The 51383-nt window shown below is 57.1% G+C and carries 38 protein-coding genes (1 of these 38 cut by a window edge); 24 read left to right on the forward strand and 14 right to left on the reverse strand.

All coding sequences use genetic code 11. The features are described 5' to 3' along the window. From clpX to ACTRWH_RS06815, 4 genes are all read left to right on the forward strand, one after another. Nucleotides 1-322 carry the end of an ATP-dependent Clp protease ATP-binding subunit ClpX gene (gene clpX, locus ACTRWH_RS06800; RefSeq protein WP_007154039.1) on the forward strand. It extends 962 nt beyond the left edge of the window, so 322 of the gene's 1284 nt are visible here — the last part of the coding sequence; the start codon falls outside the window, past its left edge; it ends in the stop codon at nucleotides 320-322. A gap of 160 nt (nucleotides 323-482) precedes the next feature. Then, the gene (gene lon, locus ACTRWH_RS06805) at nucleotides 483-2900 is read left to right on the forward strand and encodes an endopeptidase La (protein WP_036205093.1); all 2418 of its coding nucleotides are present in this window, start codon (nucleotides 483-485) and stop codon (nucleotides 2898-2900) included. A gap of 238 nt (nucleotides 2901-3138) precedes the next feature. Then, nucleotides 3139-3411: an HU family DNA-binding protein gene (locus tag ACTRWH_RS06810; protein ID WP_036205867.1), complete on the forward strand. Its 273-nt coding sequence runs from the start codon at nucleotides 3139-3141 to the stop codon at nucleotides 3409-3411. Nucleotides 3412-3584: 173 nt separating this feature from the next. Beyond that, nucleotides 3585-5438 carry a SurA N-terminal domain-containing protein gene (locus ACTRWH_RS06815; RefSeq protein WP_462826156.1) on the forward strand — a complete coding sequence of 618 codons (1854 nt, stop codon included), beginning with the start codon at nucleotides 3585-3587 and terminating at the stop codon, nucleotides 5436-5438. A gap of 69 nt (nucleotides 5439-5507) precedes the next feature. Here ACTRWH_RS06815 and ACTRWH_RS06820 read toward each other — a convergent pair whose 3' ends face one another. The 4 genes from ACTRWH_RS06820 to ACTRWH_RS06835 all read right to left on the reverse strand — a co-directional run bounded on the left by ACTRWH_RS06820 (nucleotide 5508) and on the right by ACTRWH_RS06835 (nucleotide 11891). After that, on the reverse strand, nucleotides 5508-5936 hold the full coding sequence (locus ACTRWH_RS06820) for an early set domain-containing protein (protein WP_085680126.1): 429 nt from the start codon (nucleotides 5934-5936) through the stop codon (nucleotides 5508-5510). 75 nt (nucleotides 5937-6011) lie between these two features. Next, nucleotides 6012-9167, reverse strand: coding sequence for a pullulanase-type alpha-1,6-glucosidase (pulA, locus tag ACTRWH_RS06825; protein ID WP_151982495.1), 3156 nt, complete (start codon nucleotides 9165-9167; stop codon nucleotides 6012-6014). Nucleotides 9168-9415: 248 nt separating this feature from the next. Continuing rightward, the gene (locus ACTRWH_RS06830; RefSeq protein ID WP_085680128.1) at nucleotides 9416-10741 is read right to left on the reverse strand and encodes a carbohydrate porin; all 1326 of its coding nucleotides are present in this window, start codon (nucleotides 10739-10741) and stop codon (nucleotides 9416-9418) included. A 277-nt stretch (nucleotides 10742-11018) separates the two neighbouring features. Beyond that, entirely contained in the window at nucleotides 11019-11891 is an 873-nt protein-coding gene (locus tag ACTRWH_RS06835; protein ID WP_007155673.1) for a MurR/RpiR family transcriptional regulator, read from the reverse strand. Between the two features lie 214 nt (nucleotides 11892-12105). Here ACTRWH_RS06835 and zwf point away from each other — a divergent pair, with 214 nt between their 5' ends. From zwf to ACTRWH_RS06850, 3 genes are read left to right on the forward strand one after another with little or no spacing between them, the layout of a single operon-like run. Further along, nucleotides 12106-13581 (forward strand): glucose-6-phosphate dehydrogenase, encoded by a 1476-nt coding sequence (gene zwf / locus ACTRWH_RS06840; RefSeq protein WP_462826157.1) that lies wholly within the window; start codon nucleotides 12106-12108, stop codon nucleotides 13579-13581. Further along, nucleotides 13568-14287, forward strand: a complete 720-nt coding sequence (gene pgl / locus ACTRWH_RS06845) for a 6-phosphogluconolactonase (protein WP_462826158.1) — start codon at nucleotides 13568-13570, stop codon at nucleotides 14285-14287. The genes zwf and pgl overlap by 14 nt, the downstream gene beginning before the upstream one ends. 37 nt (nucleotides 14288-14324) lie before the next feature. After that, nucleotides 14325-14972 (forward strand): bifunctional 4-hydroxy-2-oxoglutarate aldolase/2-dehydro-3-deoxy-phosphogluconate aldolase, encoded by a 648-nt coding sequence (locus ACTRWH_RS06850; protein ID WP_462826159.1) that lies wholly within the window; start codon nucleotides 14325-14327, stop codon nucleotides 14970-14972. Between the two features lie 457 nt (nucleotides 14973-15429). On the opposite strand, the gene pyk is transcribed toward ACTRWH_RS06850, so the two are convergent. Beyond that, on the reverse strand, nucleotides 15430-16878 hold the full coding sequence (gene pyk, locus ACTRWH_RS06855) for a pyruvate kinase (RefSeq protein WP_292049385.1): 1449 nt from the start codon (nucleotides 16876-16878) through the stop codon (nucleotides 15430-15432). Between the two features lie 70 nt (nucleotides 16879-16948). Next, nucleotides 16949-17956: a type I glyceraldehyde-3-phosphate dehydrogenase gene (gene gap / locus ACTRWH_RS06860; RefSeq protein ID WP_036205115.1), complete on the reverse strand. Its 1008-nt coding sequence runs from the start codon at nucleotides 17954-17956 to the stop codon at nucleotides 16949-16951. Between the two features lie 168 nt (nucleotides 17957-18124). Here gap and edd point away from each other — a divergent pair, with 168 nt between their 5' ends. Together edd and ACTRWH_RS06870 are read left to right on the forward strand one after the other, a co-directional pair. Then, on the forward strand, nucleotides 18125-19945 hold the full coding sequence (gene edd / locus ACTRWH_RS06865; protein ID WP_085680130.1) for a phosphogluconate dehydratase: 1821 nt from the start codon (nucleotides 18125-18127) through the stop codon (nucleotides 19943-19945). Then, entirely contained in the window at nucleotides 19942-20907 is a 966-nt protein-coding gene (locus ACTRWH_RS06870) for a glucokinase (protein WP_041335516.1), read from the forward strand. The genes edd and ACTRWH_RS06870 overlap by 4 nt, the downstream gene beginning before the upstream one ends. A 12-nt stretch (nucleotides 20908-20919) precedes the next feature. On the opposite strand, the gene ACTRWH_RS06875 is transcribed toward ACTRWH_RS06870, so the two are convergent. Beyond that, the gene (locus tag ACTRWH_RS06875) at nucleotides 20920-21654 is read right to left on the reverse strand and encodes a nitroreductase family protein (protein WP_041335514.1); all 735 of its coding nucleotides are present in this window, start codon (nucleotides 21652-21654) and stop codon (nucleotides 20920-20922) included. A gap of 86 nt (nucleotides 21655-21740) precedes the next feature. Between ACTRWH_RS06875 and ACTRWH_RS06880 the strand changes: the two genes are divergently transcribed. Then, nucleotides 21741-22376 (forward strand): uracil-DNA glycosylase family protein, encoded by a 636-nt coding sequence (locus ACTRWH_RS06880; RefSeq protein WP_273065454.1) that lies wholly within the window; start codon nucleotides 21741-21743, stop codon nucleotides 22374-22376. Between the two features lie 23 nt (nucleotides 22377-22399). Here ACTRWH_RS06880 and ACTRWH_RS06885 read toward each other — a convergent pair whose 3' ends face one another. Beyond that, a complete protein-coding gene (locus ACTRWH_RS06885) occupies nucleotides 22400-24154 on the reverse strand; it encodes an ABC transporter substrate-binding protein (RefSeq protein ID WP_085680133.1) in 1755 nt (584 codons plus the stop codon). 407 nt (nucleotides 24155-24561) lie between these two features. Between ACTRWH_RS06885 and ACTRWH_RS06890 the strand changes: the two genes are divergently transcribed. Next, the gene (locus ACTRWH_RS06890) at nucleotides 24562-25680 is read left to right on the forward strand and encodes a porin (RefSeq protein ID WP_085680135.1); all 1119 of its coding nucleotides are present in this window, start codon (nucleotides 24562-24564) and stop codon (nucleotides 25678-25680) included. Between the two features lie 183 nt (nucleotides 25681-25863). Here the strand turns inward: ACTRWH_RS06890 and glpD are convergent, their stop codons facing one another. Next, on the reverse strand, nucleotides 25864-27393 hold the full coding sequence (gene glpD, locus ACTRWH_RS06895) for a glycerol-3-phosphate dehydrogenase (RefSeq protein WP_462826160.1): 1530 nt from the start codon (nucleotides 27391-27393) through the stop codon (nucleotides 25864-25866). Between the two features lie 199 nt (nucleotides 27394-27592). Beyond that, nucleotides 27593-28351 (reverse strand): DeoR/GlpR family transcriptional regulator, encoded by a 759-nt coding sequence (locus ACTRWH_RS06900; protein ID WP_007155657.1) that lies wholly within the window; start codon nucleotides 28349-28351, stop codon nucleotides 27593-27595. A 220-nt stretch (nucleotides 28352-28571) separates the two neighbouring features. Here ACTRWH_RS06900 and glpK point away from each other — a divergent pair, with 220 nt between their 5' ends. Further along, nucleotides 28572-30044: a glycerol kinase GlpK gene (gene glpK / locus ACTRWH_RS06905; RefSeq protein ID WP_462826161.1), complete on the forward strand. Its 1473-nt coding sequence runs from the start codon at nucleotides 28572-28574 to the stop codon at nucleotides 30042-30044. Here the strand turns inward: glpK and ACTRWH_RS06910 are convergent, their stop codons facing one another. Next, nucleotides 30045-31943: a sigma 54-interacting transcriptional regulator gene (locus ACTRWH_RS06910; RefSeq protein WP_462826162.1), complete on the reverse strand. Its 1899-nt coding sequence runs from the start codon at nucleotides 31941-31943 to the stop codon at nucleotides 30045-30047. It abuts the gene before it with no gap. Nucleotides 31944-32281: 338 nt separating this feature from the next. On the opposite strand from ACTRWH_RS06910, the gene ACTRWH_RS06915 reads away from it, so the two are divergent. The 9 genes from ACTRWH_RS06915 (at nucleotide 32282) to tpiA (ending at nucleotide 43028) form a co-directional block, all read left to right on the forward strand. Further along, a complete protein-coding gene (locus ACTRWH_RS06915; protein WP_041335502.1) occupies nucleotides 32282-33379 on the forward strand; it encodes an ABC transporter ATP-binding protein in 1098 nt (365 codons plus the stop codon). Next, nucleotides 33379-34482, forward strand: a complete 1104-nt coding sequence (locus ACTRWH_RS06920; RefSeq protein ID WP_041335501.1) for an ABC transporter ATP-binding protein — start codon at nucleotides 33379-33381, stop codon at nucleotides 34480-34482. The genes ACTRWH_RS06915 and ACTRWH_RS06920 overlap by 1 nt, the downstream gene beginning before the upstream one ends. Beyond that, complete coding sequence (locus ACTRWH_RS06925) at nucleotides 34479-35345, forward strand: carbohydrate ABC transporter permease (RefSeq protein ID WP_036205138.1); 867 nt, start codon at nucleotides 34479-34481, stop codon at nucleotides 35343-35345. The genes ACTRWH_RS06920 and ACTRWH_RS06925 overlap by 4 nt, the downstream gene beginning before the upstream one ends. A 10-nt stretch (nucleotides 35346-35355) precedes the next feature. After that, the gene (locus tag ACTRWH_RS06930) at nucleotides 35356-36162 is read left to right on the forward strand and encodes a carbohydrate ABC transporter permease (protein ID WP_007155503.1); all 807 of its coding nucleotides are present in this window, start codon (nucleotides 35356-35358) and stop codon (nucleotides 36160-36162) included. A gap of 11 nt (nucleotides 36163-36173) precedes the next feature. Continuing rightward, nucleotides 36174-36449 (forward strand): DUF2160 domain-containing protein, encoded by a 276-nt coding sequence (locus tag ACTRWH_RS06935; RefSeq protein WP_007155504.1) that lies wholly within the window; start codon nucleotides 36174-36176, stop codon nucleotides 36447-36449. Nucleotides 36450-36707: 258 nt separating this feature from the next. Beyond that, on the forward strand, nucleotides 36708-38456 hold the full coding sequence (locus ACTRWH_RS06940; protein ID WP_085680143.1) for an ABC transporter substrate-binding protein: 1749 nt from the start codon (nucleotides 36708-36710) through the stop codon (nucleotides 38454-38456). 269 nt (nucleotides 38457-38725) lie between these two features. Next, nucleotides 38726-40732, forward strand: a complete 2007-nt coding sequence (locus ACTRWH_RS06945) for a methyl-accepting chemotaxis protein (protein ID WP_085680145.1) — start codon at nucleotides 38726-38728, stop codon at nucleotides 40730-40732. Between the two features lie 172 nt (nucleotides 40733-40904). Further along, the gene (gene eno, locus ACTRWH_RS06950) at nucleotides 40905-42206 is read left to right on the forward strand and encodes a phosphopyruvate hydratase (protein ID WP_085681988.1); all 1302 of its coding nucleotides are present in this window, start codon (nucleotides 40905-40907) and stop codon (nucleotides 42204-42206) included. Between the two features lie 33 nt (nucleotides 42207-42239). Beyond that, nucleotides 42240-43028 (forward strand): triose-phosphate isomerase, encoded by a 789-nt coding sequence (gene tpiA / locus ACTRWH_RS06955; protein WP_126812291.1) that lies wholly within the window; start codon nucleotides 42240-42242, stop codon nucleotides 43026-43028. Here the strand turns inward: tpiA and ACTRWH_RS06960 are convergent. The 3 genes from ACTRWH_RS06960 to ACTRWH_RS06970 form a co-directional block, all read right to left on the reverse strand. Then, nucleotides 43025-44275 carry a substrate-binding protein gene (locus ACTRWH_RS06960; RefSeq protein ID WP_091641391.1) on the reverse strand — a complete coding sequence of 417 codons (1251 nt, stop codon included), beginning with the start codon at nucleotides 44273-44275 and terminating at the stop codon, nucleotides 43025-43027. The genes tpiA and ACTRWH_RS06960 overlap by 4 nt on opposite strands. A gap of 166 nt (nucleotides 44276-44441) precedes the next feature. Beyond that, a complete protein-coding gene (locus ACTRWH_RS06965; protein WP_226909930.1) occupies nucleotides 44442-45329 on the reverse strand; it encodes an aldo/keto reductase in 888 nt (295 codons plus the stop codon). A gap of 2 nt (nucleotides 45330-45331) precedes the next feature. Continuing rightward, on the reverse strand, nucleotides 45332-47155 hold the full coding sequence (locus ACTRWH_RS06970; RefSeq protein ID WP_462826163.1) for an alpha-amylase: 1824 nt from the start codon (nucleotides 47153-47155) through the stop codon (nucleotides 45332-45334). 262 nt (nucleotides 47156-47417) lie between these two features. On the opposite strand from ACTRWH_RS06970, the gene malE reads away from it, so the two are divergent. From malE to malG, 3 genes are all read left to right on the forward strand, one after another. Beyond that, nucleotides 47418-48617: a maltose/maltodextrin ABC transporter substrate-binding protein MalE gene (gene malE / locus ACTRWH_RS06975; protein ID WP_085680153.1), complete on the forward strand. Its 1200-nt coding sequence runs from the start codon at nucleotides 47418-47420 to the stop codon at nucleotides 48615-48617. A gap of 166 nt (nucleotides 48618-48783) precedes the next feature. Continuing rightward, complete coding sequence (gene malF / locus ACTRWH_RS06980) at nucleotides 48784-50277, forward strand: maltose ABC transporter permease MalF (RefSeq protein ID WP_085680155.1); 1494 nt, start codon at nucleotides 48784-48786, stop codon at nucleotides 50275-50277. A gap of 10 nt (nucleotides 50278-50287) precedes the next feature. Continuing rightward, a complete protein-coding gene (gene malG, locus ACTRWH_RS06985; protein ID WP_041335489.1) occupies nucleotides 50288-51178 on the forward strand; it encodes a maltose ABC transporter permease MalG in 891 nt (296 codons plus the stop codon). Nucleotides 51179-51383 lie beyond the last annotated feature (205 nt).

A 51383-nucleotide genomic window follows, 5' to 3' on the forward strand; every position in this document is an offset into this window, starting at 1 on the left:
AGAGGCGCTTGTCCAGATACTGACTGAGCCCAAGAACGCTCTGACCAAACAGTACCAGAAGCTGTTTGACATGGAAGGCGTGGAACTGGATTTTCGTGAAGACGCGTTGCGGGCTGTTGCTCGCAAAGCCATGGAGCGCAAAACCGGCGCCCGTGGTCTTCGTTCCATCATGGAGGCGACATTGCTGGACACCATGTATCAGATACCGTCTGAACATGATGTCTCCAAGGTGGTGATTGACGAGAGCGTCATCAGCGGCCAATCCGAGCCCTTCAAGATTTATGCGAGCAGCGACCACGCCAAGGCGGTACCGGAAGATTAATGCTCCGGTCAGTCGGCGTTTAAAAAAGGGCGGAAACGCCCTTTTTTTATGCCCGCACCGTGCCGGGAAATGGTGCCTGGGCGCGTAAAAAGATTGCAATTTTTGCTGTCGCCCCAATGAAGGGTGATATGCTGAATCAAACATCGTCAGAGGATTTTCTATGACCCTGATACCTGAAGAGTCCGTGCAAGAATACCCGCTGTTGCCGCTGAGAGATGTGGTGGTGTTCCCGCACATGGTGGTGCCGCTGTTTGTGGGCCGAGAGAAGTCCATACAGGCACTGGAAGCGGCCATGGAGGGCAACAAGGAAATCCTGCTGGTGGCTCAGAGAGATGCGTCGACGGACGAACCAGGCCCGGATGATGTGTTTGCCATGGGTACTGTAGCCACAGTATTGCAAATGCTCAGGTTGCCGGATGGCACCGTCAAGGTCCTGGTTGAGGGCAACGCCCGTGCAACCGTTACCGGCATCGCTGAAGGCGAGTATCTCGCCGGTACGGCCATGCTGATGGATGAGGACTCGCTGCCAGCCAGGGAAGAGGAAGTACTGGTCAAAACCCTGATGGACGAGTTCGAGAAGTACGTGAAGCTCTCCAGGAAGGTGCCCTCGGAAGTCTCCAATGCGCTGACCGGCATCAATGAGCTTGAGCGCCTTGCAGATACCATGGCAGCCCATCTGGAGCTGAAGATTCCCGAGAAGCAGGAGCTTCTTGAAGCCCTCGAGATTCGCCAGCGCGTTGACTTGCTGCTAGGCAAGCTGGACGGCGAAATTGACCTGATCGAAGTTGAAAAACGCATCCGCGGCCGCGTCAAGAAACAGATGGAGCGGAGTCAGCGGGAGTACTATCTCAACGAGCAGATGAAAGCCATCCAGAAGGAGATGGGCAGCCTCGGTGAGGGCAACAACGATTTTGAAGAGCTTGAGCAAAAGCTGGAGGAAGCCGGCCTGCCCGAAGAGGCCCGCAAGAAAACCGAAGCGGAACTGAACAAGCTCAAGATGATGTCACCGATGTCTGCAGAGGCAACGGTGGTGCGTGGTTACATCGACTGGATGCTGGCCATTCCCTGGAAAAAACGCAGCCGTGTTCGCCACGATATAGAGAAGGCCCGCGATATCCTGGATGAGGATCACTACGGGCTGGACGAGGTGAAGAAGCGGATTCTTGAGTATCTGGCGGTTCAGAGCCGGGTGAAAAAAGTGAAGGGCCCGGTTCTCTGTCTGGTAGGTCCTCCCGGTGTTGGTAAGACCTCCCTTGGCCAATCGATCGCTCGCGCGACCAATCGCAAGTATACACGTATGGCGTTGGGCGGCGTCCGTGATGAAGCGGAGATTCGTGGCCACCGCAAAACCTACATTGGTGCCTTGCCCGGCAAGTTGCTTCAGAAGCTGTCCAAGGTGGGTGTGAAGAACCCGTTGTTCCTGTTCGACGAGATCGACAAGATGGGCATGGACCATCGTGGCGACCCGGCATCAGCGTTGCTGGAAGTGCTCGACCCGGAACAGAACCACACCTTCAACGACCATTACCTGGAGGTCGATTACGATCTCTCCGACGTGATGTTCGTGTGCACCTCGAACTCCATGGACATTCCGCCGGCGCTGCTGGACCGCATGGAGATTATTCGTATTCCCGGGTACACCGAGGACGAGAAGGTCAACATTGCGCTTAAGTATCTGCTGCCCAAGCAGGTCAAGGCCAATGGTCTGCGCAAGAACGAACTCGACATGCCGGAGCAAACGCTTCGTGACCTGATTCGCTACTATACCCGTGAGGCCGGCGTACGCGGCCTTGAGCGTGAGATCGCCAAGATCTGCCGCAAAGTGGTGCGGGATCACGTTGAAAGCGGTGACAAGGCCTCTGTGACGCTCTCGCCCGAGATGCTTGAGGACTATTCCGGCGTCAAGAAGTTCAAGTATGGCCTGGCCGAGGAGAAGAATCAGGTCGGGCAGGTAACAGGCCTTGCCTGGACCCAGGTCGGTGGTGAGCTGCTGACTCTCGAATGCGCGTTGACCAAAGGCAAGGGACGGGTGGTCAAGACCGGCTCCCTGGGTGATGTGATGCAGGAGTCTATCCAGGCCGCCCTGACAGTGGTCAGAAGTCGCGCACTGGGGTTGGGTATCAGTGACGATTTCCATGAAAAGCACGATCTGCACGTTCACGTTCCTGAGGGCGCAACGCCAAAAGATGGTCCTAGCGCCGGTATCGGCATGTGCACGGCACTGGTTTCTTCATTGACCCAGATTCCGGTTCGGGCCGATGTGGCGATGACCGGCGAGATCACCCTGAGGGGCCGCGTGCTGGCCATCGGCGGCCTCAAGGAAAAGCTTCTGGCGGCACACCGGGGTGGCATCAAGACGGTGATTATCCCGGATGAAAATGTTCGTGATCTCAAAGAGATACCGGAGAACATCAAGGAATCACTGGAGATCCGTCCGGTCAAATGGATTGACGAGGTTCTGGACATTGCGCTGGCCTATCCGCCCGAACCGCGCGCCGAAGATTCGTCCTCGAAACCGGGTGCAGGTAAGCCCCGTGACGAAGACGGCGACGCTGCAGAGCGCATAAATACACATTAAACCCGCGTTGAATTGTTGACATGCGAGAGAGCCCATTGGTATAACTGTTTCGCCGTGAAGCAGCCAATATCAAGGGCTCCCGCGCAGTTAATGCCTATTCCGAACACCGGTTAGTAACCGAAAGGAATAAAAATAGTGAAGAATGGAATTCTCTGACCGCTTATGCGATAGTCGGGAACGTCCAGGAAACAACAAACCAACCTATAACATCTTCAACCTGAAATCGAAGGGGTTTAGTGTGAACAAGTCCGAACTGATCGATGCAATTGCAGAATCCGCAGATATCTCCAAAGCCGCTGCTGGCCGTGCTCTGGATGCCATGACCACCTCTATCACCGGTGCCCTTAAAAAAGGCGATCAGGTAACCCTGATTGGTTTTGGTACTTTCTCTGTTAAAGAGCGTGCCGCTCGTACTGGCCGTAACCCGCAGACGGGTGCCGAGATCAAGATCCCGGCCTCCAAAGTGCCTGGGTTCAAGGCAGGTAAGGCCCTGAAAGACTCCGTTAAGTAACGGACTCTTTCATCTGGCAATGTCCGGGATTCCCGGTCATTGTCGGAGCGGTTGGCCCGGTGGCGATACCGCTGCCAGCCTGCTCCAGATGAATTCAAGGCGCATTCCTGAAAGAATGCGCCTTTTTACGTTAAGAGACCCTCACAGACTTTGATCAGGGATCCGGGAGAGACATGCTTCAAGATATTCGGGAAAATGCCCAGGGCACCATTGCCAAAATCATCATTGGCCTTCTGATTGTTTCACTTTCTATCTGGGGAATGGACGCGATTGTCGGTGGTTTTTCCGGCGAGCCTGAAGTGGCGACGGTCAATGGGGAAGACATTACCGAGAGGGAATTCCTCCGGGTTGTACAGATTGAGAGTCAACGCCGCCTGTCCGAGATGGAGAATCCAGATCCGTCGTTGCTGGATGAGGATCAGGTTCGTCAGGATGTTCTCGATGCCCTGATCCAGCAGAAAGTGATGACCCTGAACGCCGAAGACCAGGGGCTGGAACTCTCTGATGCCGATATTGACTCCCTGATCACCCAGATGCCCCAGTTCCAGGTAGACGGTACCTTTAACCGCGACCGGTTTGTCTCTGCGGTCAGGAATATGGGAATGGGCGTTGCCGAGTTTCGCGAAACCATGCGCAAGCAGTATGTGGTGAACCAGATCCGTGCCGGTATCTCTCAGAGTGGCGTAGTGACGGATGAAAATGTGGTCCAGTTGCTGCGCATCCAGAACCAGACCCGTGACTTCCGTGTGACGACGCTTTCTGCAGACGCTGTGAGCGATCAGGTGGAGGTGACCGAGGCCGATGTGGAAGCGTACTACGATGAGAACCAGGACGCCTTCAAGCTTCCTGAGAGCGTGGATGCCAGTTACATCGTTCTGTCACTGGCAGCACTTGCCGAAACCATCGATGTCAGTGATGACCAACTGCGTGACTATTATGAACAGCGGTCCTCTGAGCTGGCCCGCGAAGAACGACGTGCCTCACACATCCTGATTGAGGATGGAGAGAACGCTGAAGAGACCATGGCGACAATTCAGGAGCGTCTGGCAGCCGGTGAGTCGTTTGCAACGCTGGCTGAAGAGTTCTCCGTGGATACGGTCTCCGCAGAGCAGGGGGGCGATCTGGGCTTTGCTGAGCGTGGTGTCTACGATCCGGCCTTTGAAGAAGCCCTGTTTGCACTTGAAGAAGGGGAAGTATCCGATCCGGTGTCCACCAGCTTCGGTGTTCATCTCATCAAGCTTGAGGACGTGCAGAAAACCGAAGCACCCCCATTGGCAGAATTGGAAGATCAACTCCGCCGCGAGCTTGCCCAGCGTGAAGCCACCGAGCGTTTTGCCGAAGTTCGCTCAGAGCTTGCTGACCTGGCTTATGCGGCTGATGATCTGGCCGGTCCAGCAGAAGAACTGGGTCTTGAAGTGCGGGAAAAGAGTGGTATCACCCGGAACGGGGGTGAAGCGCCCTTTGATCACGCGGGTCTGATCCGCCAGTTGTTTTCCGAGGATGTATTGACCGAAGGCTTTAACACCGAGCTGATTGACGTCGGCGACAACATGTCCGTCGTAGCTCGGGTGGATGAGTACCAGGAAGCACAACAGCAGCCGCTTGAAGAAGTGGCCGATGAAATTCGTGCGGCGCTGACCAGTCAGAAGACTCGTGAAGCGCTCAGAGAGCGTGCTGACGCGATCATCGCTGACCTTGAATCCGGCAAGAACATTGAAGAGCTGGGGCTTGAGGAGTGGCAATCCTATGAGGATCAGCCCAGGAGCAACCCATCGCTCGGTGGTGCTGTCATGTCCCAGGTGTTTTCACTTCAACGCCCTGGTGACGGAGACAATGTCTACGGCTCGGTGGTGTCCAGTGACAGCGCGACCATCGTGGCCCTCGATGCGGTTAACGAGGGTGACGTGAACCGGGATGGTGGTGAATTCCGGCAGCTTCGCGGTTTCCTGGCATCGCTTGAGGGGCAGCGCGAGTATCAGGCGTATCAGCAGTTCCTCAGAGAGAACGCCGAAGTAGAACGGCCGTAACAACAAGGCACCCGGTATCGGGTGCCTTGTTGCATTGCACGAGAGGCCCGGGCAACGTCCCGGGCTTTTTTAGTTGGCTTCGTCGATGTAGATTTCGGGGGTCTCCCCGCGTACATCGAAGTAGAACCCATAGGTACCGGTCTCGGGCGGGGTAAAGCGGAAGTTTTCGAAGACCGCGGAGCAATTAGTCTTTACCGGTTTGTTCAACTGAACATCCTTGTCTTCTTCCGACAGGTAGCCGCAATTGGTGCCTGACGTCCAGTTGGCATCACCAAACTTGAACTCGTAGGGTTGCCCGTCAGCCTTGAGTTCCACTTCCGTGCGATAGAGCCCGTTGTCCACTTTCTTGACCTTGTACTCCGGCAGTGCATCCCACCAGGCAAATTGCCCGCGTAGGTACAAGGATTTGCTGTAGTCGCGTTCACCACCGGTGGTGGCGCAACCGGCTGTGATGGCCATAACCGAGGCCAAAGCCAATGTTGTGAGTTTCCTGTTCATGATTGTCTCCTTTATGGTTGCTGGCCCCATGGGATCTGTTCCTCCATGGGGCCGCCAGGGCCGTTGTCAGCGGCCCTATCGATTGAATACAGCCACTGACAGGGCCGGTACCGTGAAGGTGCCGTTCGCTGCTGCAGCGGTCTGTTCCGGGGAGGTGTCCGCCATCACGGAAAAGGCCTCATTTAGGCTGGTGTCCAGTGCCTGTTGGGTCCCTGTGCTGTTGATCACCACGACGACCTGATCCACGTCGCTGTCCAGATCGGTCAGGCCGTTGTCGGGGCCATCGTCCAGACTGAAGGCAATCACGCCGGGTACCTGGCTGGGTCCGGTGTTGTGGAACGACAGTCGTTCACTGACCTGTTCAGCGGTGCGTAGACGGAAAAGCTCGCTTTCGTTACGAACGATCAGCAACTTCTCGACCTGCTCGCGGGTGTAGTCGATCTCGCTTGGCGTTGGGCCGGCCTGGAACTGGCCGATGATCTCGGTGATCAGGTCCCAGTTCGCGCCGTCCTTGTCCTGACGGGGCAGGCCACTATTCCAGGCGGTTTCCTGGTAACTGAAGTCGACTTCATTAAACCAGTCGCCGGAATCGTAACTGTCCCTTTCCATGGATTTGGAACGCAGCAATTCCGAGCCCATATGGATGAAGGGAATGCCCTGGCTGAGGATGGGGACGGAAAGTCCCACCACCTGCATCTGGGCACGTTCCTGAAGCGTGGCGGCGAAATCCGCCTTGTACTGGTTGTTGTCCCAGAGCGTCTGGTTGTCGTGCTTGGAGACGTAGTTGATGATTTCCTGGGGATCGCTGGTATACCCGGCACTCTGACCGTTGTAATCGATCTCCGCGCCGGTTCTGGTGGTGCCATCGGCGGTGATCAACGAATAGTCGCTCAGGCTGCCGGCAATGCCAACGCGGATCCAGTCGCTGATCTGCAGCAGGCGGGTTTTCTCAGCGTCGCTGCCGCTGTTTCGGTCGTTGGGGATGCTGAACAGACCATTGCTGAAGCCCTGGTTGGCGCGCAGTGCGTCACCGCCATCGAAGGGGCCGCCACCACGTACGGCGTCACGCAGGCGATCGTTGAAGGAGCCGATGCCCGTTCCGGCCATGTTTGGCTGGATGGCGTTGACGCCACGCGCATTATTGGCGACTTCACCGAAGTTCCAGCCCTCACCGTAGAAGTAGGTGTCTGGATCGACCGCAGTTACGGCATCCAGCGCCTTTTCCATATTCGACAGCATGTGATGCCCCATCAGGTCAAAGCGGAACCCGGAAATGCCGTACTCCGACGCCCAGGTGACCAGGGAGTCGATCATCAGCTTTTCCATCATCCGGTGCTCGGACGCGGTGTTTTCACAGCAGGTTGACTGCTCAACAACGCCGGTTTCGGGGTTCTGGCGGTGGTAGTAGCCGGGGACCAGTTTGTCGAGAACCGACTTGTCGGCAAGCCCTGAGGCGTTGGTGTGGTTGTAGACCACATCCAGGACCACGTTCAGACCCAGATTGGTGGCAGACTGCACCATTTCACGGAATTCCCGTATCCGGGTCACCCCGTTGGCATCGGAGGCGTAGCTGCCCTCGGGAACGGTGTAGTGCACCGGGTCATAGCCCCAGTTGAAGCTGTCGAGGCCACGAAAAGTGCCATACAGCGCCTGGGCATCGCCGGTTGCAGGGTCGAAGGATGCCAGGACCGTGCGGATGGTGTCGCCACTGCCGCAGAGGTCCGCATAGTTCGCTGCGGCTTCGTCAGACAGGTCGCACAGTTTGCTGAAGTCGTCGTCGATATTGACCACCTCGTCCGGGTTTTCGTTGATCGTTGCGATATCGAAAGACGGCAGCAGGTGGAGATGGGTGATGCCGGCGTTCGCCAGGCTTTCCAGGTGAGTGACGCCATCGCTGATGGATTCCGTAAAGGCGGCGTACTTGCCCCGGTTGGCAGCTGCAACGGTTTCGTCGGTGGCGCTGAAATCGCGAATATGGGTCTCATACACCACGACATCCTCGGGGGCCTGCACTGTCGGTGGGGTCAGGCTGTCCCAGTTGGCCGGTTTCAGGTCGCTGTCAGCCAAATCGACGACCTGCGCATACACGCCATTTTCAGAAAGGCTCAGGGCATAGGGGTCCGATGTCATGGTGGTTTCGATGGCATCGGTACGGGGGTGGTAGACCGTCACCTCATACTGGTAGAACTTACGGTCGACATCGGCGGTGTTGCCGGTATGCCTCCAGACACCGTTATCCCGGGTCATGTCTACCGGATAGCCGCTCACCATGCTGCCGTCGGCATTGAACACGTGCAGGCGCAGGCTCTGGGCCGTTGGGGCCCAAACCGCAAACCCGGTATCGGCACCGCTAACGGTTGCGCCCAGAGTGCCGTCATAGGCATAGAGATCGTCGAGCACACCCGGGATCTGAAGGCGGGTAGCCGACATCAGCTCATCATTGCCATTGTAAGCGCCGGCAATCAGTTGGCCGCGCAAAGCGTCCATTTTGGTCTGACTGTCGGTGTCCACGCTATAGGCTGGCCAGTCTGCAAGATGGGGGAAGGCCTCTTCCAGCTCTGGCGAGAGGGTGGTTGCGCTCAGCTCAATAACGGTGCCCCCGTTCAGGGTTTTATCGGTGTTATCGACAGTGATGCCGGCGCCAGCGTCATATCGAAGTTCGACTCGGGTCGCCGCGGCGGTGTCGGCAAAGACGAGCGTATTGGCGTCCAGCCAGTGAGCCTTGGCGCCGTCGACGGCCAGTTCCTCGGCTTCGATCGGGTCGGGGGAGAGCAACTGACTGCCGCTGATCGTGAAAATACGATTGCCCAGGGCGCCGAAGTGCCAGCGTTTATCATTATCACCCAGGTCTTTTTCATCGCCTTTGTGCATGATGAAGTTCATGCAGTCGCCGCCGTCGCGCATGGGAATGATGTAATAGGCGCCGTAGGTGTCGTTCACGCCACTGGCGGTGTGTGGGTCGGTCCACTCGGTCGGCACGCCTTCCGCCAGGCCATCGCAACCGGCTGCGGCGTCGTTCCAGAGATGGAGCCCCCAGCCGTCATAGTCGCCGGCGGGGCGTTTGTAATAGAGGATGGCTTCGTTGTCGCCGGGTTCCAGCAGGGCGGTGGAGTCCCCGCCTCCGCCGTCGCCGGAGTCTGAAGATGAGCTGTTGCTACCGGAGTTGCAACCGACAAGAGCCAGGGACAAAGCCAAGGCCCAGCCGCCTGCAACCAGTTTATGGTCAGGCATAACGCGTATCCTTTTTCCATTGTTGTTGTTTGGGATGTTGCTTGCGAACCGGCAGAACCTGTACGCAAACGTTGCAGGATCATGGTTGCGCGAAGAGCTCGGCCACACATCCTTCGGCAACGGACTTTTGCGGGCGTAGTCTGAGGGGCGTATGGGGAGTAGAGAATAGAGGAGTGGTGCGTACAAAAAAGGGCCGGCTGAAAAGCCGGCCCAAGGAGGTCCAACGAGAGTGTGTGGTGTTTAGAGCCTTACCACCAGGCTTCGATCTGGGCACCGATCTGGATGTCGCCATCGATGCCTTCACTACGAGCGGCTTCCGCCTGATCGCCGAAGAACGCTGCCGCGTAGGCACGAATCACCGGGCGCGCCCAGTAACCGGGGCCTGCGCTCCACTGTTGCGCAATGGCAACTTTCTGCAGGTCGGTTTCTTCGTCGTTGTAGGGGTGGTGCACATCCTCATAGCCGATTTCCAGAGCTGTGCTGGTCACGGAGTTCCAGTTGTAGATCGGGCGAGCAACAACACTCAGGCGGGTGGGTTCCTCTTCGTTGATCGGGCCGTAGGTTTCACCTTTGGAGTACAGGGCGGAGTAGCCAAGCTCCCAAGGGCCTCCGAGCTTGACCACGCCGTGGTTCAACACGCGCCAGCTCTTCTCGAGCGTGCCGTCGTAGTAAGGGGCGTTGAGGCTCGCGTTGCCGCCCTGGTTGGCAAAGGCGGCTTCGCCCAGGGAGTCGGTCGCATACTGCAGGACGAATTTGTTAAAGCCACCCATGAAACCAGATGACAGTTCAATGGTACCGAAGAAGCCGTCTTCGTCCATGATGCCAGCGGCCTCCTGCTCATCGGTCAAGTCAGCCATGCCATAGATGCCCGCCAGTGTCAGCGTGCTTTCGCCAACCGGGAAGGCGTAGCGCAGGTCCAGCTTGTTGTTCTGAACGATGGTGTCGCTTTCCTGCTTGTCAAAGTTGATCCATGCAGCAGAGAACTGGCCAGCACCGGCCTGAATGTTTTCAACGCCCGCGCCGTAGCCGGAGTTGTTGATGTAGAACAGGTCCAACTGGTGCACGTCATGACGCTTGTAGAAGCGCTTGCCAGCCCAGAGTGTGGCGCCAGGCAGAGATTCGATGACGTTGGTGCCGGACACGTAAAGCTGACGCACCGCTACTTCGCCGCCGCTATAGGGGTTGCCGTTGTTGCGAGTGGTTTCCTCGCCGGCAAAATCGACGCCGTTGACATCGTCGGCGCCGTCAAATGCCTGGTAGTCGTTACCCTGGTTGATGGCTTCGTAGGAGACCATGGAGTCGAAGCGGAACGTTTTACCGTCCTGGCTGAAGAGCTGGTCACCAAAGGCCAGTTCCGCATAAGTGTCGCATTCGTCTGCAAGGCGTCCGACAAAGTGGCCGTTGGCACCGCTACCGAAACAGGTTTGTTCCCCGCCACTGCTGGTGTTGGTGGAAAGACCTGAGCGGGCGTAGCCATGAAAATCAACGGCGATGGCGGGCGTAGCCATGATGGCAGCTGTGACCGCAGCCGCAAGCGGGAGTTTGTTCGGGAAAAAGCGCTTATTGTTTTGCATCATCTGTGTCCTGTGCTTTTTGTCTTTTTTGAATGTCAGGGAAGCGGAAGTTCCGGCATCGTGTCGTGGACAGTCAGTTCCGGATCAGGCTTCCGGTTCCCTTGATTGCAGCTTCTGCCAATCAGACATTGGGAAACCGGATTTCATAGTCCTGTAACGGGAGGGGTAGTGCATCCTCCGCCCTGAAGAAAAAGGGGGGTGAGTTTTCAGGGGGAGGAGGGGCGTAGAAGGATGAGACACCAAATCAGTGGCTTTGCTACCTTTGAAAGCCGCGCGTTTAGGTCATTGGGAAGCGGGTAGGTTTCAGGCTTTCCTTGATTTTTTTCAGATGGCCCAGGAAATCCGCCCCGCGCTTGAGGGTGACGCCGGTCGCAAGGATGTCGATCACTGTTAGGTGAATAATGCGAGAAGACATTGGCATGTAAACCTCGGTGTCCTCCGGCGCCGTTACTTCAATGACCACCGTGCAGACGTCTGCCAGTGGCGAGTCGGGCATGGTGATGCCGATAACGGTAGCGCCGTTGGTGCGGGCGTGCTGTGCAATTTCAACGGTTTCACGGGTGCGCCCGGTATAGGAAATAAGCACGATGACATCGCCCTTGGTGGCCCCTGCGGCTACCATGCGCTGCATCAGGGCGTCATCGTACGACATGACCGGGATATTAAAGCGGAAGAACTTGTGCTGGGCGTCCATGGCAACCGGTGCGGAGCCGCCCATGCCGAAGAAGTTGATCTGCTTGGCTTGGATCAGATAGTCGATGGCCGACGCCAGTGCTTTTGGATCAAGGGCCTGACGTGCCTTGTCGAGGCTGGCAATGGTGCTGAGCATGATCTTGTCGGAGAACTCTGCGACAGTGTCGTCGGGCTCCACGTTCTGACCAATGTACGGCGTGCCAGTGGCAATGCTCTGGGCCAGGCGTATCTTGAAATCGGGAAAGCCGGTGGCTGAAAAACCGCGACAGAAACGGTTGACGGTCGGTTCACTGACGTCCGCCGCCCTGGCCAGAGCGGCAATGCTGTAACGGGTGGCGGCACTTGGGTCGCGAAGAATCGCCTCGGCAACCTTGCGCTCTGATTTATTGAGCGTGTCCAGTCTTAGCTGGATGTCTTCGAGCAGGTTGTCATCGCGTTGCGCCTGGTTCGCAGCCATTTGGGATACTCCCTGAATCATCGGCGTTCTTGTGAAAATCCGCGCTGATTATAGCGTGTTTTTGGTAGGTTTGTGGTAGTAAAAGTGTCATTAATTGGAAAATATCCTTGGAAAATTTCATTTCTGGTGTCATTATTTGCATAAAATTACTACATTGACGCCTCGAGTCGTGCGGCGGTGTGTTGCTGCATGAAAACAAAGAGAGAAGGAACCGATGGCTGATCCGATAAATACCCGTTGTGACCTGATGATGTTTGGTGCGCTTGGTGATCTGGCGCAACGCAAACTGTTTCCCGCGCTGTATCAGCTGGAGCGGGCCGGACTGCTCCACAAGGGCACTCGTATTCTGGCAATCGCGAGAAACAAGGCAGACGGCGGCGAGGTTCGTAAGACGCTTCTTGGCAAGTTGAAAGAGCATGTCAGGAAAGACGAGTTTGATGCCGACGTGGCCGAGAAATTCCTGCAGCGCGTGGATTACCAGTTCCTCGATTTCACCAACCCTGAAGGTTACGGCGTCCTCAATGACTGGCGCAGCAAGGAACCCAGCAATCTGATCGTCTACATGGCCACGCCACCGGCCATGTACGGTGAGATTTCACGCAACCTCCGGGGAAATAACTGTTGCGACCAGAACACCCGGGTGGTTGTAGAGAAGCCGATTGGTCACGACCTTGAGTCGTCCAAGGTCATCAATGACGAGTTGGGTGAGGTTTATAACGAGAACCAGTTGTTCCGTATCGACCATTACCTGGGTAAGGAAACGGTACAGAACCTCATCGCGCTTCGGTTTGCTAACAACCTATTCGCTTCCCAGTGGGACCAGAACCATATTTCCCATGTTGAAATTTCGGTGGCTGAGAGCGTCGGTATCGAGGGCCGCTGGGGCTATTTCGATAAAGCCGGTCAGGTTCGCGATATGGTTCAGAACCACCTGCTTCAACTCCTGTGCCTGATCGCCATGGATCCACCCTCGGACCTGTCGGCAGACAGTATCCGCAATGAGAAAGTGAAAGTGCTGAAGGCGATGCGCCGTATCACTCCCGACATGATGGATACGCATGTGGTTCGCGGGCAGTACACCGCTGGCACCAGTGGCGGAAAGCCCGTGCCGGGCTATCTGGAGGAAGAGGGCGCGGCGCGCGGCAGCAAGACCGAAACCTTTGTGGCCCTGAAAGCCGAGATCGATAACTGGCGCTGGTCTGGCGTACCGTTCTACATCCGTACGGGTAAGCGCCTGCCGGAGAAGCTGTCGCAGATCATCATTCACTTCAAACCGGCGCCACACTACATCTTCGACCCGGACCAGAAACACCTGGCCAACAACAAGCTCATCATCCGTTTGCAGCCGGACGAGGGTATGTCCCTGCAAATTCTGACCAAGGACCAGGGGCTGGATAAGGGAATGCGCCTGCGCCAGGGGCCATTGGAGCTGACGTTCTCGGAAACCTTCGAAACCGACCGTATCCCGGACGCCTACGAGCGCCTGCTCTGGGAGGTCATGAAAGGCAATCAGTATCTGTTCGTCCGTCGTGACGAAGTGGAGCACGCCTGGCAATGGGTTGACCAGATCATGCGCAACTGGGACGACAGTGGCATACCGCCAAAACGCTACGCCGCAGGAACCTGGGGCCCGGTTGCCTCCATCGCCATGATTACCCGTGACGGAAGGAGCTGGTATGAAGATGCATGACCTGAATCTGCCGGAGTCAGTGGATGCGTATTTTTTCGACACCCCTGGTGATACGGCGGTTGCGCTGGCGGATGCAGTCGCAAAACACCTCTCGGAACGGCTGCTGATTGCACCCCGCGCCAGTCTGGTGGTGTCTGGCGGCTCAACCCCGCTGCCATTTTTCGAGGCCTTGAGGGAGAAGCCGTTGGATTGGGCGCGCATTGACGTGCTGCTGGCGGACGAGCGCTGGGTCTCCGAAGACGATAACGACAGCAATACCCGCCTGGTGCGGGAAAACCTTTTGCAAGGCCCAGCGTCAGAAGCCCGGTACCTGTCCCTCAAACAGCCTGGCGACACGCCGGCCGAAGGTCTGGCAGCTGCGGAGGCAGCCCTCGAAAAGCTCCATCTGCCGCTGGATGTACTGATCCTGGGCATGGGAAACGACGGCCATACGGCGTCATTGTTTCCCGATGCGCCTGAGCTCGACCGGGCCCTGGATACGGACTCGGCGGAAGTCGTGGCTCCGATGACGCCGCCTTCTCAGTCCCAGAAACGAATTACGCTGACACTGCGGGCCTTGAGCCGTGCGGGTTTCACGGCGATGCACCTGAAAGGGGATGACAAGCTGAAAACCTTGCAGGCTGCCTGCAGCGATATCGAAAATATCCGCGAAATGCCCATCCGCGCGTTCCTGAAACCGGGGTTGCAGGTTTATTGGAGCGCTTGAGGCTGTCTGCCCGAGATTTGTTATACCGGAGATATGTATGAACCAATTGTCTGATTTTCACCGCGAGCGCGTCCAGGCGGTCTTGAGCGCTTCCCCGCTTGTTCCGGTGATCACCATCAACCACCCGGACGAGGCGCTGCCATTGTGTCAGGCTTTGGTTGATGGTGGCATTCGAGTACTGGAAATCACGCTGCGTACCCCTCATGGCGTGAAGGCCATTGAGCAGGTGCGAAAAGCGATCCCGGACGCCTGGGTCGGGGCGGGCACGGTCACCAGCATTGCCCAGTACCGCCAGGTTGAAGCCGCCGGCGCCCAGTTCGTGATCACGCCGGGCGTCACCGAGGCCATCCTGGAGTTCGGTGTGACTTCGGAGGCGCCGTTGCTGCCGGGTATTTCAACGATTTCGGAGCTGATGGTTGGCTACAACCTGGGCTACCGAGAATTCAAGTTCTTCCCAGCCGAAGTCGCCGGCGGCATCCCCGCCCTGAAGGCCTTCTCCGGTCCCTTCCCGGACGTCACTTTCTGCCCAACCGGTGGTATTCGCCGCAACACTGCCAAGGACTATCTGGCCCTTAAGAACGTCTCGGCCGTTGGTGGTACCTGGTTGACGCCTGGTGATGCTGTTGCCTCTGGTGACTGGGGGCAGATTTCGGAGATTGTTCGTGGGAGTCTTGGTGACCTGTGAGCTCTGTTCTCGGTCTGTAGCCTGAGAGGTTGGGGTATTCGCGGTTGGTGGCAGGGCCGTTCGGGAAACGCTACGAGCACATCCATGTGCGCTTGGAATTGGCCATCCATGGCCAATTACATTCCCGAACGGCCCTACCACCAACCGCTTGTTCCGGTCTCAGAGGTATCTCCCTGGTTGCTTGAATCGCTTTGAGTCAATGCTTTGCGTGAAGAGGAGGGAGGCTAGTTTTGGTCATTTCGGCGAATAACGCGTTGTAAGCAAGAGTGTGGTCCAGCGATATCCGATTGGTCTAAGCAAGAGGCTGCGGGGCGGGGCTTCCCAAAATGTAATTGGCCAAGGATGGCCAATTTCAAGCGCACATGGACGTGCTCGTAGCGGTTTTGGGAAGCCCCGCCCCGTAGTCTCCTGGCACCAAACCAGCAGGCTACAAACGACGACACCTCCCAATTACCGCCTAGCGAATGTCCGCACCAACACGAACAATCTTCATAGTGTTCGTACCGCCCTGGGCATTCACATAATCACCCTTGGTAATCACCACCAGATCACCTTCTTTGACGGCCCCCATCCGAACCAGCTCCGCCACCGCGCGAGAGTTTGTCTGCTCGGGCGGAATCGTCGCCGAATCAAAAGGCACTGTCTGTACGCCTCGAAACATCGTCACCCGATGTTGGGTAGAGTGATTGCGGGAGAATGTGAAAATCGGAAGGCTCGACTTGATGCGTGACATCAGCAGCGGCGTCGCACCGGTTTCCGACATGCAGATAATCGACGTCACACCGTCCAGATGGTTGGCCGCGTACATAGCGGAAAGGGCAATCGCCTCGTCCACAAACTCCATGCTTTCATGGATACGGTGCTTGGACTGATGCATCGACGGATGCTTTTCCGCACCCATGCAAATTCGCACCATGGCCTCCACTGCTTCCGTGGGGTAGTCGCCGACCGCCGTTTCTGCAGATAGCATTACCGCGTCGGTGTAGTCCATCACCGCATTCGCCACATCGGAAACCTCCGCCCGCGTTGGCATCGGGTTCTCGATCATGGATTCCATCATCTGAGTGGCGGTAATCACCACGGTGTTCAGGGCGCGGGCGCGGTTGATGATGTGCTTCTGAACGCCTACCAACTCGGCATCGCCAATCTCAACCGCGAGATCGCCCCTGGCCACCATAACTGCGTCCGACGCATCGATGACCGCATCCAGGGCGGCGTTATCGTGGGCCAGTTCCGCGCGTTCAATCTTGGCAACCAGGCGGGCTTCCGAGCCGGCTTCCTTCAATAGGCGGCGGGCAACGTGCATGTCTTCTGCGGTGCGTACAAACGACACCGCGACATAGTCGGCGCCCAGGCGGGCAGCGGTTTTGATGTCCTGCTTGTCTTTCTCGGTCAGGGCTTCGGCGGAGAGGCCGCCGCCACGCTTGTTCAGGCCCTTGTTGTTGGACAGGGGGCCGCCGATAAGAACGCGGGAGGAAATGCTGGTGCCGTCGACGGACTCCACTTCCATTTCGATCCGGCCGTCGTCCAGTACCAGAATGTCGCCTGGTTTGACGTCTTCAATCAGTTGCTCGTAATCAATGCCGACGCGCTCATCATTGCCCGCTTCCTTGTCCATGCTGGCGTCCAGGATAAACTGCTGGCCGGCCTTGAGGGTCACCTTGTTTTCCGCGAAGCGTGCGATACGAAGTTTTGGCCCCTGGAGGTCGGCGAGCAGGGCGACAAACCGGCCGTTGGCGGCGGCAGATTCCCGCACCCGCAGGGCGCGTTGGATGTGGTCTTCCGCACTGCCGTGGGAAAAATTCAATCTCGTAACATCAACACCTGCAGCAATAATAGCTGACAGTGATTCCGGTGAATCAGTGGCGGGGCCGAGAGTGGCGACGATCTTGGTGCGCCTTAACATGGTTCCAGTTTCCTTTTGTTTTTCAGTGAAGCTTTCCGGTTGTGCTGGACGAAATGGCAGGTGAGCAGGGTTACTGGCTCGCCTTTTTCATCAGTGCAACAGCGTTGTCGAGCATCCGGTTGGAGAAGCCCCATTCATTGTCGTACCAGGCCATGACTTTCGCGTGACGGCCCATGGCCCGTGTGTGATTGGCGTCGAAAATGCTGGACAGGGCGTTGTGGTTGAAGTCCACACTAACCAGTTTCTCTGCGTTGTAGCCAAGGACCGGGTTGTTTTCCGCTGCAGCTTTCACGACCTCGTTGATTTCTTCCACGGTGGTGTCGCGGCTGGCGATGAAGCCGAAATCCACCAGGGAAACGTTGATAGTAGGAACCCGCACGGCCAGTCCGTCAAGTTTTCCGGACAGTTCCGGGATCACCTTGCCAATGGCTGCGGCTGCACCGGTTTTTGTCGGGATCATGGACTGGGTGGCCGAGCGCGCGCGATACAGGTCAGAGTGGTAGACGTCGCTCAGTTTCTGGTCATTGGTGTACGAGTGGATCGTGGTCATCAGGCCACTCTCAATGCCAATTTTCCTGTGCAATGCTTCAACAACCGGTGCCAGGCAGTTGGTGGTGCAGGAGGCGTTGGAGATGATGTTGTGTTCGGCGGTCAGAACGTCGTCGTTGACCCCGTAGACAACCATCGCGTCGGCGTCAGAAGAGGGGGCTGAGATAATGACTTTGCGTGCGCCGGCTTTGAGGTGACCCTCTGCCTTGTCACGGGCGGTAAACAGGCCAGTGCACTCGAAGACCACATCCACATGGTAGTCTTTCCACGGCAGTTCTTCGGGGTTACGGATGGCGGTGATGGCGATGCGGTCACCGTTGACGGAGAGTGATTCGGCATCGTGGTTCACAATGCCGTTGAAGCGACCGTGAACGCTGTCGTATTTGAGTAGGTGAGCGTTGGTTTCCGCGTCTCCCAGGTCGTTGATGGCAACCACCTGAAGCTCATTTCGGTAGTCGTTTTCATAAAGTGCGCGGAGAACATTGCGGCCAATGCGACCAAAGCCGTTAATTGCGATACGAATAGTCATGTTCTGGCTCCAGATTTGTTTGTTTATTGTTCGTTTCAGTTTCTGATGTAGTAAATATAACAACAAATAATGGAAAAATGAATGACTGGCGGGTGAAAGTAGCAAAAAAAGAAAGTAAACTTACGGGAATAAAAAAGTAATTAGATAACAAGTTTCAGGAGACCCACTATGCACCCGACCGTAGACGCGGTTACCAAGCGGATCATCGAGCGCAGTCGCGCTACCCGGCAGGATTATCTGGACAGGATGGGCGAGCTCAAAGCCCAGTCACCCCAGCGCAGCACGCTGTCCTGCGGCAACCTGGCTCATGGCTTTGCCGCCTGTAACCAGTCCGATAAAGACACCCTCAAATTCATGAACAAGGCCAATGTGGCCATTGTCTCCGCCTACAACGACATGTTGTCGGCCCACCAGCCTTATCAGGACTTTCCGGACGTGATTCGCAAGGCGGCCAACGGAATGGGCTCGGTGGCGCAGTTTGCCGGTGGCACCCCGGCCATGTGTGACGGTGTGACCCAGGGCCAGCCGGGCATGGAGCTGAGCCTTTTTTCACGCGACACCATCGCCATGAGTACGTCGGTCGCCCTGAGTCATAATATGTTCGATGCCACCATGTTGCTCGGCATCTGCGACAAAATCGTTCCTGGTTTGCTGATCGGGTCGCTGAGCTTCGGCTACCTGCCGACCATTCTGGTGCCGGCTGGTCCCATGCCGTCTGGGCTGCCCAATAAAGAGAAGCAGCGCATTCGCCAGCTCTACGCCGAGGGCAAGATCGGTAAAGACGAGCTGCTGGAGGCGGAATCCCAGTCCTACCACAGCCCCGGTACCTGCACGTTCTATGGTACCGCCAACAGTAATCAGCTTCTGGTGGAGGTAATGGGGCTGCATCTGCCAGGGTCGGCCTTCGTGAACCCGGGTACGCCACTACGTGAAGCCTTGACCCGTGAGGCAACCGAACAGGTTATCCGGCTGTCCAAGCCCCACGGAGGCGCGTTGGGTCTGGGCGACATGGTGGACGAAAAGAGTATCGTGAATGCGCTGGTGGCGCTGCTGGTGACCGGTGGCTCCACCAATCACACCATTCACTGGATCGCCATCGCCCGAGCCGCCGGCATCATTGTCGACTGGAACGACTACTCCGAGTTGTCATCGGCGGTACCTTCGATGACGCGTATTTATCCCAACGGCCAGGAAGACGTGAACGCCTTCCACGAAGCGGGGGGAACGCCGTTCCTGATCCGTGAGTTGCTGAGTGCCGGTCTGCTTCATAATGACGTTGAGACGGTTGTGGGGCATGGGCTGGAACAGTACGCACGAATGCCGGAACTGGAGAATGACAAGCTGGTGTGGAAGCCGGCGCCTGAGAAAAGTGCCAAGCCGGATGTGCTGAGTACGGCGGCGGAGCCCTTTGCGCCGGACGGCGGATTGCGGGTTCTGGATGGCAATCTTGGCCGTGGCGTGATCAAGGTGTCGGCCGTGGCGGAGGAGCACCGCGTAGTGAAGGCACCGGCTGTTGTGTTCAATGACCAGAACGAACTCAAGGCGGCCTTCGATGCGGGTGACCTCAACCGCGATTGCGTTGTGGTGGTCCGGTTCCAGGGCCCGAAAGCCAACGGTATGCCTGAATTGCACAAGCTGACGCCGTACCTTGGTGTGCTTCAGGATCGTGGCTATAAGGTTGCGCTGGTTACCGATGGTCGCATGTCCGGAGCGTCCGGTAAGGTGCCGGCAGCCATACACGTCTATCCGGAAGCGGCGAATGGTGGGGAGCTTTGCCGGGTGCGCAATGGCGACGTGATCAATCTGGACGCGGTTGCCGGAACACTGGAGATTGAGGTGTCGGCTGAGGAATTTGCCAGCCGCGAGGCAGAAAAAGCGGACCTGAGCAGTTATCATCACGGCCTGGGCCGGGAGCTGTTTGGCTGGATGCGCAAAGCCGCCAGCAACCCGGAAGAGGGCGCCAGCTTTTTCTGGAATCACGACGCATGACGAAAGACAACTACTCGCTGGTAGGAGACATCGGGGGTACCAACGCCAGGTTTGCTCTCGTTCGCTCCGGTGACGTTACCCCGGAGGCTGTTGAAGTCCTTGCCTGCGGGGACTACGACAATCTTGATGCTGCCATCGTTGATTACCTTGCCCGCTGCGGCGTAGGGGAGGTGCAGGATGTCTGTCTTGCGGTAGCATCGCCAGTCCAGGGCACCCAGGTGCGGATGACCAACAACCACTGGCGTTTCGACAGCGAGGAGGTTCGCAGGCGGTTTGGTTGGGGCGCGTTCAAGGTGATCAATGACTTTACTGCCATGGCCCTCGGGGTTCCCCATGTCAGTGCCGATAAGCTGGTCCACGTTTGCGGCGGCCCGGGCAATGCGGCGCGCCCCCGGCTGGTTATCGGTCCGGGTACCGGCCTGGGAGTGTCAGGGTTGGTTCCGTTGCAGCATGGCTGGGTGCCGCTGATGACTGAGGGTGGTCACGTGGACTTTGCCCCGACAGACGACACCGAGATGGCTATCCTGCGGATTCTGAAGGCCCGGTTCGGTCGCGTTTCCGTCGAACGTATCCTGTGTGGTCAGGGTTTGCTGAACCTTTACCAGGCCCACGCAGAGATACAGGGCGTGGCCGCCCCCCTGGATGCGCCGGAGAAAATAACCGCCGCCGCGTTGGATCAGTCTGATCTGCTTGCCCGCCAGACTTTGCGGCACTTCTGCGAGATTCTTGGGCGCGTTGCCGGCAATGGGGTTCTGACTCTCGGCGGCACTGGGGGTGTTTACCTGTGCGGAGGCATTCTCCCCAGGTTCATCGATTTCTTCCTGGAAAGCCCGTTCCAGAAAGGTTTCGAAGACAAGGGGCGGATGCGTCCCCTGCTGGAATCAACGCCGGTTTACGTGGTGATGGATGGGTACACCGGTTTATTGGGGGCTGCCGAAGCGCTGGCCAACCCGGAAGTGTAGTCCGGCGCTCATTCACAGGTAGTGAATGAGCGTATCCCTCTCAAAGCGGTATTGGCGGTTATACACGCCCTTGTCTGAGCGTTTCCCCGCCGCCAGCACCATGGTCACCAGGCCCTTTCGCGGTAGCTTCAACAGCCGTCTTACCCGGCATTCGTCAAAGCCTTCCATGGGGCATGAATCGTAACCGTGGGCCCTCAGCGCCAGCATCAGGTTTTCAGCCGCAAGTGCGGTGGATTTTGTGGCCCAGACTTTCATCTCACTCTTTGAATAGGGGCCTCTGGGAACAGGGCGGGAAAGGCCTACAAACAATCCGGCGGCTTTCTTGGCGGCACCGAGCAGGCCGAAAGGCCCCTGGTTGTAGTGGATGGGTGCGATTCTGGAATAGTACTTCTCGACGATGCCCGGCAGCTTTTCCTCCGGCCATTGTTCCAGCGCCATACGGGAGTGCTCTCGCCAGGTGTCAGTACGGGCGACTACGACAATCAGTAGGGGAGCGGTTTTGGCGGCGTTCTGCCCAAGGCAGGCGTCGGCCAGACGCGTTTTGAGGTCTGGGGTCCTGACCACGAAAAATTCCCAGGGCTGAAGATTGCTGGAATTTGGCGCCAGCATGGCCAGCTCAAGGCAATCATCCAGCACGTGTTCCGGCACTGGCTCGTCGGTAAATCGGCGTACTGAACGCCGGCTGCGAACAACCTCGCGAAACGCATTCAGGGTGGCGTTGGAGTCAACATCTGACTTGGCATTCATGGGCGGAGCAGTCCTTGTGCCGTTCTCGGAATCGTCGATTTGTGGCTAACGGGTTGAGGCTTTATGGTTACGTTAAGTGGCTGTGTATGCAATGGCCTATTCTTCTGGAGTGGTTGGCACAAATGACCAGTCTTTATTCCCGGATGCCGTTTGGTGAATTGGTGGAGAACGTTCGCCAGTGCCGGATCTGTGAAGCTCAGTTGCCCCTCGGGCCCCGGCCGGTGATCCAGATCTCGCAGTCAGCGCGTTTGCTGGTGGTGGGGCAGGCGCCCGGGCGCCGTGTTCACGATACCGGATTGCCGTTCAACGACCCCAGCGGCGACCGGCTGCGCAACTGGATGGGCATTGACCGGGACACTTTCTACGACGAACAGCAACTGGCGATCTTGCCCATGGGGTTCTGTTATCCCGGCACAGGAAAGAACGGTGACCTGCCACCACGGCCGGAGTGTGCGCCTGCCTGGCGGGGCCTGCTACTGGAACGCCTGGAGCATGTGGAGCTGACGTTGGTGATTGGACAGTACGCTCATGCCTGGCACTTGCCAGGGGCGAAAACGTCGGTGACTGAGCGGGTGAGGCAATGGCGGGAGGTGTGGCCGACCATGTTGCCGTTGCCACACCCCAGCCCGAGAAACAACCTTTGGCTACGGCGCAATCCCTGGTTCGAGCAGGAGGTTATTCCCGAGCTGCGCCGCCGGGTAAAGGATATTCTGGACGACTGAGCTCCCAGGTGTCTGTTGTACACCTATCGGGCTTCTTCCCAGCGCGCAAGAAGATCTTCGTAGCGAATGGTTTTCCCCGGTGGCTTTTCGTTCTTCAACTTCGGCTTCGGAGCTCCTGGTTGTGCGAGCCACCAGTCGCGACCTTTTGCATCGTCGTCTGATGCAATACGGGGTGGGCAGTTCTTGACCGTGTAGTTCCGTTCCATCACCGCCATCGCCCTGTCCTGACTTTCGGCCAGTTTATCCATGGCCTGCTGTGCTGTGCGTTCTCCCGACATTGCATCGGCGATGTTCGGCCACCAGAGTTTGGCCAGTTTGGGATAGTCGGCGATATTAACACCAGTCGGTGTCCAGGCTTCACGGGCGGGGCTGCGGTAGAACTCCACCAGCCCGCCCAGTTCCGCGCTTCTGGCCTGCATTTCCGGGGAGTCCAGGTCCGATTCGCGAATTGGCGTCAGGCCCACGAGCGTTTTTTGAAGTGATACCGATTTTGAGACGGTGAACTGGGCGTAGAGCCAGGCCGCTTTCTGGCTGCGATCACTCATCACTCTGGGAATGGTCCAGGCGCCTACGTCCTGATAGCCGAGTTTCATGCCTTCCGACCAATAGGCGCCGTAAGGGGAGGGTGCCATTCGCCATTTCGGCGTACCGTCGTCATTGACCACGGGGAGCCCGGGTTTGGTCATGTCGGACGTGAAGGCGGTATACCAGAAAATCTGCTGGGCAATCTGGCCCTGAGCGGGAACGGGACCGGCCTCGGAAAAGTTCATCTCTGGCGCTTCCGGTGGCGCGTAGCTTCTGAGCCAATCTATGTACTTCTGCAAGGCATAAACAGCGGCCGGCCCGTTGGTGGCGCCGCCTCTCTTGACGGAGGAGCCAACAGGATGACATTCCTCCATCCGGATTCCCCATTCATCCACTGGCAGGCCATTGGGTAGCCCGGGGTCGCCAGCGCCCGCCATGGATAGCCAGGCATCGGTGAAGCGCCATCCAAGTGACGGATCTCGTTTGCCATAGTCCATATGGCCGTACACGCGCTCGCCGTCGATCTCCTTCACATGGACGGTGAAGAACTCGGCAATATCCTCATAGGCGGACCAGTTCAATGGCACGCCAAGCTCATAGCCATAGCGCTCCAGGAACTTTGCGCGTAACTCGGGGCGCTGGAACCAGTCGTAACGGAACCAGTAGAGGTTGGCGAATTGCTGGTCCGGCAACTGGTAGATTTTTCCATCCGGGCCCGTCACGAAGCTCAGGCCAATAAAATCCTTCAGGTCCAGCGTGGGCAACGTGTACTCGCGCCCCTTGCCTTCCATGTAGTCACTCAGTGCCAGTGCCCAACCGGTGCGCGCGTGGGTGCCAATCAGGTCTGAGTCGTTGACGAAGGCGTCATACCGACCCTTGGCAGCCATGATCCTTTGTAGGTTGACCTGCCGGATGACCTCGCCTTCCGGTTTCAGGTCGTGAGTCACCTTTATGCCGGTAATGTCGGAAAACGCTTTCGCGAGTACTTCGGATTCGTAACGGTGCGTTGCCAGGTTCTCTGACAGAACCGAAATCTCAAGGCCTTCCAGCGGCTTGGCGGTGTGTGCAAACCAGGCAAGCTCTTCTGCCTGTTGCTCCGTAGATAGCGTGGACGCCTGAAAATTTTCTGAAATCCACTGATTGATGACCTGCTTGCGTGCTTCCGGCAACGCACTAAACGTATCTGAACCGTGACCGGCTGCGCTGAAGCACAGCAGACAGGTGGTCGCAGCGACAATTGGCCATTTCCTCATGGAACACCTTTCTTGTTGTTAGTCACACGTGTTTTGTTGGTTTTACTACATTATTGAGAGTAATGTTCGTTTTGTGGTTCGTCAACGAAAATTTATCGACATTTCTGTATTTGTAATTAAGTCAACAAAAACAACAATATATTGATTGTTTCGTTGTTTTTTGCGCCATGCAAGGGCGCAGATTTCAGATAAAATATGTTCTAAAACTTTCCATTTTTTCTTTAGCGCGCTAGATTTGTTCTGTCTCGAAAACATAAAGCGGCCAAAAACCGCAATAAATGTTCGAGATGACAGTGTCTGTTAGCAAGAGGTAGCCCATCAAGTTATTGATATAAAGGTTATTTCAGGTTCCAACGAGAGGAAGTGCTGATAGGCCAGAAAATCTCAAACAATAATAGGAAGCTATCATGATCGAAAACAAAAACTGCGCGAATGTTAAGTCTTTCAAATTGTCTGCGCTGGCGGCCGGGGTTGCGATGGTTGCCGGAGCGTTTGCTGCGCCGGCATATGCTGATACCACGTTCGAATCCGACAGCGGTTGGAAAGCGGGATTCAACGGTCACATTCCAATCTTCGCGGTACTTGGCAACTACGACGATCCAACGGACGAAGACTCGTTTACCATCACCACAGGCTTTAACCCGGCTACGCTGCAAACCAACATCTACGCTCCCACTCAGAATGGCCTGGAAGTATCGGGTCACTTCCAGATGAACGCAGACATAGCGCCTGGTGATGCTAATGCGAATTTCCGCAGCCGCGTGTCCGAGATCGCGGTTGCCGGTGATTTCGGTCAGGTCAACATTGGTAAGGGCTTCGGGATCTTTGGTGTTCCAGCTATCGGGGACAACGGCAGTGCCCTGGGTGTCGGCCTGATCGGCGGCCCGGATCAGGTGGCTGCAACGGCGGGACGTATTGGTAATGGTTACTTCTACGCCAACTTCACGCCGCGTGTGATGTATACCTCGAATAGCCTGGGTGGTCTGCAATTCAAGGTGGGTGTATTCAGCCCCTCCAAGGTGGATGGCGTAGCTGATGCGGAATACAGCGCTCCCCGAATTGAGGGCAACGTGGTCTACACCGCGGATATGTTCTCGTTGTGGTCAAGTGCCTTTACTCAGGATGTAGACTCGAAGACCGGCACCTTTGACGACTACACCATGTCTGGTGTCGATTTTGGTGGTTCGGTGTCGCTCGGCAACCTGAATGTTCGTGGTAACTATTCCATGACGTCCGGTACCGGGAACGGCGTATTTGCCGCTCGCCTGGATCCGAACGAGGAAGACGCCAGTCAGTGGTACGTTGAGACGACATACGGCTTCAACCGCACCACATTGGGTGTCAGCTACGGCGAGGGTGAAGACGACATCAACTCGAGCGCGAACGATACGGATCTGACCATGGTGTTTGCGCGTTACGCCGCTACGGACGCCCTGACCCTGATGGCCGAGTACACGACGCTGGGCACAGAGGGTGGTCAGGGTGAATACGATGCGTTCATTGTTGGCTCACAGCTGACGTTCTGATAGAAGCGGAAGAGCCTTATACACCCTACTGACTGGACGAAGGATGGGGCAGGAAAAGCCGGGTGCCGTAAGGCATCCGGCTTTTTCGTATCCAGGGATACCGGGGAGTGCTTGCCAGTAAAGGGGCACAAAAAAGCTCCGGGCGGGGGAGGCCGGCCGGAGCGAAATGCCTGAGAGAGTGATTCAGGCGCTGTGGTGGAGAGCAACGGTTTGCGGTTGCGGGGTTGCCTGGGAGGACAGATATCTGTCCAGCTCCCGAACATCGTCTTCAGTGGCATAGAGCCCCTGTTTGGTGCGGCGCCAGAGAATGTCCTCCGACGTCATCGCCCATTCATGCTTGATAAGATACTCGACTTCGCGCTCGTAGAGTGTGCCGGCAAACCGAAATCCCAGATCCTGGATGGATTTTGCGTCGCCCAGAAAGTCGTATGCCTTGGTGCCGTAAGTACGCACGTAACGGCTGTATACCGCTTCGGGAAGCCACGGGTATTCTGCGGACAGGCTTGCCTCGAGAGTGTCGTGATTCTCGAAATCACCACCGGGCAGGATGCCTGTTTTCGTCCACGGACCGCGGGCGTGTGGGAAAAACTGGCAGAGTTTGTCCGTCGCAGCTTCCGCAAGTTTGCGGTAGGTAGTGATCTTGCCACCAAAGACGGAGATGACCGGTGCCTTGCCTTTTTCCCGGCTCACTTCAAATGAATAGTCTCGGGAAGCCTTTTTGGCATCTCCTTCTTCGTCGTCCATTAATGGGCGAACGCCGGAATAGGACCACACCACATCGCTTTCCGTTAGTTGGCGTTTAAAGTGCGAGTTGACGATATCCAGCAGATATTCGGTTTCTTCCGGTGATATTTTCGCTTTTTTCGGGTCGCCTTCGTAATCCACGTCGGTGGTGCCTACCAGGGAGAACTCGTCCTCGTAGGGGATGACGAACACAATGCGTTCGTCTTCGTTCTGGAGAATGTAGGCCTCGGTTTCCCGATTGAGGCGAGGCACCACAATATGACTGCCCTTGACCATGCGAATGGTTTTTGGCGCTTTCATGGACAGGCTTTCGCTGAACAGCCGGCTTACCCAGGGGCCCGACGCATTGACAATCACCTTGGCGGAGACGTGGTGGATACTGTCGTCATTCATATCCTGAAGCGATACGTTCCATGAATCCGCGCCGCGCTCGGCATTGATGCACTTGGTTCTGGTCAGGATGGTGGCACCGCACTCCTGGGCTTTCTTGGCGGTTAGTACCACCAGGCGAGCATCATCCACCCAGCCGTCTGAATACTCAAAACCTTTGGTGATGTCCGACTTGAGCGGATCCTTCTCATCGAACTTTATGGAGCGCGACCCAGGAAGGACCTCTCGCTTGGCCAGATGGTCATAAAGGAACAGTCCGGTCCGGATCATCCAGGCGGGGCGAAGGTGAGGGCGGTGTGGCAACCGAAAGCGCATTGGCCACATGATGTGTGGCGAATTTCGCAGCAGCGACTCCCGTTCTGCCAGGGCTTCACGTACCAGGCGGAACTCGTAGTGCTCAAGGTATCGGAGACCTCCATGAATCAGCTTGCTGCTGCTGGACGAGGTGGCTGAGGCGAGGTCGTTCATTTCGCAAAGCAACACCTTCAGGCCGCGGCCTGCGGCGTCCATGGCGATACCTGTGCCGTTGACGCCACCGCCCACAACGACAACGTCAAATGTATTGTTCTCCTCGGTCATCTCGAGTCATCTCCTGACGCCAATGAAAGGACGCTTCCGGCGCTCTTTCCGATTTTCACAGAAACGTATACTCACATTATGCGAAAGCAAAATATATTCGTAAAGGAAAATACAGAAAAAAAACGAAAAAAGATGGGCGAAGGCTTTGGGAGTCACGCTGCCAGGCTATGACTGGGTGATGGTTACGGCGATGGAGGGGTCAGACCAGGTGCAGTTCCACGTTGTTTTCACGCAGGAGCTGGCGGATTTCGACGGGAGGCGGTTCATCGGTAAACACATGATCTGCCTGAGCAATGCTGCCGAGGCGCACCATGGCGTTGCGGCCGAACTTGGAATGGTCCGCGGCCAGCAGTACCTGGCCGGAATTCTCGATGATGGACTGGGCAACCCGGACTTCCCGGTAATCGAAGTCCAGCAAAGAACCGTCACTGTGGATGCCGCTGATACCGATAATGCCGAAATCCATCTTGAACTGGTTGATGAAGTCCCGAGTGGCTTCACCCACGATGCCGCCGTCGCGGTTACGCACTTCGCCGCCGGCAATAATGATGTGGAAGTCTTCCTTGGCGGAAAGAATGGATGCGACGTGAAGGTTGTTGGTGACTACCTGGAGGTTGTTTTTCTCAAGCAGGGCCTTGGCAATGGTTTCCGTGGTGGTGCCGATGTTGATGAACATGGAGGAGTTGTCGGGGATCATGTCCACCAGCGCTTCAGCGATGCGCTCCTTGGCTTCCAGGTCCATGATTTTGCGAGCCTGGTAGGCAGTGTTCACCGTGCTGGAGTCGATGCCGGCGCCGCCGTGATGTCGGCGCAGTTTCTTCTGGCTGGCCAAGTCGTTCAAATCCCGGCGGATGGTTTGCGGCGTTACCTTGAACTGATCAACCAGTTGCTCGGTGGTCACGAAGCCGTTCTGCTGGATGAGCTCCATGATCAGGTCCTGTCGGCGTCGTTGTGCCATTCAACTTCCTCCGGTTCACGGTTTTTCTGTAACGAACGAAATAGCGATTTCAAACCTGAACTCAGTTTAGAGTGTTTTGTGCCTTTGTGCAGCATTTTTAGGGGCTTGTGTGAGGCTTGCGAAGTGCGGGTAAGTTTTCGCCCGCAAAAAGGGTTGGCTTTTGTTTTCAAAAAAGTAAAAATACGAAAAAATAAGAACACTGGCCCGAGGCAAAACAACTATGACTCAGTACATTCTGTCGATCGACCAGGGGACAACCAGTTCCCGCGCCATCCTTTTCACCCTGGCTGGCAACATCCACGCGACGAGCCAGCAGGAGTTCCCTCAGCATTTTCCCGCGAGCGGCTGGGTCGAGCATGAGCCGGAAGACATCTGGCGTACTGTCCAGGAAACCTGCGATGACGTGATGGCCAAGGGGTGTGGTGACAACGATGAGGTTGTCGCAGTTGGCATAACGAACCAGCGTGAAACCACGGTGTTGTGGGACCGCGCAACGGGCGAGGCCATCTACCCGGCGATCGTCTGGCAGGACAGGCGAACCGCGGACTGGTGTGAATCGCTCAAGAAGCAAAGCCTTGAACCTTCAGTGAACAACAAGACAGGGCTGTTGATTGACCCCTATTTTTCGGCGACGAAAATTCGCTGGATACTGGACAACGTACCGGGCGCCCAGCAACGGGCGGAACGCGGAGAATTGGCGTTCGGCACGATCGACAGTTTTCTTCTTTGGCGACTGACCGGCGGCAGGGAGCACAGGACCGATGCGACCAATGCCAGTCGCACCCTGTTGTTCAACATTCACGATCAGGATTGGGACCCGGAGCTACTTGACCTGTTCGGCATTCCTGCCTCGTTGTTGCCGCAGGTGATGGATTCGGCAGCGGACTTCGGCCAGATCGTCGGTAACGGTCGGCTGGGTGGTACGTCCGTCATGGGTATGGCGGGGGACCAGCAGGCGGCCCTGTTCGGCCAGACGTGCTTTGAAACCGGAATGGCGAAAAGCACCTACGGTACCGGCTGTTTCCTGATGCTGAACACCGGCGACAAGGCTCTGACGTCAGAGCACCGCCTGCTCACAACGGTAGCCTATCGCCTCAACGGAAAGCCTGCCTACGCGCTGGAGGGGAGTATCTTTATCGCCGGTGCGGCTATCCAGTGGCTGCGAGACGGATTGCAGCTGATTCGGGACGCCTGTGAGACCGAACCCCTGGCGGAAGGCACACCGGTGGACCACGGGGTCTATCTGGTGCCAGCGTTTACGGGCCTGGGCGCACCGTACTGGGACCCCAACGCCCGTGGGGCGATTTTCGGGCTGACCCGTGATACCGGGATCAAGGAAATCGTGACTGCTGGCCTGCAATCGGTTTGCTATCAGACCAAGGATCTGCAGAAGGCGATGGAGAAGGATGGCATAAGGCCCATTACCCTGCGTGTGGACGGTGGCATGGTGGCCAACAACTGGGTACTGCAGTTCCTGGCGGATATCCTCGGGGCGCGGGTCGATCGGCCTGCATTGGTGGAGACCACCGCGCTGGGCGCGGCCTATCTGGCTGGCCTGCAGGCGGGTGTCTACAAAAGCCTGGAGGATCTGAGCAGTATGTGGCGATGCGACCGCAGTTTTGAGGCAACGATGACTAAAGCCCAGCGTGACAAGCTCTACGACGGCTGGCTTAAAGCCATTCGCAAGCTATGACTACCTTACACCCAGATCCCGAAGTCGCTTGTACAGGGTGTTGCGGCTGACAGCCAGTTCCCTGGCTGCACGGGACACGTTGCCCATGCACTGTCGGTAGACCACCAGTGTCTGATCCATGGTGTCATTCCGGGAGTTGTCATTCGCCTGGGGCGATTCTCTGTAGGGCGATGCATCGAATACCGGTTTGCGCTCGGGCCTGGTTTGACTCTCATAATCCGCCAGGAAATCCTCCGGCAGATGCCAGAGTTGCACGTCGTCGCCGTCGGCAATGGCCACGGCGACGCGGACGATGTTCACCAGCTGGCGAATATTGCCGGGCCAGGGGTGATTCTCAAGCGCCGCCATTACCTCATTGTTCAGAGTGTCCGATTGGCCGCTGTCACGATGCTCCAGATAGATTCTGCGGATCAGCTCGCGCCGGTCCATTCGATCCCTGAGTGCTGGAAGCTCAAGGCTGAGGCCATTGATGCGGTAGTAGAGGTCCGCTCTGAACTCACCATTGTCGATTCGATCTGCGAGCGGGCGGTTGGTCGCAGACACCAGCAGTAGGTCCACGGGAATGCGTTCCGTGGAGCCCACCGGTGTCACTTCCCGTTCCTGCAGCACGCGCAATAGCCGGGATTGGGCGGCCAGGGGCATTTCTCCGATTTCGTCCAGGAACAGAATGCCCTTGTCGGCCTTGCGTATCAGGCCCAGAGAACCCTGGGCGCGGGCGCCGGTGAATGCGCCGGCCTCGTAGCCAAACAGTTCGGATTCGACAAGCTCCGGTGGGATCGCCGCGCAGTTAACGGAGACCAGAGGCTGCGCGCATCGTTGGCTGGTTCCATGCAGGGCTTTGACCATCACTTCCTTGCCCACACCGGTTTCACCACAAATCAGTATCGGAACGCCTCTCTCCAGAACCTTCCTCGCCTGGTCGGCACAGCGTCGGACCAGTGGATCCCCATGTTCAATATCGTCCATGGAAACGCCAGCCATGCCTGGCTCCGTGGGCCTGGCACGGGGTATTGCGCGCGCGGGCTTTGTGGTGACGGTGTCGAGCGAGACCGGCCGCTTCAACAGTCCTGACAGCCGCACTCGTTTCGTGGTCGTGAGCTGTATGGGGGTGTTGTGGGAGTGATTCAGTACCAGGTTCCGGTTTTCAATGAACAGCGAGTTCAGGTTGCGCCCTGACAAAGGCTCGCCGAGTAGTTGATCTGCCCGCTGATTGGAGGCAACTATGCGGCCGTTGGGGTCAAACGCGATCAGTCCCGACCAGGGGCTGTCGATATTGTCCGCCGTGGTGTTGAGGGTGAGGATAAAATGATTGCCCCCCAACTGCCTGACGATCAGACGGTTTTCAACCGATTGCGAAAGAAGACGAACCATCCCCAGCGTATGCGCCTGCGGTAGGTAGGCATCACTGAAGGCACTGAGAACCCCCACCAGGGTTCTGTCGGTATCGAATATCGGCGCCGCAGAACTGATGATGCTCCGGTTGAGTTTGAGAAAGTGTTCGTTTCGCTGGACCTGGACGGGCGAGCGGGTGGCGATGGACGTGCCGATGGCGTTGGTGCCAGCGTAGCGTTCGTGCCAGCTGGCGCCTGCGCTGAACCATGGCCGCAGATGGCTTTCGGTAATGCGTTTGTCGCCCCAGCCCTTCAGGACCTGGGCATGGGAGTCGGCCAGCAGGATCAGGCAGCGGCTGTTGGACATGATGTTGTTGTAGTAGGGAAGTACTTCCGTCTCTGTTGTGCTGAGTAACGCTTCGTAGTCTTTTTCCAGCGTTTCCCGGGCACGGTCGTCGAGGTTCGCGGGTTCGGGTTCGTAGTCATGGTGAAGCCCGTAACCAATACAGCGGTTCCAGGAATCCGCGATGATGGATCGGTATTCCGCCCTCTCTTGTTGCCTTTTCACGCGAATCCTCCGCGTTCCTGAAGTTCGTTTTGTTTTTTCGCACCCCGCCAGGGTGGCCCGAGGCCGCGAATCTGTTCGCTACGATGTTCAATAATGTGCTCATTGGTTGTTCAGGTCAATGTTCAAACTGAACAAAAAGTTTGATAGCGAACATTTTTGTTTTCAATAAAGAAATTCTCCAGAAATTTAATGGCAATAAAAACAATGGTCTACGTATTTGCTCGTGGTTTTCACCTACATTGGTATGCTCATTGCCTTTATGTATTCGAAATCGAATTTTCGCCGGTCGCCTGCGGTGACGGCGGATAACGTGCCACAAGAACAACAAAGGAAAGCCTATGTCCTTAACGCTGGAGAACCTCTCCCGTGTCGTGGATGGAGTCGATTACATCCGCGACGCGAACATCACGTTTGAGGCAGGTTCGTTCAACGTTCTGCTCGGGCGTACATTGGCCGGTAAAACCTCGTTGATGCGGCTGATGGCCGGGCTGGACAAGCCCGATGACGGCCGCCTCATCTACAACGGCAACGATGTCACCGGGCAAAGCGTTCAACAACGCAATGTCTCAATGATCTATCAGCAGTTCATCAACTATCCCAACCTCACGGTGTACGAAAACATCGCCTCGCCCCTGCGTCTGGCCAAGATGAAGGAGAGTGAGATTGACCGACGGGTCAAGGAAACCGCGAACATGCTGCAGATTGACCCCTTGCTGAAGCGGTATCCGCTGGAGCTTTCCGGGGGGCAACAGCAGCGCACGGCGATGGCCAGGGCCCTGGTCAAGGACGCGACCCTGATCCTGTTTGACGAACCGCTGGTGAACCTCGACTACAAACTGCGGGAAGAGTTGCGCGCTGAGTTGCGAGAACTGTTCCGCGAACGCCAATGCATTGCCGTATACGCCACCACCGAAGCCAACGAGGCGCTGGCGTTGGGAGGTGTCACCACGCTCCTGAACGAGGGACGGATCGTTCAGAGCGGCCCGGTGATGGACGTTTACCGTAACCCAGTGAACACCCTGGCGGCACAACTGTTCAGTGAGCCGCCCATGAATATGATCAAGGGCCGGGTCACCGACACGGAAGTGACCTTCGACGAATACTCCCATCATGCGTTGACTCAGGAACTCGCACGGCTCGAACCCGGCGATTACTGGTTTGGTATCCGCCCGAGTCACATCGGACTGGTCCCCAACAATGAGGATGATCTCGAGATGTCGATGGAGGTTGAGCTCAGTGAAATCAGTGGCTCCGAAACCTTCATGCACGTGCGCAATCGGTACTTCGAGATGGTGATGCAGTTGATGGGCGTACACCAGTACCACACGGGTTCGCCCATCAAGATCTACCTGCCCATCAACAAACTGTTCGTATTCGATAAAGACGAAAGCCTGGTGCACACACCTGCACAGGTCGTCACAGGAGGGTCGGTCTGATGGCTGAAATTCATTTGAAGTCCTTGGCTCACAGTTACAGCGACACTCCGGCCGGGCCCGATGATTACGCGATCCGTCAACTGGACCATGTCTGGGAGAAGGGTGGGGCGTATGCATTGCTCGGTCCGTCCGGCTGCGGCAAGAGTACGATGCTGAACATCATTTCGGGTTTGCTCCAGCCCTCCGAGGGCGACGTACTGTTCGATGGCAAACGGGTGAACGAGCTGTCCCCGAGGGACCGGAACATTGCCCAGGTTTTCCAGTTCCCCGTGATCTATGACTCGATGACCGTGTACCAGAACCTGGCATTTCCGCTCAAGAACACCGGCGTGCCGTCGTCCCAGATCAAGGCCAAGGTGCATGAGATCGCGGAGATCCTGGAGATTGAGAGCGAGCTGCAGAAAAAGGCCAAGAACCTGTCCGCGGACCAGAAGCAGAAGGTTTCCATGGGTAGAGGCCTGGTTCGGGGCGATGTGTCCGCCATCCTGTTCGATGAACCGCTGACGGTTATCGATCCCCAGCTCAAGTGGAAGCTGCGCCGCAAGCTCAAGCAGATTCACGAACAGTTCGATATCACCATGGTGTACGTCACCCACGACCAGCTCGAGGCGTCCACTTTCGCCGACAAAATCGCGGTGATGTACGGCGGTCAGATTGTTCAGTTTGGCACCCCAACGGAGCTCTTCGAACAGCCCAACCACACATTTGTGGGGTATTTCATCGGTAGCCCCGGCATGAATCTGATTGAAGTTCAGCGTTGCCCACGTGGGGTCTGCTTCGGCAGCACGGTTGTCCCGCTGAGTGTTCAACACGTCGAGCTGTTACAGCGCCTGCAGTCCAACAATCTCAAGATCGGTATTCGCCCGGAGTTTATCCAGGCGTCCGATATGCCGGCGGACGATACGTTTGAAGCCGAGGTGTTGGATGTCGAGGACCTCGGCACTTACAAGGTCATGACAGTCAAGCTGGATTTCGAAACGTTGAAGGTTCGGCTGACGGAAGACCAGCACTTTGCAGTTGGCGGCCAGGTTCAGCTCAGCTTTCCGGAAAAGTGGCTGAAGCTTTACGTGGACGAGTTTCTGGTAGAGGAGAAGGACCAATGAATAAGGTTCCCAATAATCGTGCCTGGTGGCTCGTACTGCCAGTTTTCATACTTGTAGCGTTTTCAGCCCTGATACCGCTGATGACCGTTGTGAATTATTCGGTCCAGGATATCTTTGGCCCGGGTAACGCCTATTACGTTGGTACCGAGTGGTTTCGCGAAGTGCTTGCTGACGAGCGGCTGAGAGAATCCCTGCTCAGGCAGTTCCTGTTTTCCGGCGCTGTGCTGGCGATCCAGATCCCCCTCGGGATCGGGGTTGCGCTGATGATGCCAAAATCCGGTATCAAGGCCTCTCTGTGCCTGATCCTTCTGGCCATTCCGTTGCTGATTCCCTGGAACGTGGTCGGGACCATCTGGCAGATCTTCGGCCGTGGTGACATCGGCCTGTTTGGCTGGGGCCTGAATGCGCTGGGGCTGGATTACAACTATACCGGCGACACCGTGGATGCCTGGCTGACGGTGCTGCTGATGGACGTATGGCACTGGACACCCCTGGTGGCTCTTCTCTGCTACTCAGGCTTGCGTGCCATTCCCGAAGCCTTCTATCAGGCTGCCGAAATTGACCGTGCCTCCAAGTGGGCCGTGTTCCGCTATATCCAGTTACCGCGCCTGAAAAGTGTGCTGGTGATTGCGGTACTGCTGCGGTTCATGGACAGCTTCATGATCTACACCGAGCCCTTTGTTCTCACCGGTGGCGGGCCAGGCAGCTCAACAACCTTCCTGAGCCAGACACTCACCACCATGGCTATCGGCCAGTTTGATATCGGCCGGGCGGCGGCGTTCTCGCTGATCTACTTCCTGATCGTGCTGCTGGTGTCCTGGGTGTTCTTTACTGCCATAACTCACCTCGACAAAGAAAAATAAGGAGAGAGTGATGAACTATTCACGTTCCAAGGGCTTCGGGATGACACTGTTTATCGTGCTCCTGCTGACTCCGATCTACTGGCTCCTGAACATGTCGTTCAAGACCAACCAGGAAATTCTCGGCGGCCTGACGTTATGGCCACAGAATTTTACCCTGGCCAACTACGCTGTGATTTTCTCGGATTCAAGCTGGTACTCGGGTTACATCAACTCGATGATCTACGTGTCCATGAACATGACCATCACGCTGCTGGTTGCCTTGCCGGCCGCCTACGCGTTCAGCCGCTACAAGTTTGTGGGTGACAAGCACCTGTTCTTCTGGCTGCTGAGTAATCGTATGGCCCCCCCAGCAGTATTCCTGCTGCCCTTCTTTCAGCTTTATTCGTCAGTAGGGCTGTTCGATACCCACATTGCGGTGGCGCTTGCGCATTGCCTGTTCAACGTGCCGCTGGCGGTCTGGATCCTGGAAGGTTTCATGTCGGGTGTGCCGCGCGAGTACGACGAGATGGCCTATATTGATGGCTACAGCTTCCCCAAGTTCTTCGTGAAGATTTTCCTGCCGATGATTCGGTCAGGTATTGGCGTCGCTGCTTTCTTTGCGTTCATGTTCTCGTGGGTGGAGTTGTTGCTGGCCAGAACCCTGACCTCCGTGGACGCGCAACCCATTGGTGCCATCATGACCCGAACGGTCGGGGCAAGCGGTATTGACTGGGGCGTACTGGCGGCAGCCGGTGTGCTCACCATTATTCCCGGCGTGCTGGTGGTCTGGTTTGTTCGTAACCACATCGCCAAGGGCTTCGCACTGGGTCGGGTATAAGGAGACGTATCATGATTGAATGGATGAACTGGACACCAACGGTTGCGATTTTCTTTGCGGTGATTGCCTGCATCTTGCTGACGATGACCGTCTACGAAGTGGTTTCGCCGTGTACTGAGCGAAAAGGGTTCCTGCCGATTTCGACAACCCGGGGGGATCGTCTTTTCATCGGCCTGCTATCGGCGGCCTATATTCACCTTGCGTTCCTGGCTGTCAGCGACATTACTCTTTGGGTAGCGCTGGCGGTGTCGGTGGCGTGGCTCCTGGTGCTGTTGCGCTGGGGGTGATGGGGAATGGTGCCATCGGAGGGTGCCTTTGATTTTCGTTTGTCAGGGAGGGCCGAAAGAATCTTAGGATTTATCGCTCAAAACGGTTGTAAAAATTTCTATAACGAACTATTTTCTTTTTAATGATCGGAATCGAACATCCCTATTCGGCTCCGTTTCCAGGAATAGCGGTCAGAACGCTATATAGGGAAAGCCGAAACGTATTGGCGCAAGCTGTCGCGTTTCGAACACACCAAAACAAGACGAACGAGGTTGGATATGTTCAAGAACAATAAATATCCGAAAACCCTCCTTCTGAGCGCTGCGATTGGCTCGGTGGGATTGGGGCTCAGTTTTCAGGCCAGTGCAGATCAGTATTCTGATGCCGCCAAGAAGTGGGTTAACGAGTCCTTCAAGAAGTCGACTCTGAGCAAAGAAGAGCAGATGAAGGAGATGGAATGGTTCATCCAGGCCGCCAAGCAGTTCCGGGGCATGGATATCAACGTCGTCTCGGAAACCATTGCCACTCATGAATATGAATCCAAGGTTCTGGCTGAAGCATTCAGTGAGATCACCGGCATCAATCTGACTCACACGCTGATCCAGGAAGGCGATGTTATCGAGAAACTGCAGACACAGATGCAGTCCGGCCGGAACATCTACGACGGCTGGGTCAACGACTCTGACCTGATCGGTACCCACTTCCGCTATGGCAAGGTGATGCCCGTTGAGGACATCATGAACGGTGAAGGCAAGGATCTGACTCTGCCGACACTGGATCTGGATGACTTTATCGGTCTCGATTTCACCACCGGCCCGGACGGCAAGCTCTATCAATTGCCTGACCAACAGTTTGCCAACCTGTACTGGTTCCGTGCCGACTGGTTCGAGCGCGAAGACCTCAAGAAGCAGTTCATGGATATTTACGGCTATGAGCTGGGCGTTCCGGTTAACTGGTCCGCTTATGAGGACATTGCCGAGTTCTTCTCCGTACACGTGAAGGAAATTGATGGCAAGCGTGTCTACGGCCACATGGACTACGGCAAGAAGGACCCGTCACTGGGTTGGCGCTTCACAGACGCCTGGTTCTCCATGGCTGGCGCTGGCGACAAGGGCCTGCCGAATGGTTTGCCGGTCGACGAGTGGGGCATCCGTGTTGACGAATGTCATCCGGTCGGCGCCAGCGTCAGCCGCGGCGGTGCAACCAATGGACCCGCCGCTGTGTATGCAACCACCAAGTATGTTGACTGGTTGGAAAAGTACGCGCCGCCGGAGGCACCGGGTATGACATTCTCTGAAGCTGGTCCCGTACCCGCTCAGGGCGCTGTTGCCCAGCAAATCTTCTGGTATACCGCCTTCACTGCCAGCATGATCGAAGACGGTCTGCCGGTGGTCAACGAAGACGGCACCCCGAAGTGGCGCATGGCCCCCTCACCACGTGGGCCCTACTGGGAAGAAGGCATGAAACTGGGTTATCAGGACGTGGGCTCCTGGACCTTCATGAAGTCTACTCCTGAAAAGCGTCGCCTTGCGGCCTGGTTGTATGCACAGTTCACGGTGTCCAAAACCGTATCCCTGGAAAAGACCATCGCTGGTCTGACGCCGATCCGCGAGTCTGATATCGAATCGGATGCCATGACCGAAATGGCGCCCAAACTTGGTGGTCTTGTGGAGTTCTATCGCAGCCCGGCCCGCGTTCAGTGGTCGCCGACGGGTACCAACGTACCGGATTATCCGAAGCTGGCTCAGCTCTGGTGGCAGTATATTGCTCAGGCTGCAAGCGGCGAAGCAACGCCGCAGAAAGCACTGGACGGACTGGCGCAGGCGCAGGATCGTGTCATGGAGCGTCTCGAACGTGCCAGTGTCCAGGAAACCTGCGGTCCGAAGCTGAACGAGCCGCGGGATCCCCAGTACTGGCTGGATCAGCCGGGCGCACCCAAACCGAAGCTGGACAACGAAAAGCCGAAAGGCAAAACCGTCCGCTACGAAGAGCTGCTCAAAACCTGGGAAGAAGCTCGCGAGAGCTGATTTCTGAGGCGGCTCGAGTAGTCACTCAGTAAATCACTTACCTGTAGTGCCCTGCCGTTGTCCCGGGTTTCCTGGGGCAGCGGCAGACCTAACACCGTCAGGTCGGTGGGTCTTGGCCGGTTGCTTTCATTCCCCCCCTATTAGCATTTCAGGTGTTCCTCCGTGTTTAGCGGGTTGACCCTGCCGGCCCTTTTTCCGCCTTTTTGCACCTGATCCTTCCTTTCCAAATTCCGGGCCTGTCCAGGGCTGGCAGTAGGGGTTGATAGGGCATGAGAAAAATTTCAGTTATCCATCGTCTATACCTGGGCTTCGGTTTGCTTTGTGTGATCATCGCAGGCTGGGGACTGTTCAACGGCAATATGATGACATCCATTTCCGAGGGTACGTCTGCGGTAAAGGAGAGAATCTTCCCGTTTCAGCGTGCTGTCCAGGCTGTCGAGGCAACGACAGGTGGCAGTGGCATGGCAGTCATCTCGCTCGCCAGGGTGAGGGACAACCAGGAACTGGGATCCCGCTATGGAAGGCTGATAGATAAAATGACCGCGCTGGATAAGCAGGTGACGTCACTCGCTGCCGAAGCCGGCGAAATCCGCTTACTTACTGGGTTCGAGGAACCCGCGCAGCAGTACCGGGAGGCCCTTGGCACGCTGCAAAAACAAGCGGCCAGGCTTAGCGAACACCAGGCGGAGGTTATCCGGGTATCTGAGTCAGTGAACCGTGATTTATCCGACTTTCTTGCCAAAGCCTCGGAAATGAAACAGTTGTTGCTTCGTGAAGCATCAGCGCCCGCAGGGTCTGACATTTATCTGAAAGACCTGCTCATGACGGTCATGGGGAACCTGTCCAATATTGAACTGCTAATTATGCAATTGGTCAGCACCGACGATGCCGAACGGCTCAAAGCCGTGGTGGAAAACCTGCGATTCAACACCGTGACGGTTGAGCAGGATATTGAGGCCATCATTGGCGAGATTGCGTCGCTGGAGTCGCTTGCGCCTATCGCAAGCGATTTCTTTGAGTCGGTCAACAGTGAGGCCGGCATAGTCAGCCAGTATTACGATTACCGCAGCAACCTGCTGGCGGTGAACAGCACCGTCGCGGACATAGAGGCCGGGCTTGATAACCTCAACAGCCATATTGACCGGATGGTCACGGCAGCCGGAGAGGCCGCTGTACAGACCGTCGACAACCTGGATGCCACGGCGCGTTTCTCGGAACAGCTGGTGTATTACCTGGTGCCGCTAATCCTGTTTATTGCCGTTGTGATCTCGGTGTGGTTGGGGCGGTTGATCAGTATTCCTTTGCGCGCCACCGTCAATCACCTCTCGGCGATGGCTGGGGGTGACTATAGCCGCGAGCTGACGTTCCGCGCCAACGGCGAGTTTATTGAACTGAAAGAGTCGGCCAATAAGCTCGCAGCGGCCATGCGGGAGGTGTTGGGCAGCTTGCAGAAAGCCGGCGGTGAAATTACCGGTGTGGCGGCGTCCAACGCGGATTTTTCCCACGACCTGAGCCAGCGTATTCGGGGGCAGGCCGATGACCTCAATTCGATAGCGACCGCCATGACGGAGATGGAAGCGTCCTGCCATCACGTGGCGGAATCCGTCAGGGACACCCACCAACTGGTGGAGTCGGTGAACAGTCGGGTTGATGAAAGCAAAGAGACCGCCAACGCCAACATGGAGTGTGTGAATGAACTGGAAGAGCAGATACAGCAGACCTCCGGCAAGCTGAAAAAGCTGGAGAGTGCGTCCCACGACATCGGGCGCATCACCGAATCCATCGATGAAATCGCCAACCAGACCAACCTGCTGGCGCTCAACGCAGCCATTGAGTCCGCCAGGGCTGGAGAGTTTGGCCGTGGGTTCGCAGTGGTGGCCGACGAAGTCAGACAACTTGCCCAGAAAACCACCAGTAGCACGGACACCATTCGTGGCCTCGTCAACCGTCTCCAGGGGGATGCGGCCGAAGCCGTGAGTTCCATGGAAGACAGCTTCCAGCGCCTGGAATCGGTCAAGTCCCTGATCACCGATGCCTCCAAAGGCGTTGAAACCATTCGAGAGGCCGTCGACCAGATCCGCAATAGCGCGGAACATGTTCGTACCGGCATGGACGAGCAGGAAGACGTCAGCCGTTCGGTGTCGCGCAATGTTACCGAAATCAGCGGGTCGTCATCGGAAAACCTGGCGGAGATCGAACAACTGGTAGCGACCAGCGACCAGCTCAAGGCATCGATGAGTGATATCGAAGCGTTGATCGGGCGATTCCGGGTGTAGTCGAAACCGTTTGAAGTTCCTATTGGGGTTTTCCATATAACAAAATCATATGGAATTGTGTTCTTTTTCGCTTGTGAATGTTCGTAAACGAATATTAAAATCGAGTGAACTGTTCGATAGTGCACCTATGTGTGCGGAAACAAAAACAACACGAGCAAGTAGGTTAATGATTATGGAGCGTATTCAGTCCGTATTCGCCCGGGAAATTCTGGATTCCCGCGGTTTTCCCACAGTGGAAGTGGATGTTGAGTTGGGAAACGGAGTGGTCGGACGCGGTCGCGCGCCGTCGGGCGCCTCCACCGGTTCCAGGGAGGCCCTGGAAAAAAGGGACGGTGATCCTGATCGGTACAATGGCAAGGGTGTGCTGGGGGCTGTCGAAGCGGTTAACCGGCACATCGCACCAGCGATTGAAAACCGGGTGGTGTTTGACCAGTTGGTGATTGATCGGCTGATGCGCCACCTGGACGGCACCGATAACAAGTCCGGTTTTGGTGCAAACGGCATTCTCGCCGTGTCCCTGGCGGTTGCCGATGCCGCCGCCAACTTTCGACAGCAACCGCTGTACCGCTATCTGGCAGAACTCTATGGTTGCTCCGGTCCGTGTGTGTTGCCGGTACCCATGATGAACATCATCAACGGCGGTGCCCATGCAGACAATACCGTTGATCTTCAGGAATTCATGATCCAGCCGGTCGGAGCGCCCAGCTATAGCGAGGCATTGCGAATGGGTGTTGAAACCTTCCATGCACTGAAATCACTGCTGACCGAGAAAGGCCTTTCCACCGCCATTGGTGACGAAGGCGGTTTCGCGCCGGATCTGCGCTCCAGCGACGAGGCGTTGGATCTTATCCTGGAAGCGGTCGTCAGGGCGGGTTATCGGCCGGGCACGGATATCGTGCTGGCTCTGGACTGTGCCGCGTCCGAGTTCTATCGCGATGGCCGCTACGAGTTGTCCGGAGCCGGAGCAAGCTTTGACTCCGCCGGCTTTGCCGATTATCTGCTGTCGCTGGCGATGCAGTACCCCATCGCGTCCATCGAGGACGGTATGGATGAGGACGACTGGGATGGCTGGAAGCTGCTGACCGAAAAGCTGGGGGAGCGGGTGCAACTGGTAGGGGATGACCTGTTCGTGACCAATGCGTCACTGATCGCGGATGGCGTGCGGAAGGACATCGCCAATTCGGTTTTGATCAAGTTCAACCAGATAGGCACCCTCACGGAAACCTTTGAAGCCATTGGAACGGCACAGGATGCTGGCTACACCGCGGTTATATCCCATCGCAGTGGTGAAACCGAGGATACGTTCATTGCCGATCTGGCAGTGGCAACCAGAGCAGGTCAGATCAAGACCGGTTCCCTCTGCCGCTCTGACCGTGTCGCCAAGTATAACCGGTTGCTTCGTATCGAGCAGGACCTTGGCGCCCACGCTTTCTATCCCGGTGTTGGAGCCATTCGCTGTGCCCTGGATACCTGACACGTCGATACGAGGAATCACAGGAGACAAACCATGAGAAAACCCATTCTGATTGCGAACTGGAAAATGAACGGCAGCCTACACTCCAACCAGGCGTTGCTTGTGCGGATGTTGGCAAAGCTCCGCCCCTTTCGCAAAACAATTGATATGGCCATTTGCCCGCCGTTTCCCTATCTGTTCCAGGTGCGGGACCTGCTCGGGTACACCGGCATTGCACTCGGGGCGCAGAATGCCAGCCGTGCGACGTCCGGTGCACACACCGGGGAAGTAAGCGCCACCATGTTGCATGAAATGGGGTGCCGTTACGTATTGCTCGGGCATTCGGAGCGACGCGCGCTTTACCACGAGTCCGACGATGATGTTGCTGCCCGGTTTCAGCAGGTGCTCTCAGCTGGGCTGATACCGGTGATGTGTGTTGGCGAAACGTTGGAAGAGCGGGAGCAGGGGTGGACGATGAAGGTCGTTCAGCGACAGCTGCAGACGGTGATTGACCAATGCGGCATGTCCGGCCTGGCTGGCAGCATCGTTGCCTATGAACCGGTCTGGGCTATTGGCACCGGCAGGACCGCTACCCCGGAGCAGGTGGCGGACACCCACCGGGCTATCCGCCAGTTTCTGGAAAACTGTGAGACAGGCGCAGGGCAGTCCGTGCGCATTGTTTATGGTGGCAGTGTGAAAGCGGCCAACGCGGCAGCTCTGTTCTCGTCACCCGAAGTGGATGGCGGCCTGATCGGCGGGGCGTCCCTGCAGGCTGACGAGTTTTCAAACATTGGCGCGGCGCTGGCAAACACGGTTAACCCTGTGACATCGATGCTCACCTAGAGGTTGAGCGGCTGTCCGGCTTCCTTGCGTCTGGCTTCCCATTCCTGCCGGGTCTGGGCGGCCTCATCGCCGGGCATTGAGTCGATGATCTCGAAGTAGTCAGCCGAGTACTCGTCTTCCATGATCTGATTGCGGGGCTTAACCCTCACAACGTAGACCGTCTGGATGTTCTGGTGGTCGAAGTCGCGCCAGTACTGCTCGTCCTTCAGGAACGTGTACCGGTGGCCTTCCAGGGCTCGAATAAGCTGGCGTGTGTCCGTGGTACCGGTCCTTTCCACGGCATCCTTGTACTGGTAGACGATGCTGTAGGCAGAGGCCGCCGCGGTAGAGGGGCGCATCTCGTAGCGGCTTGAGAAGGCCTCTACGAATTCCTTACCGCGGGCGTAGTTGTACTGGTAGGGAACGCTCCACACCCAGGGCGATCCGCCAACGACCCCTTCCATAATGGTCGGGCCTACCTGGCGGGCCATGCCGAGCGTGAGGTTGGGTACCACCACCTGCATTTTCTTCGTCAAACCCATTTCGTAGGCGACGTTCAGCGCACGCACCATGTCGTCGCCAAACAACACCATCATCAGGACCTTCGCGCCACTTTGTTCCGCCTGTTCCAGAGCCTGGCGAAAATCCGTAATTAACGCGCGAGGGAAGGGTGTCTTAACGCCCTTGTGAGCGTCGGTGTTTTCGGTATTGGTGAATTTCCGGACCGATTTCTCTACCGACCAGCCCCAGGTGTAGTCTGCCGTGATGTAAAAGTATTCGTCGCCGGCATGCTGGGTATTGAGATATTGGCTCAGTACCTTCGCCGTCATCCAGGCATTATAGGGTTCGCGAAACATGTGACTGTGGCCGGCGGCGCCGGTGGTGGCGTTGGAGTAGGTCAGGGTTCCGAAGTAGATGCGGTTTCGGTCCCTTGCAGCTCTGCCGGAGGCAATGGCCACTGCGCTGGAAACGCCACCGAATACCATTTGCACCCCTTCGCGGTCGATCAGCTCAGCGGTGTTTTTGGCGCCCTTGTCCGGTTCGCCGGAGGTGTTGCGTATCACCAGTTCCACTTCGCGGCCCATGATGCCGCCGGCCTTGTTGATTTCATCGACGGCCAGGAAGGCGCCCAGGCGTTGTTGCAGGCCCTGGTCCTTGTAGCGGCCGGTCTGGGGGTAGTTGAGCCCGATTTTCAGGGTTTCCGCTGCAACGGGAGCCGTCGCCAGCAGGGTCAGTAACAAAGAGAGAAGCAGCTTCTTGCAGAGCATTGGCACAGGCCTCCTTGGTCGCGCCGGGCCGGTAACGCGGGCCCTGATATTGTTGTTGTGGATCAGGACCAGTGTCGCGGCTCTCTGCAAAAGCAACAATCGGACGAAGGTGGAAGTTGTGTAACGAATTGTCAGGCGTTGACGGACGTCACAACGCACTTCCGGGTCAGGCAACTGCGGTATTGCGAACCGATTCCAGAAGCCGGTACCAGAGGCCCCGTGGCATAGGGCTTCGAGCGCCATTGAGCGCTGAGTGAATACGCTCGGGATTCATGGAGCCCAGCACGGGTATGGGCGTTCCGGGAATCTGTCGTAACCAGGCGATAGCCAGGCCGGTGTCATCCAGACCGGTTTCTTCCCGAGCCTCTTCCATCAGCTCTGCCGGGATTCGGTCCGCCAGGCCACCACCACCCAGCGGAGACCACGCCAACCAGCGCAGTCCATCCGCAAGATGAGCTTCAAGGGTGCCATCGAACAACGGATCGGTGTGGAGCAGGGATAACTGGCTTTGATTGCACACCAGTGGTAGCGCGGTGTTCCGGGCCAGCCATCGCCATTGCTCGGGCAGGAAGTTGGAGACGCCGATCTGGCGAATCTTACCCGCGGACACCGCCGCTTCCAGCACTCGCGCGACGTCCTCGGCCTGCATCAACGGATCAGGACGGTGAATCAGAAAGGTGTCAATCTGTTCTACCGCCAGTGAGGCGATGGCCTTGTTGATCGCGTTCTCCACATAATCCGCTTCGGCCCGGTAGTGTTTTACTCGCCACTGCGAGGTGTCCCGGTCGGCCGGAACAATGCCGGTTTTGGTGATCACCTGCAGGTTTTGGGCCAGGGCCGGGTGAGCACGTAATGCATCCCCGAACAGCCGTTCACACTCGCCACCACCGTAGATGTCGGCATGATCGAACACGTTCAGGCCGTCATCCAGCCGCGCGGCAATCCAGTCCGCAAGCCGGGCGGGTTGCGTGAGGCTGGGATGGTCATGGAGCCGCATCATTCCCAGAATCAGGGGTGTTTCCGGTGTGAATCCTGCTGTTTGGGTGTTTTGCACGATTACTCCTTGCCGAAGGCGATCACCACCCGGTCGTCGCCGTGGGTTCTTGAAAAGACGTAGGGTTTGGTACTGAGTTGTTTGTGTTCCCCGGCACCAATTGCCGGGTGACGTGCCCGGAACTGGCCCAGCTTTGTCCAGTGGGACAGGACCGGCTGTGCCGTGCCATTTTCGATGTCGGCCCAGTTCATGTCTGAACGGGTGCCCTGGTGGCCGTCAGAACCCGTGGGCCCGAAAGCGCGGCCGGATTCGTCTCCGTAGAATATCTGACTGGTGCCCGGTGTAAACAGCAAGGCCGCAGCGACCCGCTTCTGCATCGCCGGTTTGTTGTCGGCAATGCGGCTGAAAAGCTGGGTGTCGTGGGATGAGATATAGCTCATGACGTTGAAGGGGGTGTCGCCGTGCATCTTGTCAGAATACTCGCTGTAGATGGGCTCCATGGCGGGCAGGCAAGCTGCACCGGCCTGGGCTTCCTCCTGCAGGTCAAAGTTGATGATGGCGTCGAATCCGGCATCAAAGTAGCTGCTTCGGGTCACAGTATGGGGGAATACCTCCGCGACCATCCAGAACTCTTCCGCTGGCAACGGCTGGCCGGGATTATTGGCGCGATAGGTGTCCAGTGCATCCTGAGCTTTGGTTTTCAGTTGTTTCCAGGCTTCCGGCTCCACGTGCTTGGCGGTGTCCACCCGGAAACCATCAACACCGAACTCGCGCACCCAATCGGTTAGCCAGGTGACCAGATAATCCCGGGCGGTGGCGTCTTCAAGCTGTGTGGCGCGGGTGTTTTCCTTGTTCTGCAGGAAAATGGGCAGGTCCACTGCCTGGGTGGATTCCGTCTTGAAATCCGGCAGGAAGGCGAGGGAGCCCCGTACCGGATCAATGGAGGCTTTGGGCGGCGTGTCGTAGTCGCCGATGCCGGCGCGAACCCAGTCCTTGCCCCACCAGTTGGCCCAGCCCGGATGATCGTAGTCGATCAACGCATGGTAGGCGTGGAAGTTCTCCCAGGATTCCGGTCGCCAGTCGCCCCATTGTTCAGGCAGGTGCTTTTCGAAGCCTTCGCGCAGCCCGCCAACGTTGAAGGTCTGCATATCCTGAAGGGTGGCGTAGCCCGGGTGGTTCATAACCACGTCCATAACCACGCGGATGCCGCGGGCATGGGCTTCTTCCACCAGGGTGCGGAATTCCTCGCGGGTGCCGAAGTTGGCGTCAGGGCGGGTGAAGTCCAGAGCGTAATAGCCATGGTACCCATAGTGTTGGAAGTCCCCTTGGTCACCACCGCCAACCCAGCCATGAATCTGCTCGAAGGGTGGGGTGACCCAGACGGCATTGACGCCGAGATCCTTCAGGTAGTCCAGCTTCTGTGTCAGGCCAGCAAAGTCCCCGCCGTGGAAGGTGCCGATTTCATCCTTGCCGTCGGGCTTGCGGCCGTAGTTCAGGTCGTTGTCGGTGCGGCCGTTGGCAAAGCGATCTGTCACGGTAAAGTAGACGGTCGCACCCGCCCAGGTGAAGCTCTGCTCCGGAGCGTCCATGGCTTCCAGCAGTAACAGGCCTTCGGCGTCCGGGGCCGGGGCGAGGGTGACCTGGCCATTTGTCACCTGTGCCTTGTTGCCACTGTAGTAGTCTCGCACCCAGTCGCCGTCTTTGAAGGCATTGCCGACGGTAACGGTCATCTCTGCCTGGGTGCCGGTGCACATCCCGCCGGTTGAAACTGCGCGGTTGTCCGAGGGTGGGGCGGCGGTCTCGAGCTGGCCACCGGCGCAGCCGGCAAGCGAGAGACACGTCACAAGGCTGGCGGTAAACCTGATTTTTTTCGGGGTCTGGCTCATGCAATGGGCTCCGGTTCCATTTATTGTTGTGGTTATCCAATCAAACCAGACCTGAACGGTGGGTGGTAGACGGAATTCACTACGCCTCACTACTCCCCCGTTCTACGCCTCAGGGAATGAAATCAGGGCTGATGCCAGCAACAGCAAATTGCAACACAGTTCGGTTACTCGCAATAAAAAGATTTGCGTTCAGCCCGCCCGGCCAACCTCGTGTCAGGGCGGACAACAAGAATAAGGCAGGAACAAGCAGAGGAAACACCTGATGAATCGTCGAACTTTTATCCGTAGTTCACTCGCAGCTTCCATTGTTGCAGCAACCTTTGGCATGTCCGCACCGGCTCACGCCGAGATCGAGGAAGGCAAGCTCCTGGTCTGGATCAATGGCGACAAAGGCTATGATGGCCTGCAGGAAGTGGGTGACTGGTTTACCGAGGAAACCGGCATCCCCGTTGAAGTGGCTCATCCAGACAGCGCCACTGACAAGTTCCAGCAATCCGCCGCCACGGGCAATGGCCCGGACATCTTTATCTGGGCCCATGACCGTTTCGGCGAATGGGCGCAAAGCGGCATCATTTCCGAGGTCAAGCCGTCACAGCGTGTTATCGGTGAGAACTTCGATTTCACCTGGGATGCTGTGACCGTCGATGGCAAGATGTACGGTTACCCCATGGCCGTCGAGTCCATTGGTCTGATCTATAACAAGGATCTGGTGCCCGAGCCGCCAACCGCCTTTGAGGACATTCCCGCCATTCACAAACAACTGGCGGAAGATGGCAAGCGCGCCATCCTCTGGGACTACAACAACACCTATTTCACCTGGCCAATGATTGCCGCGGCCGGCGGCTATATTTTCGCCCAGAACGAAGACGGCAGCTATGACGTCAAGGACACTGGCGTGAACAACGAAGGTGCCATGAAGGGCGCCAACATGCTCACAACCCTGATTGAAGAAGGCGTGATGCCTCGCGGTGCGGATTACAGCGCCATGGAGTCCAGCTTCAACAAGGGCGAAACGGCAATGATGATCAACGGCCCATGGGCCTGGGGTAACCTGGAGAAGAGCGACATTGACTTTGGCGTTGCCAAGTTGCCCACCGTCGATGGCCAGCCCAGCAAACCCATGGTTGGCGTGATGGCGGCGACTCTCAATACGGCCAGCCCCAATAAGGACCTGGCGGTAGAGTTCCTTGAGAACTACGCGCTGTCCGTCAAAGGCCTGAAAATGGTGAACAACGATGTTCCCCTGGGAGCCGTGGCCAACAAGGAATTTATGGACGAACTGTCGTCCAACCCGAATATTGCGGCGACGTTTGAAAACGCCCAGTTGGGTGAACCCATGCCGAGTGTGCCTGCCATGGGCGCTTTCTGGTCCTCCATGGGGCCGGCTCTGCAGAACATCACATCTGGAAGACAGCCCGTTGAGGACGCCCTGAACTCAGCAGCACAGCGCATTACCCGGTAATGCCCCTGATGGGAGTGCCGTCGGCCGCCGTGCCGATGGTTCTCCCAGCCGTGCTGACCTGTTGTTGTAAACCTGCCCTCGCCAGACGTTGGCGACGGCTTTAAACGGGCTGACTACAATGATAACGGAAACCCTGTCCTCCCCCGGAACCGAAAGCAGACTTCCAATGACCCGAATAATTCTAAAGTGGGGTGCCCTGGCCGCATTGGTAGGCATGGCGCTCTACCTGATACTGGCATTGTATGCCCAGCAGGAGTTCGTCTTCGCGATGCTGTTCCTGGTGCTGACGGCATCGGCGGTGTTTGTGTTCGTGAACAAGAAACTCTACGCCCATCGCTACATTTTCCCCGCAGTAGCCGGTATGGGGGTGTTTGTTATTTTCCCGCTGATGTACACGGTTGGTATTGGCTTTACCAACTACAGTGCCAGCAACCTGCTGAGTTTTGAGCAGGTGAAGGACAACCTGATGGACCGGACCTACCAGTCCGATTCCGTCCGCTATAACTATGAGCTTTTCAACACCGATGCCGGTTATGTGATCTACCTTGAGGGTAAGCACCAGAACTTGGTTTCGGCTCCGCTGGCGCTGGACGGTTCCGACACCAGCGCGCCGGTCTTACCCGCTTCGGATAAGCCGGCTGGCGAGCCGCTGGCCATTCGCGACATTATCCAGTTGCGATCGGAACTGTCGGAGCTGGACCTGCTGACCGAAGACGGGCGCGAGCTGAGCATGGCCAGCCTGCGTGCCTTTGCGGCCATCAACGCCCAGTTCACGTTGCACGACAACGGCAGCATCACCAACAACCAGACGGACGTGACCTACTTTCCGGACCACGACACCGGTTTCTACCGCAGTGCGGAAGGTCAGACACTGTCGCCGGGGTGGACCGTGAACATCGGCTGGGACAACTACCTGAAGGTGGTGTCCGACCCGAGCATTCGCGGGCCGTTCTTTGAGATCTTCGTATGGACGCTGTCCTTTGCCGTGGCAACCGTGGTGTTCACCCTGGCGCTCGGGCTGTTGCTGGCGAACCTCCTGCAGTGGGACCAGATTCGCGGAAAGGGCTTCTACCGCACCATGCTGATCCTGCCTTATGCGGTACCGGCGTTTATCTCGATCCTGGTGTTCAAGGGCCTGTTCAACCAGAACTTCGGTGAGATCAATCTGGTACTGGAAGGCCTGTTCGGATTGCGGCCTGACTGGTTCAGTGACCCGGCGCTGGCGCGAACCATGATCCTGATCGTTAACACCTGGTTGGGCTACCCCTACATGATGTTGCTCTGCATGGGCTTACTGCAGGCGATACCGAGGGATCTCTACGAGGCCTCCGCGATGGACGGGGCAGGGCCGGTGAACAACCTGTTCAATGTCACCCTGCCGCTGATCATCAAGCCATTGATGCCGCTGCTGATCGCAAGCTTTGCGTTCAACTTCAATAACTTCGTCCTGATTGCGCTATTGACCGGTGGCGCGCCCGATATTATCGGCGCAAGCACACCTGCGGGCACCACAGACCTGTTGGTGAGCTACACCTACCGCATCGCGTTTCAGGATTCCGGACAGAACTTTGGCCTGGCGGCTGCGATTGCCACAGCCATCTTCCTGGTGGTTGGCGCCCTGTCGCTGATCAACCTGAAACTGTCCAAAGTCAAAGTGTAAGGAGCTACCCATGGCAATGGTTCAACCCCGCTCCACCAAGTATCGCGTTCTGGCGTCCCATCTCGGGATGCTGGGCTTTATCGTGATCATCCTGTTCCCGCTGCTGATGGTGATCTCCATCTCCTTCCGCAGCGGTAACTTTGCAGCCGGCAGCCTGCTGCCGGAGAACCCTTCGCTGGAACACTGGTACCTGGCGCTGGGCATTCCCTACACCGGGGAGGACGGCACGGTCACCCAGCCGCCGTTCCCGGTATTGTTGTGGCTGTGGAACTCCATCAAGATCGCAGTGATCTCTTCGGTGATGATCCTGGCCCTCTCGACCACCAGTGCCTACGCCTTCGCCCGCATGCGTTTTGCAGGCAAAGGCTTTGTGCTCAAGTCGATGCTGATCTTCCAGATGTTCCCGCCGGTGCTGTCCCTTGTGGCGCTGTATGCCCTGTTTGATCAGATAGGCAACCATGTGAGCTGGTTGGGACTGAACACCCACGGCGCGGTGATCGTGGCCTCGCTCGGCGGTATGGCCTTGCATATATGGACCATCAAGGGCTACTTCGATTCCATCGACCGCTCTCTGGAAGAAGCCGCCATCGTGGATGGGGCAACCACGTGGCAGGCGTTCCGCTACATCCTGCTGCCGTTGTCGGTACCGATCCTGGTGGTGGTGTTCATCCTGGCCTTCATCATGACCATCATGGAATACCCGATGGCATCCGTGTTGCTGGTGGACACCGACAAGCTGACCCTGGCGGTCGGCGCGCAGCAGTACCTGTACGAGCAGAACTACCTGTGGGGCGATTTTGCCGCTGCTGCCGTGCTCTCCGGGCTGCCCATTACGCTGATCTTCCTGTACTGCCAGAAATGGATTGTTGGTGGGCTGACAGCCGGCGGCGTCAAGGGTTGATGCCGCTGGACTGAATTGAACGTTCTCCTACGCCGCCACGGAGGATCCCGGGCGGCCCTTCCGCGAGAAATGCGTCTTCCTTTTCCGCACTTCGCGACCCGGTCAGGCTAATACCCCCCCCCTGCTGACCGGGCTTTTTTGATTCCCCTGTCAGCCCCCAACCACAACTTGAGCATTATCTGTCCGCTGAACAGTGGCGGAGGTC

This window comes from Marinobacter sp. G5_S1_61_S3, from assembly GCF_054968585.1.

What these genes read in the sequence shown, in the direction of transcription:
- ACTRWH_RS06815 (WP_462826156.1), top strand. Translation starts at nt 3,585, where the DNA reads ATGCTTCAAGATATTCGGGAAAATGCCCAGGGCACCATTGCCAAAATC.
- ACTRWH_RS06885 (WP_085680133.1), bottom strand. Translation starts at nt 24,154, where the DNA reads ATGAGGAAATGGCCAATTGTCGCTGCGACCACCTGTCTGCTGTGCTTC.
- ACTRWH_RS06970 (WP_462826163.1), bottom strand. Translation starts at nt 47,155, where the DNA reads ATGAGCCAGACCCCGAAAAAAATCAGGTTTACCGCCAGCCTTGTGACG.
- glpK (WP_462826161.1), top strand. Translation starts at nt 28,572, where the DNA reads ATGACTCAGTACATTCTGTCGATCGACCAGGGGACAACCAGTTCCCGC.
- edd (WP_085680130.1), top strand. Translation starts at nt 18,125, where the DNA reads ATGCACCCGACCGTAGACGCGGTTACCAAGCGGATCATCGAGCGCAGT.
- ACTRWH_RS06890 (WP_085680135.1), top strand. Translation starts at nt 24,562, where the DNA reads ATGATCGAAAACAAAAACTGCGCGAATGTTAAGTCTTTCAAATTGTCT.
- ACTRWH_RS06935 (WP_007155504.1), top strand. Translation starts at nt 36,174, where the DNA reads ATGATTGAATGGATGAACTGGACACCAACGGTTGCGATTTTCTTTGCG.
- malF (WP_085680155.1), top strand. Translation starts at nt 48,784, where the DNA reads ATGACCCGAATAATTCTAAAGTGGGGTGCCCTGGCCGCATTGGTAGGC.
- pulA (WP_151982495.1), bottom strand. Translation starts at nt 9,167, where the DNA reads ATGCCTGACCATAAACTGGTTGCAGGCGGCTGGGCCTTGGCTTTGTCC.
- ACTRWH_RS06835 (WP_007155673.1), bottom strand. Translation starts at nt 11,891, where the DNA reads ATGGCTGCGAACCAGGCGCAACGCGATGACAACCTGCTCGAAGACATC.
- ACTRWH_RS06875 (WP_041335514.1), bottom strand. Translation starts at nt 21,654, where the DNA reads ATGAATGCCAAGTCAGATGTTGACTCCAACGCCACCCTGAATGCGTTT.
- ACTRWH_RS06940 (WP_085680143.1), top strand. Translation starts at nt 36,708, where the DNA reads ATGTTCAAGAACAATAAATATCCGAAAACCCTCCTTCTGAGCGCTGCG.
- malE (WP_085680153.1), top strand. Translation starts at nt 47,418, where the DNA reads ATGAATCGTCGAACTTTTATCCGTAGTTCACTCGCAGCTTCCATTGTT.
- ACTRWH_RS06870 (WP_041335516.1), top strand. Translation starts at nt 19,942, where the DNA reads ATGACGAAAGACAACTACTCGCTGGTAGGAGACATCGGGGGTACCAAC.
- ACTRWH_RS06925 (WP_036205138.1), top strand. Translation starts at nt 34,479, where the DNA reads ATGAATAAGGTTCCCAATAATCGTGCCTGGTGGCTCGTACTGCCAGTT.
- ACTRWH_RS06930 (WP_007155503.1), top strand. Translation starts at nt 35,356, where the DNA reads ATGAACTATTCACGTTCCAAGGGCTTCGGGATGACACTGTTTATCGTG.
- pyk (WP_292049385.1), bottom strand. Translation starts at nt 16,878, where the DNA reads ATGTTAAGGCGCACCAAGATCGTCGCCACTCTCGGCCCCGCCACTGAT.
- ACTRWH_RS06915 (WP_041335502.1), top strand. Translation starts at nt 32,282, where the DNA reads ATGTCCTTAACGCTGGAGAACCTCTCCCGTGTCGTGGATGGAGTCGAT.
- eno (WP_085681988.1), top strand. Translation starts at nt 40,905, where the DNA reads ATGGAGCGTATTCAGTCCGTATTCGCCCGGGAAATTCTGGATTCCCGC.
- zwf (WP_462826157.1), top strand. Translation starts at nt 12,106, where the DNA reads ATGGCTGATCCGATAAATACCCGTTGTGACCTGATGATGTTTGGTGCG.
- gap (WP_036205115.1), bottom strand. Translation starts at nt 17,956, where the DNA reads ATGACTATTCGTATCGCAATTAACGGCTTTGGTCGCATTGGCCGCAAT.
- glpD (WP_462826160.1), bottom strand. Translation starts at nt 27,393, where the DNA reads ATGACCGAGGAGAACAATACATTTGACGTTGTCGTTGTGGGCGGTGGC.
- malG (WP_041335489.1), top strand. Translation starts at nt 50,288, where the DNA reads ATGGCAATGGTTCAACCCCGCTCCACCAAGTATCGCGTTCTGGCGTCC.
- tpiA (WP_126812291.1), top strand. Translation starts at nt 42,240, where the DNA reads ATGAGAAAACCCATTCTGATTGCGAACTGGAAAATGAACGGCAGCCTA.
- pgl (WP_462826158.1), top strand. Translation starts at nt 13,568, where the DNA reads ATGAAGATGCATGACCTGAATCTGCCGGAGTCAGTGGATGCGTATTTT.
- ACTRWH_RS06960 (WP_091641391.1), bottom strand. Translation starts at nt 44,275, where the DNA reads ATGCTCTGCAAGAAGCTGCTTCTCTCTTTGTTACTGACCCTGCTGGCG.
- ACTRWH_RS06880 (WP_273065454.1), top strand. Translation starts at nt 21,741, where the DNA reads ATGCAATGGCCTATTCTTCTGGAGTGGTTGGCACAAATGACCAGTCTT.
- ACTRWH_RS06920 (WP_041335501.1), top strand. Translation starts at nt 33,379, where the DNA reads ATGGCTGAAATTCATTTGAAGTCCTTGGCTCACAGTTACAGCGACACT.
- ACTRWH_RS06850 (WP_462826159.1), top strand. Translation starts at nt 14,325, where the DNA reads ATGAACCAATTGTCTGATTTTCACCGCGAGCGCGTCCAGGCGGTCTTG.
- ACTRWH_RS06945 (WP_085680145.1), top strand. Translation starts at nt 38,726, where the DNA reads ATGAGAAAAATTTCAGTTATCCATCGTCTATACCTGGGCTTCGGTTTG.
- lon (WP_036205093.1), top strand. Translation starts at nt 483, where the DNA reads ATGACCCTGATACCTGAAGAGTCCGTGCAAGAATACCCGCTGTTGCCG.
- ACTRWH_RS06830 (WP_085680128.1), bottom strand. Translation starts at nt 10,741, where the DNA reads ATGCAAAACAATAAGCGCTTTTTCCCGAACAAACTCCCGCTTGCGGCT.
- ACTRWH_RS06900 (WP_007155657.1), bottom strand. Translation starts at nt 28,351, where the DNA reads ATGGCACAACGACGCCGACAGGACCTGATCATGGAGCTCATCCAGCAG.
- ACTRWH_RS06820 (WP_085680126.1), bottom strand. Translation starts at nt 5,936, where the DNA reads ATGAACAGGAAACTCACAACATTGGCTTTGGCCTCGGTTATGGCCATC.